The 55,243-nt window shown below is 72.0% G+C and carries 57 protein-coding genes (2 of these 57 only partly in view); 25 read left to right on the plus strand and 32 right to left on the minus strand.

The window, feature by feature from the left end; genetic code table 11:
- Positions 1-417, plus strand: the 3' end of a protein-coding gene (locus tag OO60_RS25230; RefSeq protein ID WP_003080836.1) for an NADP-dependent oxidoreductase. Its footprint begins 486 nt before the window's first position; the window shows 417 of its 903 coding nt (coding positions 487-903); its start codon lies beyond the left edge, outside the window; it ends in the stop codon at positions 415-417.
- 181 nt (positions 418-598) lie between these two features.
- Here OO60_RS25230 and OO60_RS25235 read toward each other — a convergent pair whose 3' ends face one another.
- From OO60_RS25235 to OO60_RS25250, 4 genes are all read right to left on the minus strand, one after another.
- Positions 599-1,486, minus strand: a complete 888-nt coding sequence (locus tag OO60_RS25235) for a lysophospholipid acyltransferase family protein (protein ID WP_003080839.1) — start codon at positions 1,484-1,486, stop codon at positions 599-601.
- Positions 1,483-2,265 carry a GNAT family N-acetyltransferase gene (locus OO60_RS25240; RefSeq protein ID WP_003080842.1) on the minus strand — a complete coding sequence of 261 codons (783 nt, stop codon included), beginning with the start codon at positions 2,263-2,265 and terminating at the stop codon, positions 1,483-1,485. Before OO60_RS25240 ends, OO60_RS25235 begins: the two co-directional genes overlap by 4 nt.
- 157 nt (positions 2,266-2,422) lie before the next feature.
- Entirely contained in the window at positions 2,423-3,382 is a 960-nt protein-coding gene (locus OO60_RS25245) for an electron transfer flavoprotein subunit alpha/FixB family protein (RefSeq protein ID WP_003080845.1), read from the minus strand.
- A 28-nt stretch (positions 3,383-3,410) separates the two neighbouring features.
- Entirely contained in the window at positions 3,411-4,196 is a 786-nt protein-coding gene (locus OO60_RS25250; RefSeq protein WP_003080847.1) for an electron transfer flavoprotein subunit beta/FixA family protein, read from the minus strand.
- Positions 4,197-4,440: 244 nt separating this feature from the next.
- Between OO60_RS25250 and OO60_RS25255 the strand changes: the two genes are divergently transcribed.
- Positions 4,441-5,286: a DegV family protein gene (locus tag OO60_RS25255; RefSeq protein ID WP_003080850.1), complete on the plus strand. Its 846-nt coding sequence runs from the start codon at positions 4,441-4,443 to the stop codon at positions 5,284-5,286.
- Here the strand turns inward: OO60_RS25255 and OO60_RS25260 are convergent.
- Positions 5,264-5,689 (minus strand): hypothetical protein, encoded by a 426-nt coding sequence (locus OO60_RS25260; protein ID WP_003080854.1) that lies wholly within the window; start codon positions 5,687-5,689, stop codon positions 5,264-5,266. The two genes, OO60_RS25255 and OO60_RS25260, sit on opposite strands and share 23 nt — an antisense overlap.
- Positions 5,690-5,742: 53 nt before the next feature.
- On the opposite strand from OO60_RS25260, the gene OO60_RS25265 reads away from it, so the two are divergent.
- Genes OO60_RS25265 through OO60_RS25275 form a run of 3 tightly spaced genes read left to right on the plus strand, consistent with a single transcriptional unit; the run spans position 5,743 to position 8,517 of the window.
- Positions 5,743-6,516 (plus strand): class I SAM-dependent methyltransferase, encoded by a 774-nt coding sequence (locus OO60_RS25265; protein ID WP_003080856.1) that lies wholly within the window; start codon positions 5,743-5,745, stop codon positions 6,514-6,516.
- On the plus strand, positions 6,513-8,018 hold the full coding sequence (locus OO60_RS25270; protein WP_003080859.1) for a 1,4-alpha-glucan branching protein domain-containing protein: 1,506 nt from the start codon (positions 6,513-6,515) through the stop codon (positions 8,016-8,018). The genes OO60_RS25265 and OO60_RS25270 overlap by 4 nt, the downstream gene beginning before the upstream one ends.
- Positions 8,019-8,028: 10 nt before the next feature.
- Positions 8,029-8,517 carry a glutathione peroxidase gene (locus OO60_RS25275; protein ID WP_003080860.1) on the plus strand — a complete coding sequence of 163 codons (489 nt, stop codon included), beginning with the start codon at positions 8,029-8,031 and terminating at the stop codon, positions 8,515-8,517.
- Positions 8,518-8,692: 175 nt separating this feature from the next.
- Here the strand turns inward: OO60_RS25275 and OO60_RS25280 are convergent, their stop codons facing one another.
- Positions 8,693-10,444: a glycoside hydrolase family 2 protein gene (locus OO60_RS25280; RefSeq protein WP_003080861.1), complete on the minus strand. Its 1,752-nt coding sequence runs from the start codon at positions 10,442-10,444 to the stop codon at positions 8,693-8,695.
- A 104-nt stretch (positions 10,445-10,548) separates the two neighbouring features.
- Between OO60_RS25280 and OO60_RS25285 the strand changes: the two genes are divergently transcribed.
- Positions 10,549-11,826: a glycosyltransferase family 4 protein gene (locus tag OO60_RS25285; protein ID WP_033262183.1), complete on the plus strand. Its 1,278-nt coding sequence runs from the start codon at positions 10,549-10,551 to the stop codon at positions 11,824-11,826.
- A gap of 12 nt (positions 11,827-11,838) precedes the next feature.
- Here the strand turns inward: OO60_RS25285 and OO60_RS48220 are convergent, their stop codons facing one another.
- Both OO60_RS48220 and OO60_RS25290 read right to left on the minus strand, forming a co-directional pair.
- The gene (locus tag OO60_RS48220; protein ID WP_003080924.1) at positions 11,839-11,967 is read right to left on the minus strand and encodes a hypothetical protein; all 129 of its coding nucleotides are present in this window, start codon (positions 11,965-11,967) and stop codon (positions 11,839-11,841) included.
- A gap of 164 nt (positions 11,968-12,131) precedes the next feature.
- The gene (locus tag OO60_RS25290; RefSeq protein ID WP_003080927.1) at positions 12,132-12,590 is read right to left on the minus strand and encodes a nuclear transport factor 2 family protein; all 459 of its coding nucleotides are present in this window, start codon (positions 12,588-12,590) and stop codon (positions 12,132-12,134) included.
- A 90-nt stretch (positions 12,591-12,680) separates the two neighbouring features.
- On the opposite strand from OO60_RS25290, the gene OO60_RS25295 reads away from it, so the two are divergent.
- Positions 12,681-13,214, plus strand: coding sequence for a TetR/AcrR family transcriptional regulator (locus OO60_RS25295; protein WP_003080930.1), 534 nt, complete (start codon positions 12,681-12,683; stop codon positions 13,212-13,214).
- Here the strand turns inward: OO60_RS25295 and OO60_RS25300 are convergent.
- A complete protein-coding gene (locus OO60_RS25300) occupies positions 13,205-14,059 on the minus strand; it encodes a hypothetical protein (protein ID WP_033262184.1) in 855 nt (284 codons plus the stop codon). The genes OO60_RS25295 and OO60_RS25300 overlap by 10 nt on opposite strands.
- A 10-nt stretch (positions 14,060-14,069) precedes the next feature.
- Positions 14,070-14,561, minus strand: a complete 492-nt coding sequence (locus tag OO60_RS25305; protein WP_033262185.1) for a SigE family RNA polymerase sigma factor — start codon at positions 14,559-14,561, stop codon at positions 14,070-14,072.
- A gap of 140 nt (positions 14,562-14,701) precedes the next feature.
- On the opposite strand from OO60_RS25305, the gene OO60_RS46945 reads away from it, so the two are divergent.
- A complete protein-coding gene (locus OO60_RS46945) occupies positions 14,702-18,313 on the plus strand; it encodes a S8 family serine peptidase (RefSeq protein ID WP_081911256.1) in 3,612 nt (1,203 codons plus the stop codon).
- A gap of 121 nt (positions 18,314-18,434) precedes the next feature.
- Here the strand turns inward: OO60_RS46945 and aceB are convergent, their stop codons facing one another.
- Both aceB and aceA read right to left on the minus strand, forming a co-directional pair.
- Positions 18,435-20,042: a malate synthase A gene (gene aceB, locus OO60_RS25315; RefSeq protein WP_004561110.1), complete on the minus strand. Its 1,608-nt coding sequence runs from the start codon at positions 20,040-20,042 to the stop codon at positions 18,435-18,437.
- Between the two features lie 88 nt (positions 20,043-20,130).
- Complete coding sequence (aceA, locus tag OO60_RS25320) at positions 20,131-21,411, minus strand: isocitrate lyase (protein WP_004561111.1); 1,281 nt, start codon at positions 21,409-21,411, stop codon at positions 20,131-20,133.
- Positions 21,412-21,639: 228 nt separating this feature from the next.
- On the opposite strand from aceA, the gene OO60_RS25325 reads away from it, so the two are divergent.
- A complete protein-coding gene (locus tag OO60_RS25325; RefSeq protein ID WP_033262186.1) occupies positions 21,640-23,064 on the plus strand; it encodes a short-chain fatty acyl-CoA regulator family protein in 1,425 nt (474 codons plus the stop codon).
- On the opposite strand, the gene OO60_RS25330 is transcribed toward OO60_RS25325, so the two are convergent.
- Entirely contained in the window at positions 23,065-24,042 is a 978-nt protein-coding gene (locus OO60_RS25330) for a hypothetical protein (RefSeq protein ID WP_004561113.1), read from the minus strand.
- On the minus strand, positions 24,039-24,530 hold the full coding sequence (locus OO60_RS25335) for a SigE family RNA polymerase sigma factor (RefSeq protein WP_004561114.1): 492 nt from the start codon (positions 24,528-24,530) through the stop codon (positions 24,039-24,041). Before OO60_RS25335 ends, OO60_RS25330 begins: the two co-directional genes overlap by 4 nt.
- Before the next feature lie 88 nt (positions 24,531-24,618).
- On the opposite strand from OO60_RS25335, the gene ilvA reads away from it, so the two are divergent.
- A complete protein-coding gene (gene ilvA / locus OO60_RS25340; RefSeq protein ID WP_033262187.1) occupies positions 24,619-25,875 on the plus strand; it encodes a threonine ammonia-lyase IlvA in 1,257 nt (418 codons plus the stop codon).
- A 20-nt stretch (positions 25,876-25,895) separates the two neighbouring features.
- Positions 25,896-26,465 (plus strand): riboflavin biosynthesis intermediates N-glycosidase, encoded by a 570-nt coding sequence (locus tag OO60_RS25345; RefSeq protein WP_003058884.1) that lies wholly within the window; start codon positions 25,896-25,898, stop codon positions 26,463-26,465.
- 5 nt (positions 26,466-26,470) lie between these two features.
- Here the strand turns inward: OO60_RS25345 and OO60_RS25350 are convergent, their stop codons facing one another.
- Both OO60_RS25350 and OO60_RS25355 read right to left on the minus strand, forming a co-directional pair.
- Positions 26,471-26,848, minus strand: a complete 378-nt coding sequence (locus OO60_RS25350) for a hypothetical protein (protein WP_003058888.1) — start codon at positions 26,846-26,848, stop codon at positions 26,471-26,473.
- Positions 26,849-26,891: 43 nt separating this feature from the next.
- Positions 26,892-27,647 (minus strand): acyltransferase, encoded by a 756-nt coding sequence (locus OO60_RS25355; protein ID WP_003058890.1) that lies wholly within the window; start codon positions 27,645-27,647, stop codon positions 26,892-26,894.
- 52 nt (positions 27,648-27,699) lie between these two features.
- Here OO60_RS25355 and OO60_RS25360 point away from each other — a divergent pair, with 52 nt between their 5' ends.
- The 3 genes from OO60_RS25360 (at position 27,700) to OO60_RS25370 (ending at position 31,418) form a co-directional block, all read left to right on the plus strand.
- Positions 27,700-28,662: a nucleoside hydrolase gene (locus tag OO60_RS25360; RefSeq protein ID WP_003058893.1), complete on the plus strand. Its 963-nt coding sequence runs from the start codon at positions 27,700-27,702 to the stop codon at positions 28,660-28,662.
- Between the two features lie 62 nt (positions 28,663-28,724).
- The gene (locus OO60_RS25365) at positions 28,725-29,813 is read left to right on the plus strand and encodes a C40 family peptidase (protein WP_003058895.1); all 1,089 of its coding nucleotides are present in this window, start codon (positions 28,725-28,727) and stop codon (positions 29,811-29,813) included.
- Positions 29,814-29,993: 180 nt separating this feature from the next.
- Complete coding sequence (locus tag OO60_RS25370) at positions 29,994-31,418, plus strand: FAD-dependent monooxygenase (protein ID WP_003058898.1); 1,425 nt, start codon at positions 29,994-29,996, stop codon at positions 31,416-31,418.
- Here OO60_RS25370 and OO60_RS25375 read toward each other — a convergent pair.
- Both OO60_RS25375 and OO60_RS25380 read right to left on the minus strand, forming a co-directional pair.
- Positions 31,404-32,297 (minus strand): oxidoreductase, encoded by an 894-nt coding sequence (locus OO60_RS25375; RefSeq protein ID WP_003058901.1) that lies wholly within the window; start codon positions 32,295-32,297, stop codon positions 31,404-31,406. The genes OO60_RS25370 and OO60_RS25375 overlap by 15 nt on opposite strands.
- A 98-nt stretch (positions 32,298-32,395) precedes the next feature.
- Positions 32,396-33,550, minus strand: coding sequence for an MFS transporter (locus OO60_RS25380; protein ID WP_003058904.1), 1,155 nt, complete (start codon positions 33,548-33,550; stop codon positions 32,396-32,398).
- Between the two features lie 118 nt (positions 33,551-33,668).
- On the opposite strand from OO60_RS25380, the gene OO60_RS25385 reads away from it, so the two are divergent.
- The 3 genes from OO60_RS25385 to OO60_RS25395 are packed head-to-tail and all read left to right on the plus strand — an operon-like array spanning position 33,669 to position 36,513.
- Positions 33,669-34,439: a maleylpyruvate isomerase family mycothiol-dependent enzyme gene (locus tag OO60_RS25385; RefSeq protein ID WP_003058907.1), complete on the plus strand. Its 771-nt coding sequence runs from the start codon at positions 33,669-33,671 to the stop codon at positions 34,437-34,439.
- A gap of 49 nt (positions 34,440-34,488) precedes the next feature.
- Positions 34,489-35,061: a PadR family transcriptional regulator gene (locus OO60_RS25390; RefSeq protein ID WP_003058909.1), complete on the plus strand. Its 573-nt coding sequence runs from the start codon at positions 34,489-34,491 to the stop codon at positions 35,059-35,061.
- Between the two features lie 9 nt (positions 35,062-35,070).
- Positions 35,071-36,513, plus strand: coding sequence for an FAD-dependent monooxygenase (locus tag OO60_RS25395; RefSeq protein ID WP_003058911.1), 1,443 nt, complete (start codon positions 35,071-35,073; stop codon positions 36,511-36,513).
- A gap of 4 nt (positions 36,514-36,517) precedes the next feature.
- Here OO60_RS25395 and OO60_RS25400 read toward each other — a convergent pair whose 3' ends face one another.
- Together OO60_RS25400 and OO60_RS25405 are read right to left on the minus strand one after the other, a co-directional pair.
- Positions 36,518-37,036 carry a GNAT family N-acetyltransferase gene (locus OO60_RS25400; protein ID WP_003058913.1) on the minus strand — a complete coding sequence of 173 codons (519 nt, stop codon included), beginning with the start codon at positions 37,034-37,036 and terminating at the stop codon, positions 36,518-36,520.
- Positions 37,037-37,046: 10 nt separating this feature from the next.
- A complete protein-coding gene (locus OO60_RS25405; protein ID WP_033262211.1) occupies positions 37,047-37,934 on the minus strand; it encodes a TetR/AcrR family transcriptional regulator C-terminal domain-containing protein in 888 nt (295 codons plus the stop codon).
- A 142-nt stretch (positions 37,935-38,076) separates the two neighbouring features.
- Here OO60_RS25405 and OO60_RS25410 point away from each other — a divergent pair, with 142 nt between their 5' ends.
- The gene (locus OO60_RS25410) at positions 38,077-38,778 is read left to right on the plus strand and encodes a DUF2306 domain-containing protein (RefSeq protein WP_003058917.1); all 702 of its coding nucleotides are present in this window, start codon (positions 38,077-38,079) and stop codon (positions 38,776-38,778) included.
- 92 nt (positions 38,779-38,870) lie between these two features.
- Complete coding sequence (locus OO60_RS25415; RefSeq protein WP_033262188.1) at positions 38,871-39,836, plus strand: chitinase; 966 nt, start codon at positions 38,871-38,873, stop codon at positions 39,834-39,836.
- A 1-nt stretch (position 39,837) separates the two neighbouring features.
- On the opposite strand, the gene OO60_RS25420 is transcribed toward OO60_RS25415, so the two are convergent.
- From OO60_RS25420 to OO60_RS25450, 7 genes are all read right to left on the minus strand, one after another.
- Positions 39,838-40,671: a LysR family transcriptional regulator gene (locus OO60_RS25420; RefSeq protein ID WP_167346736.1), complete on the minus strand. Its 834-nt coding sequence runs from the start codon at positions 40,669-40,671 to the stop codon at positions 39,838-39,840.
- 1 nt (position 40,672) lies between these two features.
- On the minus strand, positions 40,673-41,050 hold the full coding sequence (locus OO60_RS25425; RefSeq protein WP_003058923.1) for a DUF427 domain-containing protein: 378 nt from the start codon (positions 41,048-41,050) through the stop codon (positions 40,673-40,675).
- A gap of 63 nt (positions 41,051-41,113) precedes the next feature.
- Positions 41,114-41,878, minus strand: a complete 765-nt coding sequence (locus tag OO60_RS25430; protein WP_003058925.1) for an HAD family acid phosphatase — start codon at positions 41,876-41,878, stop codon at positions 41,114-41,116.
- 37 nt (positions 41,879-41,915) lie between these two features.
- Positions 41,916-43,082 (minus strand): class I SAM-dependent methyltransferase, encoded by a 1,167-nt coding sequence (locus OO60_RS25435; RefSeq protein ID WP_003058928.1) that lies wholly within the window; start codon positions 43,080-43,082, stop codon positions 41,916-41,918.
- Position 43,083: 1 nt separating this feature from the next.
- The gene (locus OO60_RS25440) at positions 43,084-44,049 is read right to left on the minus strand and encodes a class I SAM-dependent methyltransferase (RefSeq protein WP_003058931.1); all 966 of its coding nucleotides are present in this window, start codon (positions 44,047-44,049) and stop codon (positions 43,084-43,086) included.
- Between the two features lie 4 nt (positions 44,050-44,053).
- Positions 44,054-44,833, minus strand: coding sequence for an enoyl-CoA hydratase/isomerase family protein (locus OO60_RS25445; RefSeq protein WP_003058934.1), 780 nt, complete (start codon positions 44,831-44,833; stop codon positions 44,054-44,056).
- A 54-nt stretch (positions 44,834-44,887) separates the two neighbouring features.
- Positions 44,888-45,709, minus strand: coding sequence for an ABC transporter ATP-binding protein (locus OO60_RS25450; protein ID WP_003058935.1), 822 nt, complete (start codon positions 45,707-45,709; stop codon positions 44,888-44,890).
- A gap of 326 nt (positions 45,710-46,035) precedes the next feature.
- Here OO60_RS25450 and OO60_RS25455 point away from each other — a divergent pair, with 326 nt between their 5' ends.
- On the plus strand, positions 46,036-46,581 hold the full coding sequence (locus tag OO60_RS25455; RefSeq protein WP_003058937.1) for a cysteine dioxygenase: 546 nt from the start codon (positions 46,036-46,038) through the stop codon (positions 46,579-46,581).
- The gene (locus OO60_RS25460; RefSeq protein ID WP_003058939.1) at positions 46,578-46,973 is read left to right on the plus strand and encodes a rhodanese-like domain-containing protein; all 396 of its coding nucleotides are present in this window, start codon (positions 46,578-46,580) and stop codon (positions 46,971-46,973) included. Before OO60_RS25455 ends, OO60_RS25460 begins: the two co-directional genes overlap by 4 nt.
- Positions 46,974-47,013: 40 nt before the next feature.
- Here the strand turns inward: OO60_RS25460 and OO60_RS25465 are convergent, their stop codons facing one another.
- A complete protein-coding gene (locus OO60_RS25465; protein ID WP_003058941.1) occupies positions 47,014-48,000 on the minus strand; it encodes an LLM class F420-dependent oxidoreductase in 987 nt (328 codons plus the stop codon).
- A gap of 38 nt (positions 48,001-48,038) precedes the next feature.
- A complete protein-coding gene (locus OO60_RS25470; protein WP_003058943.1) occupies positions 48,039-48,299 on the minus strand; it encodes a hypothetical protein in 261 nt (86 codons plus the stop codon).
- Positions 48,300-48,431: 132 nt separating this feature from the next.
- On the opposite strand from OO60_RS25470, the gene OO60_RS25475 reads away from it, so the two are divergent.
- Positions 48,432-49,286 (plus strand): helix-turn-helix domain-containing protein, encoded by an 855-nt coding sequence (locus OO60_RS25475; protein WP_003058945.1) that lies wholly within the window; start codon positions 48,432-48,434, stop codon positions 49,284-49,286.
- Positions 49,287-49,305: 19 nt separating this feature from the next.
- Positions 49,306-49,491 carry a DUF397 domain-containing protein gene (locus OO60_RS25480; protein ID WP_003058948.1) on the plus strand — a complete coding sequence of 62 codons (186 nt, stop codon included), beginning with the start codon at positions 49,306-49,308 and terminating at the stop codon, positions 49,489-49,491.
- Here OO60_RS25480 and glgP read toward each other — a convergent pair.
- Positions 49,488-52,016: an alpha-glucan family phosphorylase gene (gene glgP, locus OO60_RS25485; protein ID WP_003058950.1), complete on the minus strand. Its 2,529-nt coding sequence runs from the start codon at positions 52,014-52,016 to the stop codon at positions 49,488-49,490. The genes OO60_RS25480 and glgP overlap by 4 nt on opposite strands.
- A 132-nt stretch (positions 52,017-52,148) precedes the next feature.
- On the opposite strand from glgP, the gene OO60_RS25490 reads away from it, so the two are divergent.
- The gene (locus tag OO60_RS25490) at positions 52,149-53,582 is read left to right on the plus strand and encodes a neutral zinc metallopeptidase (protein WP_003058953.1); all 1,434 of its coding nucleotides are present in this window, start codon (positions 52,149-52,151) and stop codon (positions 53,580-53,582) included.
- 49 nt (positions 53,583-53,631) lie between these two features.
- Here OO60_RS25490 and OO60_RS25495 read toward each other — a convergent pair whose 3' ends face one another.
- On the minus strand, positions 53,632-54,600 hold the full coding sequence (locus OO60_RS25495) for a tetratricopeptide repeat protein (RefSeq protein WP_033262189.1): 969 nt from the start codon (positions 54,598-54,600) through the stop codon (positions 53,632-53,634).
- Positions 54,601-54,692: 92 nt separating this feature from the next.
- Between OO60_RS25495 and OO60_RS25500 the strand changes: the two genes are divergently transcribed.
- Positions 54,693-55,100, plus strand: a complete 408-nt coding sequence (locus OO60_RS25500; RefSeq protein WP_081656119.1) for a hypothetical protein — start codon at positions 54,693-54,695, stop codon at positions 55,098-55,100.
- 43 nt (positions 55,101-55,143) lie between these two features.
- On the opposite strand, the gene OO60_RS25505 is transcribed toward OO60_RS25500, so the two are convergent.
- Positions 55,144-55,243 carry the final stretch of a thiamine-binding protein gene (locus OO60_RS25505; protein WP_004562931.1) on the minus strand. Its footprint extends 206 nt past the window's final position, so the window shows 100 of its 306 coding nt (coding positions 207-306); the start codon falls outside the window, past its right edge — the gene reads right to left on this strand; it ends in the stop codon at positions 55,144-55,146.

Genomic DNA, 55,243 nt, shown 5'->3' on the forward strand with positions numbered 1-55,243 from the left:
GTGACCGTCATCGGCACCGCCGGCAGCCGGAACCTCGACGACCTGAAGTCGCTGGGCGTCGTCCCGGTGCTGTACGGCGACGGCTGGCTGGAGCGGGTCCGGGAGGTCGCGTCCGAGCCCGTGGACGCCGTGTTCGATGCCGCCGGGCACGGTGTGCTGCCCGGTTCGGTCGAGCTGCGGGGCACGAAGGACCGGATCATCACCATCGCCGACAGCGCGGCCTTCGAGCTGGGCATCCCGTTCTCGAGCGGCGGTGAGCAGTCGCGTGAGGTGCTGACCGGGATCGCCGGCTGGGTGACCGATCGCGGCGTCGGGGTCGCGCAGGGCAAGAGCTACCCGCTGGCCGAGGCGGCTGCCGCGCAGGTCGAGAGCGAGGGTGGGCACCCCGGCGGGAAGCTCACGCTCACCTTCGGCTAAACCCGCGCCATCGTGAACGAGCCCGGCACCGGGTCCCGGTGACGGGCCAGTTCCGAGCCGGAACGGCTCATGGGTGAGAGCGGCCGAGGCCTGTTGCCGGATTTCGGCAACGGACCCGTTCACCTCGAGAACGCGCCTCCCAACCCGGGCCTGCCGCCGGATCGCGGCGGCAGGGCCCGGATCACTTCGCGGGAGGCGAAGCCAACGTGGCCGGCGGGCGGCTCGGCGTGCGGCGCTTCCGCTGGGCCGGGATCTGCACCGTGCCCAGCGCGGAGTGGACCGCCGCCTCGGCCAGGGCGGCCAGCTCGCGGCGGGTTTCCGCGCGGCCCGGGGCGATCTCCGGGCAGATGTGGATCTCGAGCACCAGGCCGCGCAGGGCCGCGACCCGGCGCAGGGACGCGATCAGGGACTCCGGGCCGATGAACGCCGGGCGGCTCGTCTCGCGGCCGTCGGCCAGGCGGTAGCGCAACGCGATCGGGCGGACCGGGACGCCGCCGTCGATGGCCGCCTGGAACGTCGCCGTCGTGAAGTGGCCCGAGGCCAGGCCACACCACGTCGTGCCCTCCGGGGTCACGCTCACCAGGGAGCCCGTCCGGAGCGCGTCGGCCAGTGCCGCCATCGTGGCCGGCAGGGTCGTCAGCCGCTCGCGGTCGAGGAAGATGCTGCCGCCGCGGCGGACCAGGCCGCCGAGGACCGGCCAGCCCGCGATCTCCTTCTTGGCCAGCGCGCGCATCGGGCGCAGCGCGTTGATCGCGACGATGTCCAGCCACGAGATGTGGTTGTTGACCACCAGCGCGCCACGGCCGGCCGGTGCGGTCAGGAAGTCGGCGCCGCCCCGGATGTCCAGACGGACGCCGAACGCCCGGAGCACGCTGCGGAAGATCAGCCGCAGCCGGTACTCACGGCCCCACGAAACCAGCAGCAGGGGCGCCGTCAGCATCGCCGAAAAAACGACCAGAGCGGCCGCGGTGACGCGCAGGACGCGGCGCGGGAGGCCGACCACCGGGTCGTCGGTGGTGAGGCAGCCGTCGCCGCACGGCGACGTCGGCATCCAGGCGTGGCTGCTCATGCCTGGACCCCGAGGAAGAACTTCAGGTAGCGCTCGTCGACGTTGTGCAGGTCCAGCACGACGAAGAAGTCCGCGACGCCGAAGTCGGCGTCGAGCGCGGGCGGCCCGTAGGCCTTGGCGCCGAGCCGGACGTAGCCCTTGATCAGGGGCGGCAGCGTGGCCCGCGCCGGGCGCTCGATGCCCGAGGCGTCCCAGGGAATCAGCGGCGTGACGCGCGTAGCCTCGTCGGAGTAGTGCTTGGTGCGCAGGATGTCCCACACGCCGGCGGCGAAGGAGCCGTCGTCGACCAGCGGGACGGACGCGCAGCCGGCGAGGTAGCGGTGGCCGGAAAGCAGCATGTAGCGGGCGATCCCGGCCCAGACCAGGCTGACGACGGCGCCGCTGCGGTGGTCCGGGTGGACGCAGGACCGGCCGGTCTCGACCAGCGACGGCCGCAGGCTGTCGAGGGCGCTCAGGTCGAATTCGCTGTCGGCGTACAGCTTCCCGGCCCGGATCGCGCGCTCCGGCGGGAGCATCCGGTAGCAGCCGACGATCTCGCCCGTGTTGTCGTCGCGGACCACGAGGTGGTCGCAGAACTCGTCGAACTCGTCGATGTCGAGACCGGGCCGCGGGGAGTGCAGGCGCGCACCCATTTCCTCGGCGAAAACCCGGTGCCGCAGTTTCTGCGCGGCGACCACTTCGTCGTTCGCGTGCGCGACGAGAAGCGAGTACCGGGGGGCGTCGGCGGGGAGCTGGGCACCCGCCTGATCAGTGCTGACGAGGAGCTGTGACGTCGTCATGGTCAAGGTGTACCTGCGCGGAGGAAGCCGCGGAGAGTGCGATCCGATGACCGATTAGTGCACGTTCAGTGAATGGCGGGTTCTCAGGCTCTTCTCAGGTCCCGGAAACGCGCGAAGGGCCTTCCGGGAGCTCCCGGAAGGCCCTTCGGACAACAGCTCAGCCCTTGCGCTTCTCGACCGCTTCGGTCAGCTGCGGCGCGACGTTGAACAGGTCGCCGACGATGCCGAAGTCGGCGATCTCGAAGATCGGCGCCTCGGCGTCCTTGTTGACGGCGATGATCGTCTTCGACGTCTGCATGCCGGCGCGGTGCTGGATCGCGCCGGAGATGCCGAGCGCGATGTACAGCTGCGGCGACACGGTCTTGCCGGTCTGGCCCACCTGGAACTGCGCCGGGTAGTAGCCGGAGTCGACCGCGGCACGCGACGCGCCGACAGCCGCGCCGAGCGCGTCGGCCAGCTTCTCGACGACGTCGAACTTCTCCGCCGAACCGACACCACGGCCACCGGAGACCACGATCGAGGCCTCGGTCAGCTCGGGACGGTCACCGCCGGTGACCGGCTCCACGCCGGTGATCTTGGTCGCCTTCGCCGCGTCGACGGCGGGGATCTCGACGGTCTCCTCGGCCGCCGCGCCCTCGGCCGGCTCGGCCTCGACCGCGCCCGGGCGGATGGAGACGACCGGCGCGCCCTTCGCGGACTTGGACTTGACCGAGAACGCGCCACCGAAGATGGACTGGTCGATGACGCCGTCGCCGTTGACGCCCACGGCGTCGTAGATCAGGCCGGAGCCCAGGCGCACGGCCAGGCGGGCGGCGACCTCCTTGCCCTCACCGCTGGCGGTGACGAGCACGGCGGCCGGGGACGCGGACTGCGCGAGCGCGGCGAGCACGTCGACCTTGGGCGTGACCAGGTAGTTCGCGGCGTCGTCGCCTTCCGCGACATAGACCTTGGCGGCGCCGTGCGACGCCAGCGCCTGCTTCGCCTTGGCGGCGGTCCCGGTCGGGCCGACGACGACGGCCGACGGCTCACCGAGCGCGCGGGCGGCGGTCAGCAGCTCAAGCGTGACCTTCTTGACCTCACCGTCGACGTGGTCGACGAGGACGAGTACTTCAGCCATGTTCTTGTTCCTCCTCGAAGAGCCGTTGTCAGATGAGCTTCTGGCCGACCAGGTACTCGGCGACCTTGGTGCCGCCGTCGCCCTCGTCCTCGACCTTTTCACCGGCGGTGCGCGGCGGCTTCGGCGCGGATTCGGTCACGGTGGACCACGCGTTGCCGAGGCCGACCTCGCCCGCGTCGACGCCCAGGTCGGCGATGGTGAACTTCTCGACCGGCTTCTTCTTCGCGGCCATGATGCCCTTGAACGACGGGTAGCGCGGCTCGTTGATCTTCTCGCCGACGCTCACGATCGCGGGCAGGCTCGCCTCGAGGCGGGTCAGGCCGTCCTCGGTCTCGCGGGTGGCCTTGATCGTCGAACCGTCGACGGTCAGCTCGCGCACGTAGGTGACCTGCGGCAGGCCCAGCAGCTCGGCGAGGATGGCCGGGATGGCGCCACCGCGGCCGTCGGAGGACTCGTTGCCGGCGATGACCAGGTCGAAGCCCTCGACCTTGCCGATGGCGGCGGCGAGGACCTTCGCGGTCGCGATCGCGTCGGAGCCGTGCAGTGCCTCGTCGGAGACGTGGATGGCCTTGTCGGCGCCCATGGACAGCGCCTTGCGGATGGCGTCGGTCGCGCGGTCCGGGCCCACCGAGATCACGGTGACCTCGCCCTCGCCTGCTTCCTTGATCTTCAGCGCCTCTTCGACGGCCTTCTCGTTGATCTCGTCGAGCACGGCGTCGGCGGATTCGCGGTCAAGGGTGTGGTCGGACCCGTTGAGCTTCCGCTCCGAGTAGGTGTCCGGTACCTGCTTGACCAGGACGACGATGTTGGTCATGGGTCTGCTTCGACCTCCCGGTTCGTGGCCCGCGGACGGACCACGGGACAGTGCTCTACTGGCCGGTAGATTAGGGCCAATCGGCGCCGAGGACCCGTCGAGGTGACGCCATTCACCTGGATGCGCAATCTAGTGGGACGATCGTCCCGGTAGTCGACCGGCTAGCCCACCCGAACTGCCGTTCGTCCGATCGGAGCAACCACGGCCTACTGGCGGTAGGTGTCAGGCATTAACCTCCCCCACCATGCCCGCGCGCATCGCCGTCATCACCGACTCGAGTTCCTGCCTGCCCGACCTGGTCGCCGCTCGCTGGGCCATCGGGGTCGTCCAGATCCAGATGAGCCTGGGGAACCACTACGACGACGAAAACCGGTTCGACCGCGGCGAAGTCATCGACGCGATGAGAGCCGGGCAGGTCATCACCACCGCGCCCCCGGATCCGGGGGCGTTCTTCTGGACCTACCAGGAAGCGGCCGCCTCCGGCGCGACCGCGATCGTCAGCATCCACATCTCCGGCCGCATGTCCGACACCGTCCGCGCGGCCCGGGAGGCCGCCCAGCAGGTCCGCATCCCGGTGCACGTCCTCGACAGCCGGACCACCGGCATGAGCCTCGGCTTCGCCGTGGTGTCCGCCGCCCGGGCCGCGGCGGCCGGCGCGGACGCCACCCGCGTCATCGAAGCCGCCGAGCGCCGGTGCACCACCAGCACCGAGTTCATCTACGTCGACACGCTCGAGTACCTGCGCCGCGGCGGCCGGATCGGCGCCGCGCAGGCCATGCTCGGCAGCGCGTTCTCGATCAAGCCGCTGCTCACGGTCAAGGACGGCGAGGTCGCGCCGCTGGCCCGGATCCCCGGTACGCGGCGCGCGCTGGCGAAGATGGTCGACCTCGCGGTGAAGAAGTCCGGCGGGTTCCGCGCCGACATCGCCGTGACCCGGTTCGGCGCGAGCGACCACGAACTGGAGATCGGCAGGCAGATCGAACGCCGCGTGCCGGCGATGGTCGAGAGCATGGTCGTCGAGGCGAGCACGGTGATCGGCGCGCACCTCGGGCCCGGCGCGCTCGGCATCACCGTGTCGCCGGTGGGCTGACACGCCGGCCCGGAATCGCCAGCACCGCGAGCGGGACCACGACGCCCAGCCCGGTCGTCGCGATGATCAGCACCTGGTCGATCCGGTCGAAGTGCGCCACGTGGCCGAGGTGGTAGAGGAAGTGCGGCAGGCCGAACAGCAGCCCGGCCACGCCGGCGAGCCGCGCGACGGCTGTGGTGCCGATCACGGCGGCGCCGATCAGGAGCGCGGCGAGCGTCAGGTTGAGGCCGCCGAAGTCGCGCAGGAGGTGCTCGTTGAAGGGCCCGTCCATCGCCACCCAGCCCGTGCGGAAGCCGGGAAAGTCCTGGTAGAAGCGGGTCGGCGAGACCAGTGGCCAAATTCCGACCACGGCCTCGACCAGGCCGAAGACGACGAGCAGTACGCGGGTGGTGGTCCGTTGCATGACGGCGGAACGAGACGGCGGGGCCGGACGTGACACCCGCTAGGGTCGCGGAGGTGACCACCCCAGCCACCCGGGCCGAGGCGCTGCACCTGACCGGCGAGCGGACCGTCCCCGGCATCGCCGCGGAGAACTACTGGTTCCGCCGCCACGAAGCCGCGTACGCCGCCCTGCTCCCCCACTGCGCGGACGCGACGGTGCTCGAAGCCGGCTGCGGCGAGGGCTACGGGGCCGGGCTCATCGCCACCGCGGCCCGCCGGGTGCTCGCCCTCGACTACGACGTCCCGACCACCGAGCACGTCGCCCGCCGCTACCCCGAGGTCGACGTCGCGCGGGCCAACCTGGCGTACCTGCCGGTGCGGGACGCTGCCGTCGACGTCGTGGCGAACTTCCAGGTCATCGAGCACCTGTGGGACCAGGCCGGGTTCCTCGCCGAGTGTCACCGGGTGCTGAAGCCGGGTGGCCGGCTTCTGGTCACGACTCCCAACCGGCTGACCTTCACCCCGGACAGTGACACGCCCTTGAACCCGTTCCACACCCGCGAGCTGGCGCCGTCCGAACTGGCCGGGCTGCTCACCGGTGCCGGGTTCGCCGTCGAATCGCTGCACGGGCTGCACCACGGCGAGACCGTGCGCGCGCTCGACGAGCGGTACGGCGGTTCGATCATCGACGCCCAGCTCGACGTGGTCATGGGCAAGCTGCCCGGACAGGCGGTGTGGCCGGAAGCGCTGCTCGCCGACGTCGCCGCGATCGAGGCCACCGGCTTCGACATCCACGGCGACGACCTCGACGCGAGCCTCGACCTGATCGCCGTGGCGGTGCGCCGATGAGCGAAGGCACCTTCTGCCTCGTCGTGCACAGCCACCTGCCGTGGCTGCCGCACCACGGGACCTGGCCGGTCGGCGAGGAATGGCTGTACCAGGCGTGGGCGCACTCCTACCTGCCGATGGTGGAGCTGCTGGAGCGCTTCGCCAACGAAGGCCGGCGAGACGTCCTGACGCTCGGGGTGACGCCGGTGCTGGCCGCGCAGCTCGACGATCCGTACAGCATCCGCGCCTTCCACGACTGGCTCGGCCACTGGCAGCTGCGCGCCCAGCACGCGTCGACGCTGTGGCGCGGCGACCCGCTGCTGCGCGAGCTCGCCGCCGCCGAGCACCGGACCGCGGTCCGCGCGGCCGAGGAGCTCGGCTCGCGCTGGCGGCACGGGTTCTCGCCGATCCTTCGTTCACTGGTCGACAATTCGACGATCGAGCTGCTCGGCGGCCCGCTGGCGCACCCGTTCCAGCCGCTGCTGGACCCGCGGGTGCGGGAGTTCGCGCTGAACGCCGGGCTCGCCGACACGGCGTTGCGGCTCGGGACGCGGCCCGAGGGGATCTGGGCGCCGGAGTGCGGCTACGCGCCTGGTATGGAAAACGACTACGCGGCGGCGGGCGTGCGGCGGTTCATGGTCGACGGGCCGTCGCTGCGCGGCGAGACCTGGGCGGCGCGGCCGGTCGGCGACAGCGACGTGGTCGCTTTCGGACGAGACCTCGAAGTCACCTACCGCGTCTGGTCGCCGAAGGCCGGCTACCCCGGCCACGCCGCCTACCGCGACTTCCACACCTGGCAGCACGAGGTCGGGCTCAAGGCGGCGCGGGTCACCGGCAAGACGGTCGAGCCGCAGGACAAGGCGCCCTACGACCCGGCGCTGGCCGCCGACGTGCTGGGGACGCACGTCAAGGACTTCGTCGAGACGGTCGTGACGCGGCTTCGGTCGCTGAAGCAGCGACACGGGCGTGAGGCGCTCGTGGTCGCCGCGTACGACACGGAGCTGTTCGGGCACTGGTGGCACGAAGGGCCGGCGTGGCTCGAGGGCGTGCTGCGCGCGCTGCCCGAGGCCGGCGTGCGGGTGACGACACTGAAAGGTGCGCTGGAAGCCGGGCACGTCGGCGAGCCGGTCGACCTGCCGTCGTCGTCGTGGGGCTCGGGCAAGGACTGGCGCGTCTGGGACGGCGAGCAGGTCAAGGACATGGTCGCCGCCAACGCGGCGCTGCAGCGGCGGTTGCTCGACCTCGTTGGTGGTTTGGCGACCACGGCCCGCGACACCGTCGCCGACCAGGCCGTCGCCGAGGCCATGCTGGCGCTGGAGAGCGACTGGGCGTTCATGGTCACGAAGGACTCGGCCGCGGACTACGCGCGCCGGCGTGCGGCTGTCCACACCGAGCGCTTCGACGCCTTGGCCGATTTGCTGCGACGCGGCGACCGGGCGCGGGCCGCGGAGCTGGCCGCGGCCTACTGCGCCGACGACGGACCGTTCGGGCACCTCGACGCCCGGGCACTGAAGCACAACTGAAGGGACCTTCATGGGGATCCACGAAATTCCGGTCAAGACCCTCGACGGGCAGGACAGCTCGCTGGGCTCGCTCGCCGGCAACGCGCTGCTCGTGGTCAACGTCGCGTCGAAGTGCGGCCTGACCCCGCAGTACTCCGGCCTCGAGCGGCTCCAGGAACGCTTCGGCGGCCAGGGCTTCTCCGTGGTCGGTTTTCCGTGCAACCAGTTCGCCGGGCAGGAGCCGGGCAGCGCGGAGGAGATCCAGACGTTCTGCTCGACGACCTACGGCGTGACCTTCCCGCTGTTCGAGAAGATCGACGTCAACGGCGAGGGACGGCACCCGTTGTACGCGGAACTGACCAAGACGGCCGACGCCGACGGGGAGACCGGCGACGTCCAGTGGAACTTCGAGAAGTTCCTGGTCGGCGCGGACGGTGAGGTCCTCGCGCGGTTCCGGCCGCGGACCGAGCCCGAGGACGAGAAGGTCGTCAAGGCCATCGAGGCCGCGCTGCCGGCGTGAGACGAGCGTGTCGCGCCGGGCCCTCCGCCCGGCGCGGCACCGTCACCGGCCGAGCTGCTCGCGCCCGGCAACTCCGGTGGGAGCCGGCCGGAGTTCGTGGGCGGAATCCGGCAACCGGACCGCCGCCGCCGGTCGTTGCCGGAAATCGACCACGGCGCTGACCAGGCGATTCCGCTCAGGCCGAGCCCGCCTCGATCACCGCTCGTGCGCACCTCGCGATCTCCGCCGGGTCCGCCTTGAGCACGCGGCGGTCGTACGTGATCAGTCCGTTCACCTCGTTCTCGACATCTGTCGTCTGCGTGTACACCGCGGCGGACAAGCCGGTCTCCCGAACCACTCGCTCGAGGGCCGCGCTCACCTCCGCGTAGCGCTCGGTGAGGCGCTCGCGGGTCGGCGTCATTTCGTACGCGTTCGGTGGGCCCGGCCAGCGGTGGTCGTCCAAGACCAGGCCGAGGCCGCCGTACTCGCCGTCCACGATCGCCCGGGCGTCTGTCAGCGATGGGGCTCCTGGGCCCACGTACGTGTGGTCGTCGTAGACGTCTCCCGCGCCGGTGTCCGGGCGCGAGAAACAGCAGTTCACGCCGCTGTTCGCGATCACCAGGCGCGTCGGGTCGAGGGCTTTGACCGATTTCGCGACACGGGCCGTGTCGAACTCGCCCCAGCCCTCGTTGAACGGGACCCAGCCCACTATCGACGGGACCGCCCGCAGCTGCGTCACCATCTCGGCCAGCTCCGCCTCGAACCGCTCGCGGGCCCGCGGGACCGGGTCCGGGGCGATTCCCGGCGGGCCGTCGAACGTCGCCGTCAGCGAGGGCATGTCCTGCCAGACGACCAACCCCAGCGTGTCGGCCCAGAAGTACCAGCGGGCCGGCTCCACCTTGACGTGCTTGCGGACGAAGTTGAAGCCGAACTCCTTCGTCTTCTCCAGGTCGAAGCGCAGGGCCTCGTCGGTGGGCGCGGTCGAGATGCCGTCCGGCCAGTAGCCCTGGTCGAGCGGGCCGTGCAGGAACGTGGCGCGGCCGTTGAGCGCGATCCGCGGACGTCCGTTCGCATCCGGCAGCAGGCCGATCGTGCGCAGGCCCGCGTAGCTGCCGACTTCGTCCGCAACCACGCCATGCCGGTCGCGGAGCTCGACGCGCAGCTCGTAGAGGTGGGGGTCCTCGGGCGTCCAGAGGTGTGGCGACGGAACGTCCACGCGCACCGGCTCCCCGGCCGCGGCTGCCGCCCTGGCCACCTCGCCGTTTTTCGACGAAACCACGACCACGATTTCCGTGCCGCCCGTGACCTGCGGTAATACCGTCACGCCGGTCAGGTCCGGGGTAAGGTCGAGGCGTTCGATGCGGGTTTCCGGGACCGGCTCCAGCCACACCGTCTGCCAGATGCCCGACGACGCCGTGTACCAGATCCCGCCGGGTGCGTTGCGCTGCTTGCCCACCGGGAACGGCTCGATGTCGGTGCGGTCCTCGGCCCGGACCGTCAGTTCCTGCGGGCCCTCCGCGCGCAGGACGTCGGTGATATCCGCGCTGAATGCCGTGTAGCCGCCTTCGTGCGTCGCGACGAGCTGGTTGTTCACCCAGACCTTCGCTGTCTGGTCGACCGCGCCGAAGTGCAGGAGCACTCGCGAGCCGCGCCAGTCCGCCGGGATCTCGACCAGGCGCCGGTACCAGAGCACCTCGTCGCGGCGGGCGATTCCCGACAACGCCGACTCCGGCGGGAACGGCACCAGGATCCGCTCGGCGTAGCCCGACGGGCGTGGTTCGCCCGGCGACGACGGCCAGCCCGCGTACTCCCAGACGCCGTTGAGGTTCAGCCAGCGCGGCCTGGTCAGCTGGGGCCGCGGGTACTCGGGCAGCGTGTTGTCCGGGTCGACCTCGCCGGTCCACGGGGTGGACAGGGGCGGGTCGAGCCGGCGCCAGGAGGAAGTCATCCCCGCCCATGGTGACAGACCCGCGCCAGTGATCGAGATCACATGTGGACGGTCCGCCACGACGGCCCCGACCGGGGTTTCCGACTCGCGAGTAACCTCTCCGCATGCGTGTGCTGATGCTGTCCTGGGAGTACCCGCCCGTGGCCATCGGGGGCCTGGCCCGGCACGTCCACGCGCTCGCCACCCACCTCGCCCGCCAGGGCCACGACGTCGTGGTGCTCTGCCGGCACGCCGCGGGCACCGACGCCGGGACGCACCCGCGCACCGACCGCGTCGTCGAGGGCGTGCGGATCATCCGGGTCGCCGAGGACCCCATGCACGTGACGTTCGAACGGGACCTCGTCGCCTGGACGCTGGCCATGGGGCACGCCATGATCCGCGCCGCGCAGGACCTGCTGCGCACCTGGCAGCCCGACGTCGTCCACGCGCACGACTGGCTCGTCGCCCACCCGGCCATCGCGATCGCCGAGGCCGCGCGGGTGCCGCTGGTCGGCACCGTGCACGCGACCGAGGCGGGGCGGCACTCCGGCTGGCTGTCGCACCCACTCAACCAGCAGGTTCACTCGGTCGAGTGGTGGCTGGCGAACCGGGCCGACGCGCTGATCACCTGCTCGCAGGCGATGCGCCGCGAAGTCGCGTACCTCTTCGAGGTCGAGGCGGACGACGTCACGGTGATCCACAACGGCATCGAAGAACGCGGCTGGCAGGTGCCCGCGGACGAGATCGCGCGCGCCCGGGAGGTCTACAGCCCGGCCGGCGCGCCGCTGTTGCTCTATTTCGGACGACTCGAGTGGGAGAAGGGCGTGCAGGACCTGCTCGCCGCCCTCCCCCGCATCCGGCGCCGCCACCCGGGCACCCGCGTGGTCGTTGCCGGAAAAGGACGACACTTCGACGAGCTGGTCGAACAGGCGCGGAAGCTGCGGGTGCGGCGCGCGGTCGACTTCGTCGGGCACCTCTCGGACCGCGACCTGCGCGCGGCGCTGGCCGCCGCCGATGCCGTGGTGCTGCCCAGCCGGTACGAGCCGTTCGGCATCGTCGCGCTGGAGGCCGCGGCCGCGAAGGCGCCGCTGGTCGCGTCGACGGCCGGTGGGCTCGGCGAGGTCGTCGTGCACGGCGAGACCGGGCTGGCGTTCAGTCCCGGCGACGTCGCGGAATTGGCCAACGCCGTGACGGCGGTGCTCTCCGACGCCGACGCCGCGGCCGAACGGGCGCGGGCCGCGCAGTCCCGGCTGGCCGCGGACTTCGACTGGGGCCGCATCGCCGAGGCGACCGCCGAGGTCTACCGGCGGGCGAAGCCGGGCGAGCCGGTCGAGCTGCCCCGGCCCAAGATCGCCACCGGCAACGCCTTCGAGCCGGTGCCGGCCGGGATTCCGGAACTGTAGGTAGCCGCCGGTTCAGAACCGGCAGGGCCGCATGCAGTCCGGGCGCGCCGCGGTGGGCGTGGCCGTGGCCGCGTCGACGGCGAACGCGAGCGAAAGCACGACGAAGAGGGTGGCGACGGCAGCTCTCAACCGGCTGGTCATGGGGACTCCTCGGGGAACGGCGGCGCGATCGGCGCCTCGCAGCGAGCATCCGCGCCGCGTCCACGGGAAACAATAAGCGGAACAGCAGGGGCCGGTACGTATTCGCCTTCCGTGATCGGTTCGTCCGGTTCACCGCGGCGGCGCCGCGCCCTCGACGTCCGGACTCAGAACACCGGCAGCAGAACGCCGTGCTCCGACTCCGGGCGCGGGCCGAAGATGCGGCGGTCGGCTTCGGTGATCGGGACGTCGTTGATGCTCGCTTCGCGCCGGCGCATCAGCCCTTCGTCGCTGAACTCCCACAACTCGTTGCCGTAGCTGCGGAACCACTGGCCGCCGGACGTTCGCGACTCGTACTGGAACCGGACGCCGATGCGGTTGCCGCGGAAGCCCCACAGCTCCTTGCGCAGCGCGTAGTCCAGTTCGCGTGTCCACTTTTCGGTCAGGAACTCGACGATCTGCGCGCGCCCGACGACGTACCGGTCGCGGTTGCGCCACACCGAATCCTCCGTGTAGGCCAGCGACACCCGCTCGGGGTCGCGGGTGTTCCACGCGTCTTCGGCGGCCTGGACCTTCTGGCGGGCGGTGTCTTCGTCGAACGGCGGGAACGGCGGGCGCGGGGTCATGGCGGGCTCCTTCGAAACCGGAGAACGTGCGTTCTCCGCGGCTCCCGCTAGACTAGAGAACGTTCATTCTCAGCGCCAGGGGCAGGTGACATGGATTCCACGGAGGCGACCGGGCGGCTGCTGGAGGCCGCCGAAGACCTCTTCTACGCCCACGGCGTGCAAGCGGTCGGGATGGACGCCGTCCGCGAACGCTCCGGCGTCTCGCTCAAGCGGCTCTACCAGTGCTTCCCGGCGAAGAACGACCTGGTCGAGGCGTATTTGCTCCGCCGCGACAAACGCTGGCGCGGCTCGTTGCGCGATTTCGTCCACGCCCGCGGCGACGACCCCTTGGCCGTCTTCGCCTGGCTGAAGGACTGGTTCGCCGAGCCGGGCTTCCGCGGTTGCGCGTTCATCAACTCCTTCGGTGAGTTCGGCGAGCCCGCGCCGGGCATCGCCGCCGCGATCCGGCTGCACAAGGACGAGGTCCGGGCCTACCTGCGCAGCCTCGTGCCCGGCCGGGACACCGCCGACCAGCTGTTCGCCCTCGTCGAAGGCGCGACCGTGCTCGCCGCGATCACCGGCAACCCCGGCGAAGCGGACACGGCCCGCGAAGCGGCGAAGGTGCTGCTGGCCGCTCAGGGGTAGAGCGTCAGCCCCGGGTCGAGCGCGACCTCCGCCAGCTGGGTGAGACTCAGCGGCGGCGACGGCATGTCCGGCGCATCATCCAGCTTCGCGTCCCGGGCCGTGTTCTCGGCCTCGACGGTGAGGCCGGTGCCGTCGGGCTTGGTGACGTCGACCCGGTTGACCGTCGCTCCGCGCGGCAGGGTGAGCGTCTCCTCGACGATCGTCTCGCCGTGCGGGCCGGTCCGGCGGTGGCACGTGCTCTGCGTGTCCCGGGGCGCCTGCTGGCACTCGGCCGCCGGGGCCGCGTTGCCACCCAGCCGGGTGACGATGGCCCAGACGTTGCCCTTGCGCGCCTTTTCCGACGTCGAAGCCGCGGCCATGAAGTAATCCTCGCCGCCGCTGCACACCCCGCCCTCCTGCGCCACCAGCGCGGAGAAGACGTGGAAGAACGCCAGCGGTCCGTGCTGCGTGCCCTTGGGGTACTGCCCCGTCGGGTGGACGCCCAGCGTCGTGCCCGGGGCGACGCGCTGCCGGACGGCGTCGGTGAGCGCCGCCGTCAGCCGGTCCGCCACCGCCGGCGCCTTCTCCCGCAGCGGCGCGCCGGTCGGGCGCGGATCGAGCCCGCACCCGTCGGACGACGGGGGCGGTGCCGCGCCCGGCTGCACCACGCTCGGCGCGGGATCGCCCGGGGCGAGGACGAGCACCGCGCCGGCGGCCACCGCCGCCACGCCCGCGCCCGCGGCGGTCCACGGGTTCGCCACGCGGCGCACCCGCGCCCGGCGGCGCTCGCGGTCCAGCACCGCCTCCACGTCCACTGTGGACGGCGGGACGATCCCGATCGCCGCGTCGAACTGGTCCTTGCTCATGGTCCCTCCATCAGTTCCGGCTCGCGGCGACGAGCGCGCGCAGCGCGTCGAGCCCGCGCGCCGTCTGGCTCTTCACGGTCCCGGGCGAGCACTCGAGGATTTCGGCCGTCTCCTCGACCGAAAGGTCGCAGTAGTAGCGCAGCACCACCGCGGCCCGGCGCCGCGGCGGCAGCGCGTCGAGCAGTTCCAGCAGGCCGACGCGCTCGACGACGTCGTCGGGCGGCAGCACCGGTGGCTCCGGCAGCGTCTCCACCGGCTCCTCGCGCCGCCACGCCCTGGCCTTCTCGTCCAGCCACGTGCGCACGAGGATCCGGCGCACGTAGGCGTCGAGGTACTCGACCCGCCGGGCCCGCGGCCAGTGCCGGTACAGCTTGCCGATGGTGATCGACACCAGGTCGTCGGCGAGGTGCCAGTCCCGGCACAGCAGGTACGCCGTGCGGCGCATGACGTCCATCCGGGTCGTGACGTAGTCGCGGTACCCCGCTTCTTCCGGCCGTTTCACCAGTTCCTCCTCAGTGCCCCCACACCTGTCGAACGGGGTGGGCGGGCGCGGGGGTTGCCCGGAGATCGGAATCCGGGCAACCCGCCGCCGCGCGGGGCCCGTTCCACCGACCGGGGGACCCGACTGGGAGGAACCATTCCATGAGAAAACCGATCACCGCGGCCGTCGCGGTGACACTGGCCGCGGGCGTGCTGACCGCACCCACCGCCGCCGCGGCCCCGGCGAAGGACCCGGCGGCCGGGGCGCCGAGCCGGATCACGCTGGTCACCGGCGATCAGGTGCTGGTCGGCGGCGGGGACGTGCGGGTGCTGCCCGCCCGCCGCGACCGCCCCGTGCCTTTCCGGCAGTACACCCGGCACGGCGACAGCTACGTCGTGCCGGGCGACGCCGCCGGGCTGGTCCGCGCCGGGCGGCTCGACGAGCAGTTGTTCAACGTCACCGGCCTGCTGCGGCAGGGCTACGACGACGCCCGCACGCCGCAGGTGCCGCTGCTGGTCCGGCAGGCGGGCCCGGCGGTCGCCGCCCGGACCGGTGTGGCCGCCCGGCCGGCCGCGCTGGGCTACACCGCCCTCGACGAGCCCAAGTCCGGCGCCGCGGCGTTCTGGAACCGGCTCACCACGGCACCCGCCACGCTCGCGGCAGGCCCCGCGAAGGTGTGGCTCAACGCGAAGGTGCACGCGAGCCTCGACCAGAGCGTGCCGCAGATCGGCGCCCCCACGGCGTGGCAGGCGGGCCTGACCGGCCGCGGCGTGACCGTCGCGGTGCTCGACACCGGCATCTCCGCCGCCCACCCGGACTTCGCCGGCCGCGTCGGCCCGGCCAGGGACTTCACCGGCAAGGGCGGCGTCGAGGACGGCCACGGGCACGGCACGCACGTGGCCTCGACGATCGCCGGCTCCGGCGCGGCGTCGGGCGGGAAGTACCGGGGCGTGGCGCCGGACGCGACCCTCGCCGTCGGGAAGGTCCTCGACGACTCCGGCCACGGCACGTTCGACGCCGTCCTGGCCGGCATGCAGTGGGCCGTGACCGAGGCGCACGCCCGCGTCGTCAACCTGAGCCTCGGCGGCGGCCCGTCGGACGGGACCGATCCGGTGTCCGAAGCCGTGAACAGCCTGAGCCACCAGTACGGCACGCTGTTCGTCGTCGCCGCGGGCAACTCCGGCCAGGACGAATCCGTCGAGAGCCCGGCGGCGGCCGACGCCGCGCTCGCCGTGGCCAGTGTGTCCAAAAAGGACGTCCTGAGCCCGTTCTCCAGCCGCGGTCCGCGGCCCGGCGACGGCGCGGCCAAGCCCGACGTCGCGGCCCCGGGCGAGTCGATCACCGCGGCCCGCCCGGCCGGGATCCCGCCCGCCGGCGACCCCGCCGGCGACGGCTACCAGACGCTCAGCGGCACCTCGATGGCGACGCCGCACGTCGCGGGCTCCGCGGCGATCCTGGCCCAGCAGCACGCCGACTGGCCGGCCGAGCGGCTCAAGGCGGCCCTGACCAGCAGCGCCACGCCCGTCGACGCGGGGCCGGCCGCGGTCGGCCCCGGCCGCGTCGACGTCGCCCGCGCGACGACAACGGCGGTCACCGCGACCGGCGCCGCCTCGGCGTACCTGCCATGGCCCAACCGCGGGACGGCCAAGAAAGCGACGGTCACCTGGTACAACTCCGGCGCCACGCCGGTGACGCTGACGCTCGCCAGCGACCTCGGCAGCCTGGTCACCTTCCCGCCCGCCGTGACGGTGCCCGCGGGCGGCAGCACCCCGGTCGAACTCACCTTCACCGCCCAGGACGGCTCCCCGGGCACCCACGCCGGCGTCCTCACCGCGCGCGGCGACGGCGTCAGCACCCGGACCGCCCTGTCGGTCCGGCAGGAGGGCGAGATGTACGAGCTGACCGTCGGCCTGACCGACCGCGACGGCAAGGCGTGGACGCCGACCGGGTACCCGCCGGTGGCGATCTTCGACCTCGACACCGGCGCGGTCACCGACGCCGGACCGGGCACCTACCGGCTCCCGCGCGGGCGGTACGCCCTGCACAGCGTCATCGAGACGCCGCGGCCGGGCCAGGAGCCGTCGTACAGCTTCATCAGCCAGCCGGAGCTGGCGCTCGACCACGACGTCACGCAAACCTTCGACGCCCGCGACGGCAAGGCGATGTCGATCGAGCCGGACAACCCGGCGGCGCGCGGCGGCACGCACGGGGTACAGCGGCTCAGCCGGATCACCGCCTGCTCCTGCGTGTTCGCGGACCGCACGGACCTCGACCCGCGCTTCCACGAGGCCTTCGCCGCCACCGTGCCGGGAACGTCGTCGGCCGCCTACGCCCTCAGCCAGCAGCGCCGGGCCACCGAACCGGACCTGGAGCTGACCGCGGACGACGGGAAGCCGTTCGCGGTCCGGGGCATGTGGCTGGCGTCCGCCGCGCCGGCGGGCAGCAGCACGCTGCCGCTGGTGTCCGGCGGGGGCGGCACGCCGGAGGACCTGGCCGGCATCGACGCCCGCGGCAAGGTCGTGGTCGTCCAGGTGCCGGCGGAAACGCCGATCACCGAGACCTACCAACGGCTCGCGAACGTCGAGCACGCCGGGGCGAAGCTCGGCGTCGTGTCCCTGTCGGGCGACGCGACCGCGGCCACGGTGCTCGGCGGCGGCGCGCCCGCGCTCACCATGCCGACGATCTGGAGCGGGGCGTCGGTGACCGGACGACGGCTGGCGGAGCTGGCGAAGACGAGCGGCGCGACGGCGACGGTGGTCAGCCGTCCGTCGCCGAACTTCCGCTACGAACTCTTCGACGGCGTCGAGCAGGCGGTGACGGCCGCCCGCGTGCAGCGGCCGAAAACGCGTGACCTGGCCGAGGTGCGCACCGCGTACCACGACAACGTCGCCTCGGCCGTCCGGTACGTCGCGGCGCGCGAATTCTTCGGCCGGATGGTCGGCTACGGCTACACCGAACCCGTCGGCGACCAGCAGGAACGCACCGAGTACTACTCCCCCGGCCGGTGGGAGACGATGTGGACCGCCGGGTACCTCGGCGACCTGACCGAGCAGCTCGACCTGGCCGCCGGCCGCCAGTACCGGCTCGCCTGGAACAAGGCCGTGGCCGGCCCGTCGTTGCGCGGGCTGACCGTGACGCACGCCGGCGAGCAGCCGCGGCCGTGGGCGTGGCGCAAGGACGGGGTGTTCGACATGTGGCTGCCGTTGTTCGGTGACGCCGCCGGACGGCCGCGCATCGCCCAGCCGGGTATCGGGGACACCGGTTCGATGAGCCTCACCAAGGACGGGGTCGCGATTCCCGTGGCACCGGCCGGGCCGGGCATGGCCACCTTCCCGGTACCGGACGCCGATGGTGCGTACCGGCTCACCGCGGACGTCCACCGGCACACCGCCTGGTGGCCACTGTGGACGGACGTGTCGGCGGAGTGGGGGTTCCGCTCGTCGGCCGCCGCGGACGGCCGGGCGCTGCCGCTGCTCACCGCCCGGTTCGACCCGGCGGTCGACCTCCGCAACCGCGCGCCGGGCAACTGCGTCGTGACGTTCCCGGTCTACGTGGAACGGCAAGGCGGCGGCACCGGCAGCAAGCTCGCCGTCGAGACGTCCGCGGACGACGGGCGCACCTGGCAGCCGGCGCCGGCCCTGCGGACCGGCGACCACTGGACCGTCGTGGTGCGGAACCCGGCGAGCGGGTTCGTCTCGCTGCGGGCGAAGGCGGCGGACGACGACGGGAACACCGTGCAGCAGACAGTGATCCGGGCCTACGCGATCTCCTGACGCGGAACTGAACCGGCCCGGTGGCGGGGAGCCGCCGCCACCGGGCCGGTCCGGACCCACACCATCCCAATCGGTGTGGAGTCCGGCCTCCCTTCGTCAGGTAAGGGAGACCGGGGCCCTGCTACCGGGCGTCCGTGAGGTACCGCGCGTAGGCACCCGTGGTGAGGAAGCTCGGCAGCTTCTCGCCCAGCGCGGTTTCGGTGAAGATCTCGTGGGCGTCGTCGAGCCGGTTGCCCGCGCCCAGCTCGGCGCGCACCGAGGCGAGCTCGTCGTGCAGGAACTCGACCGCCAGCTCGCGGGTCAGCGCGGTGCCGTCCTCGAGCTTCGTGCCGTTGCGGATCCACTGCCAGACCTGGCAGCGCGCGATCTCCGCGGTGGCCGCGTCCTCCATCAGGTTGTGGATCGCCGCCGCGCCGGTGCCGCGCAGCCACGCGTCGACGTACCGCAGGGCGACGTTGATGTTCGCGCGCACGCCCGCCTCGGTCACCTCGCCGCCGGCGCTGGCCACGTCGAGCAGGTCCTCGGCGGTGACGTCGACGTCCTCGCGCAGCTTGCCGAGCTGGTTGGGCCAGCCGCCGAGCACGCCGTCGAAGACCTCGCGGCAGATCGGGACCAGGCCCGGGTGGGCGACCCAGGAGCCGTCGAACCCGTCGCCGGCCTCGCGCTCCTTGTCCGCGCGGACCTTCTCGACGGCGATCTCGTTGACCGCGGGGTCCTTGCTCGGGATGAACGCCGCCATGCCGCCGATGGCGTGCGCGCCGCGCCGGTGGCAGGTGCGCACGAGCAGCTCGGTGTAGGCGCGCATGAACGGCACGGTCATCGTGACCTGCGCGCGGTCCGGCAGCACGAAGTCGGCGCCGTGCGCGGCGAAGTTCTTGATGAGGCTGAAGATGTAGTCCCAGCGGCCGGCGTTCAGGCCCGCGGCGTGCTCGCGCAGCTCGTAGAGGATCTCGTCCATCTCGAACGCGGCGGTGATCGTCTCGATCAGCACGGTGGCGCGGATGGTGCCACGCGGGATGCCGAGTTCGCGCTGCGCCAGCAGGAAGACGTCGTTCCACAGCCGCGCTTCGAGGTGGTTCTCCAGCTTCGGCAGGTAGAAGTACGGGCCGACACCGCGGGCGAGCAGCTGGCGCGCGTTGTGGAAGAAGTACAGGCCGAAGTCGACCAGGCTCGCCGACACCGGGCGGCCGTCGATGCGGATGTGCTTCTCGACCAGGTGCCAGCCGCGGGGGCGCGCGACGATCGTCGCCGGGTCGTCGCCGATGGTGTAGCGCTTGCCCGCCTCGGTCGTGAAGTCGATGTTGCGGCGGATCGCGTCGAACAGGTTGAGCTGGCCGTCGATCACGTTGTGCCACGTCGGCGACGTCGCGTCCTCGAAGTCCGCCAGCCACACCTTGGCGCCGGAGTTCAGCGCGTTGACCGTCATCTTGCGGTCGGTCGGGCCGGTGATCTCGACGCGGCGGTCCTCCAGACCGGGCGCGGTCGGGGCCACGTGCCACGACTCGTCGTCGCGGACCCGGCGCGTCTCCGGCAGGAAGCCGAGCGGCTTGTCCCCGGACTGCAGTTCCTCGCGCCGCGTGCGGCGGGCGTCGAGCAGCTCGCGCCGGCGGCCGGCGAACGTGTTGTCCAGCTTGGCCAGGAAGTCGAGTGCCGCCGGGGTCAGGATCTCCGCGAACCGGCCCTCGACCGGGCCGGTGACCTCGATGCGGTAGTTCAGCCGATCGACCATGGGGTGCCTCCACGAGCTGTGCGGGAAGAAGGGGGAAGGTCGCGGCCTGACGACGCTGGGGGTGGTCGCCGTCAGGCCGCGGCCGGGATCAGTGGAACTGGGCTTCTTCGGTGGAGCCCCGGAGCGCGGTGGTCGAGCTCTCCGGGTTCAGCGCGGTGGCGACCTGGTCGAAGTAGCCGGTGCCGACCTCGCGCTGGTGCTTGGTGGCGGTGTAGCCGCGGCTCTCCGAAGCGAACTCGCGCTCCTGCAGGTCGACGTAGGCGGTCATGCCCTCGCGGGCGTAGCCGTGCGCCAGGTCGAACATCGAGTAGTTCAGCGCGTGGAAGCCGGCCAGCGTGATGAACTGGAACTTGTAGCCCATGTGGCCGAGCTCGCGCTGGAACTTCGCGATCGTGGCGTCGTCCAGGTGCTTCTTCCAGTTGAACGACGGCGAGCAGTTGTAGGCCAGCATCTGGTCCGGGAACTTCGCCTTGATCGCCTCGGCGTACTTGCGCGCCACCTCGAGGTCCGGCTCGGAGGTCTCCATCCAGAGCAGGTCGGCGTACTGGCTGTAGGCCAGGCCGCGCTCGATGCACGGCTCGATGCCGTTGCGGACCTCGTAGAAGCCCTCGGCGGTGCGGCCGCCGGTGAGGAACTGCTGGTCGCGCTCGTCGACGTCGCTGGTCAGCAGGGTCGCGGCCTGCGCGTCGGTGCGGGCGACGACCAGGGTCGGCACGTTCAGCACGTCCGCGGCGAGGCGGGCGGCGTTCAGCGTGCGCTCGTGCTGCTTGGTCGGGATGAGGACCTTGCCGCCGAGGTGGCCGCACTTCTTCTCCGACGCGAGCTGGTCTTCCCAGTGCACGCCCGCGGCGCCGGCCGCGATCATGCCCTTCATCAGCTCGAACGCGTTGAGCGGGCCACCGAAGCCGGCCTCGGCGTCGGCGACGATCGGCGCGTACCAGTCGATGTCGGTGTTGCCCTCGGCCCAGTTCAGCTGGTCGGCGCGGCCCAGCGCGTTGTTGATGCGGCGGACCACGGCCGGCACCGAGTTGGCCGGGTAGAGGCTCTGGTCGGGGTAGGTCTGGCCGGCCAGGTTGGCGTCGGCCGCGACCTGCCAGCCGGACAGGTAGATCGCCTGCAGGCCCGCACGGACCTGCTGGACCGCCTGGTTGCCGGTCAGCGCGCCCAGCGCGTGGATGTAGTCCTCGGTGTGCAGCAGGTCCCACAGCTTCTCGGCGCCGCGGCGGGCCAGGGTGTGCTCCTCGACCACGCTGCCGCGCAGCTTGACGACGTCCTCAGCCGAGTAGGAGCGCTGCACGCCCGCCCAGCGCGGGTCGTTCGCCCACTGCGCCGCCAGCTCCGCGGCCGCCTGCTTGGCCTGTTCCGTCATCGGATCTCCCGGTGTTGCGAAGTTTGCGATTGCTCGCCTTGCTTGGCCTGACCCTGACACGCCAGCGAAAACGCGGTCCAGTTGTCCAATTTGCCAATTTGTGCGAAGGGTACGTACGCTCTTTGCAAAGGTTGCGAATCGCCCGGTTCGCAAGTGATCGAAAATCCGCGTTCTTGACCGTTCACGTAACCGTTCAGGGCCGGAAACCTTCCGGGAAAGAGGGCGTTCATGGAGAAGACTTTCGCCGGAGCGAGGTTGCGCCATTTGCGCGAAAGCCGGGCGATGAGCCAGGCCGACCTCGCTCGTGTGCTGGAGATCTCACCCAGCTACCTCAACCAGATCGAGCACAACTCGCGCCCGCTGACCGTGCCGGTGCTGCTGCGGATCACCCAGGCGTTCGGCGTCGACACCGAGTTCTTCGCCAACAACGACACCTCGCGCCTGGTCGCCGACGTCAAGGAAGCCCTGCTCGACGAGGCACTGGGCATCGACGTGACCACGGGCGAGCTCAACGAGCTGGCCACCAACCTGCCGGCGATCGCGCAGGCGCTGGTCAAGCTGCACCGCAGCTACCGCAACGCCGTCGAGAACACCGCCGCGCTGACCATGGAAAACGGCCTGGGCCTGCACGGCAGTGCCGCCGCGCCGCTGCCGCACGAGGAGGTCCGCGACTTCTTCTACGAGCGCGAGAACTACGTCGCGGAACTCGACGAACGCGCCGAGAAGATGGCCGCGGACGTCCCGCTGCAGCGCGGGCAGGTGCTCGGCGCGCTGAAGGAACGCCTGTCCCAGCGCTACGGCGTCGAGGTGACCAGCGAGGGCATCGACGAAGCCGCCGGCCAGCAGCACCGCTACGAGCCGGTGACGCGGGTGCTGCGCCTGGCGCCGAGCCTGCGGGTCGGGCAGCAGGCGTTCCGGATGGCTTCGCAGATCGCGCTGCTCGAGTACGACGACCTGATCACCGAGCTGGCCGACTCGTGGGCGTTCTCCGGCCCGGCCGCCCGGTCACTGGCCCGGGTCGGCCTGGCGAACTACTTCGCCGGGGCGCTGATCCTGCCCTACGGCCCGTTCCTGGCCGCGGCCGAGCGGTTCCGCTACGACATCGAGCGGCTGTGCGACCACTACGGCGTCGGCTTCGAGACGGTCTGCCACCGGCTGTCGACGCTGCAACGGCCGAAGCAGCGCGGGGTGCCGTTCTCGTTCGTGCGGGTCGACCGGGCGGGCAACATGTCGAAGCGGCAGTCCGCGGCCGGGTTCCACTTCTCCCGCGTCGGCGGCGCGTGCCCGCTGTGGAACATCTACGAGGCGTTCACCCAGCCGGGCAAGATCCTGACCCAGATCGCGACGCTGCCCGACGGCAAGAGCTACTTCTGGATCGCGCGCACGGTGTCGCGCAACATCGGCGGCTACGGCAGCCCGGGCAAGACGTTCACGGTCGGGCTGGGCTGCGAACTGCGCCACGCCGGGCGGCTGGTCTATTCGACGGGCCTGGACCTGGACGAGCCCGCCGCCGCGACGCCGATCGGGATGGGCTGCAAAGTCTGCGAACGCCCGGCCTGCTCGCAGCGCGCGTTCCCGACGATCGGCAAGCAGCTCACCGTGGACGAGAACACCAGCACCTTCGTGCCGTACCCGGCGGTGCCGAAAGGCTGATCACCCGGTCACGTGCGTGGTCCACTTCGTCTCGTCGGTCCCGATCAGGGTGATCCGGCCGAGCAGTTCCTTCGCCGTGATGCCCACGACCTTCGGCTGGTCGAACGCGACGCAGACCCTCAGCCCCTTCCTCGCCTCGCACTCCGGTACGCCGAGGCCGTCGGTGGGGCCACCGGGCGGCGACACGTTGATCGTCGCCAGACCGCCGTTCACCGAATACTGCAGCACCAGCCGCCACGGCACGCCGTCCTGGTCCGGGCGGCGCATCAGGTAGCCGTCGCTCAGGTGGAACGTGCCCGGCAGGCTCGTGATGCGCAGCGGCAGGGGCACCGCCCGGTTCCCGAGCGTCACGCCTTCGGCCACGCGAGTCAGCACCTCCTGCAGGTCCGGCGCCAGGAGGTAGTGCGCGTTGAGCCGGGCCCACCGCCCGTCCGCGGCCCGCCACTGCAGGTAGGCGCTGCCGTGGTTCACCGGGTCGCCCGGGTCGGTCGTGAGCCAGTAGCCGTCGTGGCCGCCGATCCGGACCGGGATGCGCGAGGGCTGTCCGCCCAGGTCGCGAGGGACGGGTGGGTCCTGGTCGTATACCGACAACCAGATCATCGGCGCCGGCTCGCCGCGGCCGATGGCCAGCGCGGTGTCGCCGTGCGCGCCGACGGCGTACTCGACACCCGCGATCTGCTCCGGCAACCAGCCGAAGGCCGCCTTCGCCACGATCGGGTTGTCGGTGGGGGCGGGCGGGGCGGCCGTGGGGGCCCCGGCCACCGGAGCGGCCGCGAGAGGCGGGACCGGCCGGAACACCGACACCGCCGTCACACCGCCGGCCGCCACGACCGCGGCGCAGCCGAGAACCAGCGCCGTGGTCCGAACGCGACGACGACGCCCCCCGATCCGGCGCGCGCGGTCGAGGTCGATGCGAGGCGGCGGGGCGGCCGTCTCGGCCAGCTCCTTCAGCTTGGTGGCCAGCTCGTGGTCGGTCATGCTCGTCCCTCCCGAATGGGTTCGCGCAGCAGCTCGCGAAGCGCCTCCACGGCCTTCGCGGTCTGGCTCTTGACGGTGCCTTCGGAACAGCCCAGTGCCCGCGCGGTCTCCGCGACCGGCAGGTCGCAGAAGTAACGCAGGACGACGGTCGCGCGCTGCCGGACCGGCAGCCGCTCCAGTGCGGCCCGCAGGTCCAGTGCCTGTTCGACGTCCGCGCGGGACGCGGGCGGGTCGTGGTCCTTTTCCCGCAGATCCACCCGGCGCCACCACGCCGTCCGCTGTTCGGCCAGGAACGTGTTGACCAGCGTGCGGCGCACGTAGCCATCGACGTTGTCGGCGCGGGCGGCCCGCGGCCAGTTCGCGTACAGCCGGGTGACCGCCGACTGGACCAAGTCGTCGGCCCGGTGCCAGTCACCGCAGAGCAGGTACGCGACCTTGCGCAGCCAGCCCGCCCGCGCGGTCACGTACTCGGTGAATCCGGCGTCCATCGGCGCCCCCATTCCTGTTCGACACCCCTCTGATGCGCCCGGAGGCCCGGGAGGTTGCCCGGGACGCGCGAGTCGTAGATTCATCGGGGTGCACGACATCGACACGGTGACCGCGGCCACGATCGAAGAGGCCGCCGGGCGGCTGGCCGGGGTGGTGACCCGGACGCCGCTGGAGCCGAGCGCGCGGCTGTCGGCCCGGGTCGACGCGCAGGTCTGGGTGAAGCGCGAAGACCTGCAGACCGTCCGGTCGTACAAGATCCGCGGCGCCTACAACTTCATCGTCCAGCTCGACGAGGCCACCCGCGCCCTCGGCGTCGTCTGCGCCAGCGCGGGCAACCACGCCCAGGGCGTCGCGTACGCGTGCCGCCGGCTCGGGGCCGACGGCCGCGTGTACGTCCCCGGCACCACGCCGCGGCAGAAGCGCGAACGCATCGCGGCGCTCGGCGGCGCGCACATCGAGGTCGTCGTGGTCGGCGAGACCTACGAAGACGCCTTCGCCGCCGCCAACGAGGACGCCCAGCGCACCGGCGCGACCCTCGTTCCCGCCTTCGACGACGTCCGGACCGTCGCCGGGCAGGGGACAGTCGCGCGGGAGGTGATCGAGCAGCTCGGGTTCGTACCCGACGTCGTGGTCGTGCCGGTCGGCGGTGGTGGGCTGCTCGCCGGCGTCGGCAGCTGGCTGCGCGAGCGGCACCCGGACGTGCGGATCGTCGGCGTCGAACCCGCGGGCGCGGCCTGCGTGGCGGCGGCCCTCGAGGCCGGGCACCCGGTGCGGCTGCCGGAGCTCGACTCGTTCGTCGACGGCGCCGCCGTCCGCGAAGCCGGCGCGGTCACCTACCCGCTGATCCGCGAGAGCGGCGCCGAGCTGACCGCGGTCGCCGAGGGCGCGGTGTGCACCGAGATGCTGGCGATGTACCAGTCCGACGGCATCATCGCCGAACCCGCGGGCGCGCTCGCCGCGGCGGCGCTCGGCTCGGTGGTCCGCGTGACGCCCGGGCAGACGGTGGTCGTCCTGGTCTCCGGCGGCAACAACGACGTCAGCCGCTACAGCGAGATCCTCGAACGGTCGCTGATGCACGAAGGGCTGAAGCACTACTTCCTCGTCGGGTTCCCGCAGGAGCCGGGCGCGCTGCGGCTGTTCGTCGAGCAGGTCCTCGGACCCGAGGACGACATCACGCGCTTCGAGTACGTCAAGCGCACCAACCGCGAAACCGGCCCGGCGCTGGTCGGCATCGAGATCGCCCGGTCGTCGGACCTGCCGGGTCTGCTGGCCCGGATGGCCGCGAGCCCGCTGCAGGTGGACCGGATCGAGCCGGGCAGCCCCCTGTTCCACTTCCTGCTCTGAGCGCGTGGTCCACTAGGCGGATGGTGAAGGTCGACGGTGTCCGCAGTGTCGAGGCGTTGCGCGAAAAGGTCCACGAGGGTGCGGAGCCCGAATACCTGCTGTTCTACGGGCACACGCCGGCGAAGTCCGGGCGGGTCACGGCGAGCTGCCTGAGCCAGTGGTGGCTCGACCCGTTCGAAGCCGACGGCGCCGTCTACCCGACCGCCGAGCACTACATGATGGCCGGCAAGGCGTTGCTCTTCGGCGACCACGAGAAGGCGGCGCTGATCCGGGAGACCCCCGACCCGAAGACGGCGAAGGTGCTCGGCCGCGAGGTCGCCGGGTTCGACGCCGGGATCTGGGAGCGGCACCGGTTCGACATCGTCGTCGACGGCAACCTCGCCAAGTTCCGCGCCCACCGCGACCTGCGCCGGTTCCTGCTCGGGACCGAGGACAAGGTGCTCGTCGAAGCGTCCAAGAAGGACCTCGTGTGGGGCACCGGCCTCGCCCGCGAAGAGAAGAACGCGGCCAAGCCGGACTACTGGCGCGGGCTGAACCTGCTCGGCTTCGCCCTGATGGAGGTCCGCGACCAGCTGCGGGCCCGCGTCTGACGCACTCAGCCGCCCGGGCACTCGTTGCCGCCGCCGCTGTGCTCGACGCAGTGGCGCGGCCCCGGCGGTGGCGGCGGGGCGTGCCGGACGTGGTCCGCCCAGGCCAGCGCCGCGACGACGGCCGCGGGCACGAGGGCGATTCCGTAGAACCACGTCCACCCGCGGCGGCGCGTGGTCGCCGAAACGACCAAACCCGCCAGTGGCAGGCCGGCGCCGAGCCAGGCCGCCCAGGTCAGGTAGCCGTCGCCCGCGTGCGTGCTCGTGCCGAACGCCGGCATGTTCGCGAGCGCGCCCTGCAGCACCAGGTACGGGACGACGAGCAGCCACACCACCGCGCCCACCGCCAGCAGCGCGGACACGGCGACCTCGCGGAACTCCCCCATGCGGCCACTATGTCGCGAAAACGACCACGCGGCCTGAGTAGTCCTACTGCTCCCCGAGCGTTTTCTGCAGGGCCTTGTTCGCCTTGCGAGCCATGTCCGCGACGGCTTCGCGACGCGCGGCGTCGGCCGCGTAGTCGTCTTCGCGGTTGCGGACCACGCGGGCCGGCGCGCCGACCGCGATCGAGTAGTCCGGGATGTCACCACGGACGACCGCGTGCGCGCCCAGCACGCTGCCGCGGCCGATGCGGGTGCCCTTCAGGACGCTGACCTTCGTGCCGAGCCAGGTGTCCGGGCCGATCCGGACCGGCGACTTCACGATGCCCTGGTCCTTGATCGGCACGTGGATGTCCGAAATGACGTGATCGAAGTCACAGATGTACACCCAGTCGGCGACCAGCGTGGCCGCGCCGAGCTCGATGTCGAGGTAGCAGTTGATCACGTTCTGGCGGCCGAACACGGACTTGTCGCCGATCCGCAGCGAACCCTCGTGGCAGCGGATGGCGTTGCCGTCGCCGATGTGGACCCAGCGGCCGATCTCCAGCCGCCCGTAGCCGGGGCGGCAGTGGATCTCGACGTCCTTCCCGAGGAAGAGCATCCCCCGCAGGATGATGTGCGGGTTGGCCAGCCGGAACTTGAGCAGCCGGTAGTACCGGACCAGGTACCAGGGCGTGTACGCGCGGTTGCGCAGCACCCAGCGCAGCGAGTCGGCGGTCAGGAACTTGGCCTGCCGCGGGTCCTGCCGGGCGCGGCGCCAGGCCCGCACCCGCGACAGCGCGGGCGCACCCCACATCGACGTCATGCGAGTGACCGTAACCTGTGTGCGGGACGGGTTCGCAGGCAAGGGGAGCGGGATGGGCACGAAGCTGATCATCGACACCGACCCGGGCGTCGACGACGCGCTGGCGATAGCGCTGGCGGCGCTGTCCCCGGACGTCGACCTGCTCGGCGTGACGTCGGTTTTCGGCAACGTCCCCCTCGACCGCACGACGTCGAACGCGCGACGGCTGCTGGAGCTCTTCGGCCGCACCGACGTGCCCGTGGCCGCCGGCGCCGCGCGGCCGCTGGTGTATTCGAAGCCGCGTGACGCGAAAGAGGTCCACGGCGGCGACGGCCTGTCGGGCCACTCCTACACGCTGCCCGAGGCGAGCCGCCCGCTGGAGGAGCGGGACGCCGTCCGGCTGATGCTCGACCTGCTGGAATCGGCCGACGAGCCGGTCACCATCGCCCCGATCGGGCCGCTGACGAACATCGCCGCGCTGCTCGCGGCCCACCCGGGCGCGGCGGCGAAGATCGCGCGGCTGGTGATCATGGGCGGCGGCGTCACGTTCGGCAACAGCACGACGGCCGCCGAATTCAACATCTGGAGCGATCCCGAAGCCGCCCGGCGCGTGCTGGTCGAGGAAGACGTCCCGGTCGTGCTGGTGCCCCTCGACCTGACGCACCGCTGCGCCGTCGACGGCGACTGGCTGGCGAAGCTCGCGGCGTCCGGGCCGGTCGGCGCCACCCTCGAAGGGCTGACGTCGACCTACCGGCAGCACTACACGCGCGTGTTCGGCGAAGACCGGATGGTCATGCACGACGCCGTCGCGGTCGCCGAGGCGATTTCGCCGGGCATCCTGCACACCGAGACCTACCGGGTCGACGTCGACTGCGGCCTCGGCCCGGCCCGCGGCCAGACCCTGGTCGACCGGCGGCGGCTCGGCGAGGACGATCCGCAGTTCTCCCCCGGCCGCCCGATCGAGGTCGCGCTGGACACCGACCTCGACGGCCTGCGCGGCTTCGTCCTCGACCGGCTCACCGGAGCGGCCCGGTGAGCGAAGCGCAGGAGCCCGAGGGCGTCCCGGCCGAGCCACCCGCCCCTCGCCGCCGGAAGCCCGTGGTCGTGATCGCCGCGGTGGTCGTCGTCGCGGGCGCCCTGCTGGCCGGCGTCCTGCTCGCGCCGAAGCAGCAGGAGACCACGAACGCCGCCGCGACGATCACGCAGGCGCCGCCGGTGACGGGCAAGCCGCCGTCGACCGCACCACCGCAGACCTCGACACCGCCGAAGGTGCCCGAAGCGAGCGAATTCGACGCCTGGGCGTCCAAGACCAGCCAGTGGCTCGACGTCCCGCTGCGCGCGATGGTGGGCTACGCGAAGGCGACGACGAAGCTGGGCAAGGACATCCCCGGGTGCCACCTTTCCTGGGTGACGCTGGCCGCGGTCGGAAAAGTGACCACGGACCACGGCCGGGCGCGCGGCGGGCAGCTCGGCACCACCGGCGTCCTGGACAAGCCGCTCGGCACGATCGAGGTGCGCGACTTCTACAACAAGGTCGTCTCGACGGCGAACGCCGCCGGGCCGATGCAGCTGTCCCCGGCGATCTGGGGCAAGTACCAGGCGAGCGCGTCGGGCGGGAAGCCCGATGTCCAGAACATCGACGACGCGGCGCTGACCACCGGCCGCGCGCTGTGCGCCGACGGCCACGACCTGTCCCAGGGCCAGGTGTGGTGGAACTCGGTGGGCACGCTGCAGCCGGCGCCGCTGTTCCTGCACCGCACGCTGGCCACGGTCAACGTCTACGGCACGGTCGGCCAGGGCTCGGCGCCCCCGAACCCGGCGGTGCTGAGCGCGGTCAACTTCGCGATCGACAAGATCGGCCTCCCGTACATCTGGGGCGGCAACGGCACCGGCGGCAACGACCCGGGCTTCGACTGCTCGGGCCTGACGACGGCGGCGTACGGCAGCGCCGGCATCAAGCTGATGCGCACGGCGGACACACAGTTCCGCAGCGTCCCCCACGTGACGGACCCCCAGCTGGGCGACCTGATCTTCTACGGCGAACCGGCGACGAAGATCCACCACGTCGGCCTCTACATCGGCAACCAGCAGATGATCGACGCCCCGCAGACCGGCCAGGCGGTCCAGGTGCACTCGTACCGCCGCGACGGCGACGACTACGCGGGAGCGGGCCGCCCGACGGCCTGAAATCGGCTGGACGGCGTGCCGCGCGGACTTGTACCGTGCAGCCGTCCGTGACACGCCCGAGGAGGTGAGACCCATGACCGCGGTATCGACGTGGGTGCTCCCCCTTCCCGTCACGGCCGGCGGCTGACGTAGCTGCCGCCGGGAGCGCCTCGACCACAGGCACTCCCGAAAGGCACCACCATGGACACCCCGTCCTTCGACGTCGTCATCGCCGGCTGCGGGCCGACCGGCGCCGTGCTGGCCGCCGAGCTGCGGCTGCACGGCGTGCGCGTTCTCGTTGTGGATCCGGAAACCGGACCCGCGTCGTTCGTGCGCATCGTCGCCCTGCACATGCGCAGTCTCGAGCTGATGGCCATGCGCGGCCTGCTGGACCGCCTCCTGGCGCACGGGCGGCAACGTCCGGCCGCCGGGTTCTTCGCCGGCATCCCCGCGCCCGTGCCCCGTGGCCTGGATTCCGCGCACGCCTTCCTGCTGGGCATCCCGCAGCCGGTGATCGTCCGGCTCCTCGAAGAGCACGCGATCGGGCTGGGTGCGCAGGTCCGGCGCGGCCGCGCGGTGACCGGGTTCGAGCAGGACGCCGACGGCGTGACCGTCGGACTGGCCGGCGGCGAACGCGTGCGGGCGAGCTACCTCATCGGCTGTGACGGCGCGCGCAGCACCGTTCGCAAGCTGCTCGGCGTCGGCTTCCCCGGCGAGCCCTCGCGGACGGAGACGCTGATGGGCGAGATGGAGGTGGGCGTGCCGCCGTCGGAACTCGCCGGCGTCGGCGCGCCGCACCGGCGGTTCTGGCTCCGGCCCTTCGGCGGAGGCGTCTACAGCGTCGTGGTGCCCGCTGCGGGCGTCGCCGATCGTGCGCAGCCGCCCACCCTCGACGAGTTCAAGCGGCAGCTGCGGGCCGTCGCCGGCACCGATTTCGGCGTGCACTCGCCGCGCTGGCTGTCCCGCTTCGGGGACGCCACCCGGCTGGCCGAGCGGTACCGCACCGGGCGGGTGCTGCTGGCCGGCGACGCGGCGCACATCCACCCGCCCACCGGCGGCCAGGGCCTCAACCTCGGCGTCCAGGACGCCTTCAACCTCGGCTGGAAGCTCGCCGCGCAGGTCCGCGGCTGGGCGCCGGAAGCCCTGCTGGACACCTACGAGACCGAACGCCGTCCGGTCGCCGCGGAAGTGCTGGACAACACGCGGGCGCAGATGGCGCTGTCGTCGGCCGAACCAGGCGCCGAGGCCATGCGCCGGCTGCTCACCGAGCTGATGGACATCAACGAGGTGAACCGCCACCTGACCGAGAAGATCGCCGCGACGGCCATCCGCTACGACTTCGGCGACGGCCCGGACCTGCTCGGGCGCCGGCTGCGTGACATCGACGTGGCGGGTGGCCGCCTGTACGACCGGTTGCGCAGCGGCCGCGGCCTGCTGCTGGACCGCACCGGAGGACTGACCGCCGCGGGCTGGGCGGACCGGGTCGACCACCTCGCCGATCCCACCGCGGCGCTGGACGTCCCGGGTGTCCTGCTGCGCCCCGACGGTTACGTCGCGTGGGTCGGGGACGACCAGCGGGACCTGGACGACCACCTCGCCCGCTGGTTCGGCTCACCGCCGGCGTGAGTGCACGGCGTCGAGGCGGGCCAGCTCGTCCGGGGTGAGCCGGAGGGCGCCCGCCGCGACGTTGTCCTCGAGGTGCCCGGCCGATCCGGTGCCGGGGATGACGAGCACGTGCGGTCCGCGCCGCAACGCCCAGGCGAGCCGCACGCGCACCGGGCTCGCGTCGTGCGCGCGGGCGATGGCGAGCACCTCGTCGTGCTCGTCGCCGCCGGCGCCCGCCTCGCGCCCGGCGCCGGCGATCGCGAAGAACGGGACGAAGGCGATGCCCTGCTCGCCGCAGCGGTCGAGGAACGCGTCCTGTTCCGGCCGGTAGCCGAGGCCGTAGGCGTTCTGCACGCACACCACCGGCGCGATCGCCTGCGCCTGGGCGAGGTGTGCGGGACGCGCGTTGGAGATGCCGAGGTGCCGGATCAGCCCGGCTTCGCGCAGCCCGGCCAGGACGCCGAAGTGCGCGGCGATCGAGTCGAGCCCGGACACGCGCAGGTTGACCACGTCGAGGTGGTCCCGGCCGAGCTGCCGCAGGTTCTCCTCGACCTGCCCGCGCAGCTGCTCCGGAGCGGCGAGCGGTTGCCAGGCGCCGGAAGGATCGCGGGACGGCCCCACCTTCGTCGCGATGACGAGGTCGTCCGGGTAGGGCGCCAGGGCGCGGTTGATCAGCTCGTTGGCCGACCGCAGCCGGGAGAAGTAGAACGCCGCCGTGTCGATGTGGTTGACGCCCAGCTCGACGGCCCGGCGCAGGACGGCGATGGCCTGGCCGCGATCGCGCGGGACGGCCCCGGGATCGAAGGCCCGGCCGTGCTGCGGCAACCGCATCGCGCCGAAGCCGATGCGGTTGACCGTGCGGTCGCCGAGCGTCCAGGTACCGGGCGGGTCGGGGATCATGCGCGGATTCTGGCACGCGACCCGGGATGCTCCCGACCGGTCCCCGGCGCCGCCAGATCGCCCTCCGGGTCGGTGAAGTGTGCTGCGCGAGCGCCGGCTCAGCGCGTGAGGTCGCGTTCCCGCACCCGCAGCGACGGCGCGAGGAAGACGATCCCGAGGGTGACCACGACCGCCGAGGACAACGCCCAGTGCAGGCCGACGCGGGTGGCGAGTGCGCCGACCAGGACCGGTTCGACGAGGAACCCGAGGTACCCGCAGGCCGCGACGGCGGCGACCGCCCGGCCCGGGGCGTCCGCCTGCTTGCGGCTCGCCACACTCCACGCGATCGGCACGATCCCGGCCACGCCGAGCCCGACGACCGCGAAGCCGAGCACGCCCGCGGCCGGCCACGGCACGACCAGGACCAGCGCGAAGCCCAGGACCGCGATCGTGGCCGCCACGCGGGCGAAGCGGACCGCGCCCGTGCGCGCCACGATGCGGTCGGCGACCAGGCGGACCGCGATCATCGTCCCGGAGAACGCGAAGTAGCCGAAAGAGGCGAGAGCCGGTGTCGCACCGGTGACGTCGGCGAGGTACACCGCGCTCCAGCTGTTGACCGCGCCTTCGGCGACGAACCCGCAGAACGCGATCACGCCCAGCGGCACCAGCACCCGGCTCGGCCACGCGAACGCCGCTTCGCCCTGGCCGCGGTCGGCGCCGGTGAGGAACCGGGTGCGCGCCGCCCACAGGGCCAGCGCGAGCAGCACCGCGCCGGCCACCGGGAAGTGCACGGACACCGGGACGTGCGTGGCCTCCATCAGCGCATCGACGCCCGAGCCCGCGAGGCCGCCGATGTTCCAGAAGGCGTGGAAGCCGGCGAAGATCGGGCGCCCGTAGCCTTCTTCGACGCGGGCCGCGTGCGCGTTCATCGCGACGTCGAGCAGGCTGTTTCCCACGCCGAGCACGACGAGTGCGGCGAAGAACACCGGCGCCGACCACGCGAGCGAGACCAGCGGCAGTCCGGAGCACAGCACGATCGCGCCGAGCACCACGGCCGCCCGGCTGCCGATCCGGGTGAGCAGCGCGCCCGCGCCCAGCAGCGCCAGCACCGAGCCGGCGGCGAGGCCGAACAACCCGGTCGCCAGCTCGCCCGTGCTCAGCCCGAGCCGCTCCTGCACCGCGGGCACCCGCGCCAGCCAGGTGGCGAACGCGGCGCCGCACACCGCGAACACGACGGAAACGCCCAGGCGGGCGCGTTTCAGATCCCCAGTCATCCCGCCACCCTAAAAGATCATGGCCCCGGCGAGGCGGGCCGTCCAGGTCCGGGGAGGTCGTCTTCGGGGCAGCCGATCATGACCCCACGGCCGCCGCCGCGCGGCCTACCGTGGCGGGATGACGTCGTTGAGCCACGACCGGCTGGCCGGTGCCCTCGTCGCCGAAGCGGATCGGTTCGGGACCGCGATCGCGGGCGCCGATCCGCAGCTGCGTGTGCCGACCTGTCCCGAGTGGACACTGCGTGACCTGGCCTGGCACGTCGGGCTGGCCTACCACAAGTCCGCCGTGATCATCGCGAGCCGGCCCACCGGGTACGTGCCGTTCGACGCCGTCACGGTCGACGACCCGCCCGCGTTCGCCGCCCTCGGGGGCTGGCTTCGCGACGGTGCGGAGCGGCTGGTCGCGGCCGTGGCCGAGGTCGGGCCCGAGACCCCGACGTCGACCTGGACGCCCGATCGGCGCGCCGGGTTCTGGACCCGGCGGCTGGCCCACGAAACCGTCGTCCACCGCGCGGACGCCGCCTTCGCGACGGGCGCGCCGTACGACGTCGACGGCGACCTCGCCGCGGACGGGATCTCCGAAGGACTGGACCTGGTGGCCGTGTTCTCGCGGCAACCGCACCCGGCGCTGGACCGGACGCCGCTGCAGGGCACCGGCGAGACGCTGCTCTTCCACGCCACCGACCCGGAACTCGGCCGGCTGGTCCGGCGGACGCCGTCGGGGGTCGAGGTGGCCCAGGGCACCGGCGCGGCCGACGTCGTCGTCGAAGGCCGCGCCGCCGACCTGCTGCTCGCCCTGACCCGGCGGCTCGCGGCGGACGATCCGCGGCTCACCGTTTCCGGGGACGCGGCCCTGTTCGAGCACTGGCTGGAGCACACGCGGTTCTAGACGGTTGACCGCCAGCGTATAGTCGGTTCCGACTAATAGGGAGCGACTAGTGCCGCGCAAGATCCGCAACACCCTCGCCCTGGCCGTGCTCGGCCTCTTGCTGGAACGCCCGATGCACCCGTACGAGATGGCGTCCACGCTGCGCGAGCGCTACAAGGGCTCGACGTTCAAGATCAACCCGGGTTCGCTCTACGACACCGTGGAGGCACTGGCCAAGCACCGCTGGATCGAGCCCGTCGAGACGGTCCGCGAGGGCAACCGGCCGGAACGGACCGTCTACGCGCACACCGAACTCGGCCGCCAGGAGTTCGTCGCCTGGCTCGACGAACTGGTCCGCGAACCGGTCGCGGAGTACCCGAAGTTCGTCGCGGCGGTGAGCTACCTCGGCGCGCTCGGCCCGGATCGCGCCGCCGACGCCCTCGAAGAACGTGCCCGCCACCTCGCCGAACGCATCGAAGGCGCGGACACGGCGCTGGCCGAGACCGTCGGGAAGGGCGCGCCGCGGCTGTTCATGATCGAGGTCGAGTTCGTCCGGCACGCCTGGCAGGCGGAACTCGACTGGGCGCGCGACACCGCCGCCGAAATCCGCGCCGGCTCCCTGCCCTGGCCCGAGAACTTCTGAGGGGAAACCGTGTTCGAAACCGATGTCCTCATCGCCGGCGCCGGCCCGGCCGGCCTGCTGCTCGCCGCGGAACTCGCGCTGGCCGGCGTCCGCACCACGATCGTCGAACGCCTGCCGCAGCGCCCGCCGTACTGCCGCGGCTTCAACCTCAATTCGCGTGCGCTCGACCTGCTGGCCCGGCGCGGCCTGGCCGACGGGCTGGTGGCGGAGGGGCACCGGGTGCCGCACGCGCCGGTCACCGGCCTGCCCGGTCCGCTGCTGCTCGACGGCGCGGCCACGGATCACCCGTTCTCGCTGGGCATCCCGCAGACGCGCGTCGAGGAGGTCCTGGAGGCGCGGGCCCGCGAACTGGGCGTGGAAATCCTGCGCGGGCACGACCTGCGCTCGTTCACCCAGTCCGCGGACGACGTCACCACCGTGGTCCACAATGGACAGTTCGGCCGGACGCTCCGGTCGCGGTTCCTCGTGGGCTGCGACGGCGGCCGCAGCACGGTGCGCAAGCAGGCCGGCATCGGCTTCCCCGGGGTCGACGCGCGCTGGTACGCGCTGCTCGGCGACGTCGAATGCGACCTGCCGTACGGGCCTTCGGCGGGTCCGGACGGGCGGAGCCTGTTCGTGATCCCGCGGCCGGGGTACGTCCGGATCGTGGTCCGCGAGGACGCCCCGCCGTCGGACAAGGACACGCCGGTGACGCTGGAGCGGCTGCAGGCCCAGGTGGACACCGTCCTGGGCCTGCACGTCGAGCTGCGCGAACCCCGCTGGCTGAGCCGCTTCGGCGACGCGGCCCGGCTGGCGTCGAAGTACCGCGAAGGCCGGGTGCTGCTGGCGGGCGACGCGGCTCACATCCACCCGCCGGCGGGGGCGATCGGGGTGAACGTCGCCCTCGACGACAGTTTCAACCTGGGCTGGAAGCTCGCGGCCACGGTCCGCGGCACGGCTCCGGAGGGTCTCCTGGACACCTACCACGCCGAGCGGCACGCGGCGGGCGAGCGGATCCTGGCGAACACGCGCGCCCAGGTCGCGGTGGAGGAGGCCGGCGCGGAACCGTGGGCGGACCTGCTGCGGCGCGTCGCCGCGCACCCGGCGGGGAACCGCGCGCTGGCGGAGATCATCACGGGGCTGGACGCGTGCTACGAGCCGGGCGGCCACCCGTGGCTGGGACGCCTCGCCCCGGACGTCCCGTTGCTGGTGTCGGGCGCGGAAACGCGCCTGGCGACGCTGCTGCACGCGGGACGGCCGGTGCTGCTGGACCTGACGCCGTCCGGGTCGTTCGCGGCGTGGTCGGCCGGGGTGCCGGTGGTCGCGGCGTCGAGTCCGTCCACTTCGGACATCGACGCGGTGCTGCTGCGGCCGGACGGGCACGTCGCCTGGGTGGGCACGCCCGGCGCGGGAGACGCGGGGCTGGCGGAGGCGGTGCACCGGTGGGTCGGGAACGTGCCGGTACCCGTCTGACGAGTCAGCGCGGGCGGTCCAGGACCGCCCGCTGCTCCACCCGCCCGTCCAGCACGAACCGGCTGTGCAGCGTGAAGCCGAGTTTCTCCACCACCCGCGCCGACGGCTTGTTCACCGGTTCGAACACCGCCAGCAGCCGGTCCGCCCAGCCCGACTCGAACACCCGGTCGCGGACCGCGGACGTCGCTTCCGTCGCGTAGCCGCGGCCCCAGCCCGAGGGGGCGATCCACCAGCCCATCTCCACCGCCGGGAGGCCGAGGCCCGACTCGATCGGGCTGCGGCGGACCAGGGACACCACGCCGTCGAACGAACCCGGGGCCGCCGACACCGCGAACCAGCCGAAGCCGTGCTCGGCCCAGTGCGCGAGCGTCGCCTGGTGCTTGGCCTGCGTGTACTCGCGGCTCCACGGCTCGCCGGTGCCCACGTACCGGACCGTCTCCGGCAGCTGGGCCAGCGCGAACAGGTCGTCGAAGAACTCCTCCGACCACGCGTGCAGCGTGAGCCGTTCCGTGGTGATCCGCACCGCGGCCAGTCTAGTGTTCGCCCAGCAGCACGGCGATGCCGTCGAGCTGGCGGCGCAGCCCGAACTCGAACGCCTCGTCCAGGTCGACGTCCTCGAGCCCGGTCATCACCTCGGCCAGCACCGGGTACCGGCCCGACCCGAGCAGCCGCGCCAGCAGCGCCATGTCCGCCGCCAGGCGCTGGTCGCCGGTGATGCCCGTGTCCTGCTCGGCCTGGACCTCGAACGCGTTGCTCACCGCCAGCCCGCCGACCCAGCCGTTGAGCGTCATGACCACCTGCAGCTTGACCCGCCGCTTCAGGCCGGTGCCGGCCAGCGCGCGCAGCGACCAGTCCACCAGCCGCAGGCCGGCCGCCAGCACCGGCGGCCGGACCAGCGAGTTGAGCAGGATCGGCGCGAGCCACGGGTGGCGCCGGTAGGCCCGCCACTGCGCGCGGGCTGCGAGTTCGAGGCGGGGCCGCCACGGCGCCGGGCCGGGTTCTGGCAGCTCCGCCTCCCCGAGCGCGACGTCGGCCATCAGCCGGAGCAGTTCCTCCTTGTCCGGCACGTGCCGGTACAGCGCCATCGGGCCGACCCCCAGCTCGGCCGCGAGCCGCCGCATCGACAGCGCGGCGAGGCCGTCGGCGTCGGCCAGCGCGATGGCCGCGCGCACCAGGCTGTCCCGGCCCAGTGGCGGCTTCGACGGCGTCCGGTCGGCGACGACCGTGCCGCTGCCCGGCACCGCACGCACCCAGCCCTGCTCGCCCAGCGCGGACAGCGCTTTCGCCGCGGTCGCCATCGCGACACCCCACTCGCGGACCAGCGCCCGGGTCGACGGGACGCGGTCACCGGGCCGAAGCTCGCCCGCGGTGATCCGGCGGCGCAGGTCCGCCGCGATCCGCAGGTAGGGCGCCTCCGCCACGAACACCCCGATCCGTACTAGAACACTTCACGACCTTGCCTAGAACGGTTTCAGGGTACTCCCCCATTGCTGCTCGCAATGATTGCCGCCCAGCCGAAGTCCTCAATACGGTTCAAATACACCGTATGAACAAGGGGGCACCATGACGACGACCGAACAGCCCGCAGTCCGGCGCGCGACACCGTGGTGGCGGCGCCCGTGGGTCTTCCCGCTGGGCCTGCTCGTCACGGCGTTCCTGGTGTTCTCGCTCCCGCCGTACCTCGGGCTCGATCCCGCGCGGTCACGGATCCCGGCGCCGACCGGCTGGTACTACCCGGTGCTGCTCACCCACATCGGGTTCGCGACCGTCGCCATGGTGACCTGCGCGCTGCAGGTCTGGCCGTGGCTGCGGCAGAAGCACCCGGCGGTGCACCGCCGCACCGGGCGCGTGTACGTCTTCGCCGGGGCGATCCCGGCGTCGATCGCCGGGTTCACCATCGCGCTCGCGGCGCCGTTCGGGCCGGTCGGAGCGGTGTCGAACGTCCTGCTGGCGACGCTCTGGTTCGGCTGCACGGTCCAGGGCTACCGGGCGGCGCGGGCGCGGCGGTTCGGCGACCACCGCCGCTGGATGGTCCGCAGCTTCGCGCTGTGCATGTCGATCATCAGCAACCGGATCTGGGGCGTGGTCTGCGCGCTCGTGCTGACCCCGCAGCTGGACACGACGTTCGGCGGCAGCGAAGTCGCGCTGGGCCAGGCGATCGCCGGCATCACGACGTGGACCGGCTGGGTGCTGCCGCTGCTGGCCGCCGAGTGGTGGCTCGGCCGCCGTCCCCGCCGCCGCGGCAACGCACCGTCACCGGCGTAGCCCGATCGGCCGATGGTCCACACCACCGTAAAAGGTCTATACCAATGGGGACCGCAGTTCCCGCCGCCGCGCTCGTCGTCGTGGAGGTTCCCATGCGTCTCCGTTCCTTCCTGTCCGTCCTGGGCGGGCTCGCCCTGCTGGCCACCGGCCTGGCCACGCCCGCCGGCGCCGCGGCCGGTTCCCCGATCCCGGTCGGCCCCTACGTCGACATGGGCGCGTGGCCGACGCCCAGCCTGTCGGCGATGTCGGCCGCGAGCGGCGTCAAGGGGTTCACGCTCGCGTTCGTCAACTCCTACGGCTGCAAGGCCAGCTGGTTCGGCGCCTACGACCCGCGCACGGCGTGGCAGAAGGAGGAGATCGCCAAGATCCGCAACGCGGGCGGCGACGTCAAGATCTCCTTCGGCGGCGCGTCCGGCATCGAGCTGGCCCAGGCGTGCAGCACGGCCGCGCAGGTCGCGGCCGAGTACGACGCCGTGGTCAAGGCGTACGGCCTCAAGTACGCCGACTTCGACATCGAGGGCGCGGCGGTCGCCGATCCGGCGTCGATCGCCCGGCGCTCGCAGGCCCTGAAAACGCTGCAGAACAACAACCCCGGGCTGAAGATTTCGCTGACGCTGCCGGTGCTGCCCAACGGCCTCACCGCGGACGGGCTCAACGTGGTCACGGCGGCCAAGAACGCCGGGGTGAATCTGGACCTGGTCAACATCATGGCCATGGACTACTACCAGGGCGCGGGCGACCAGGGCGCCAAGGCGATCTCGGCGGCCAAGGCCACGCAGGCGCAGCTGAAGTCGCTGTACGGACTGAGCGACGCGGCGGCGTGGAAGAAGGTCGGCGTCACCCCGATGATCGGCGTCAACGACTCGCAGAACGAGATCTTCTACCAGAAGGACGCGAAGGCGCTGGTGGCGTTCGCGAAGACGGTCCACCTCGGAATGCTGTCGTTCTGGGAACAGGGCCGCGACGCGAACGCGTGCACCGGGGCGCTCTACAAGTGCACCAACGTGCCCCAGTCGAAGTACGAGTTCGCGAAGATCTTCGCCGGCTACACCGGCTGAGTCACCACCGGGCGGCGTCCGCGAGCAGTGCGTCCCGCACCGCCGCGGGCCCCGCCCGGCACGGCTCGGGCCGGCTGACCACGAACAGCGTGTTGATCGGCGGTTCCGCCGGCTCCAGCAGCGCGACCAGCTCCCCCGACGCCAACTCGGCCGCACACAGATACCGCGGCAGCACACTGACGCCGCACCCCGCCAGCACGCACGTCAGGACCCCGCGCAGGTCCGGCACCACGACCGCCGGGCCCGCCGGTGGGCGGGTGCCCAGGACCGTGCGCCAGTAGCGGCGGATGATCGGCAGGTCCTCCGCGTACGCCACCAGCGGTGCCGTCCGGGGGTCGCCGGTGAAGCCGCTGGGGCCGACCAGGACGAACTCCTCGTCCGTCAGCGGGGTGGCCGTGAAGCCGCGGCCGCGGGGGCGGATCGTCGAGACCACCAGGTCGAAGCGGCGCTGGGCCAGGCCGGCCAGGAGGTCGTCGGCCAGGCCGAATGTCACCCGCAGCTCGAGCCCGCGCGCGACCAGGCCGGCCAGTGCGGGCAGCACCCGGACCGTCGTCAGCTCGGCGGGCCCGGCCAGGTGCACCGGGGAGGCCTCGCCGACGACCACGGAAGCCAGCGCGTCGATGTGCGGGGCCACCCGGGCCGCCAGCTCGTCGGCGGCCGACGTCGGCGTCACGCCACGGGCGCGGCGGACGAACAGCTGCTGCCCCAGCTGCTCCTCCAGGGCCCTGACCTGCGCGGTCACCGTCGGCTGGGACAGGCCCAGCGACGGCGCCGCGCCGGTCAGCGAACCCGCGCGGTGGACCGCCAGGAACGTGCGCAGCAGGTCGAGGTCCAGCTCAGTCCTCGACCAGCTCGATCGAGTCGACCACGTTCGGGTAGAACGCGACGTGGTCCTTGATCGGCGCGACCGCGTCGTACGGGTTCTCGTACGTCCAGACCGCGTTCTCGCCCTTCACCTCGCCCGCGTTCAGCGAGTAGTAGCTCGCCTCGCCCTTGTACGGGCAGTACGTCTCGTGGGCGGTCCGCTCGAGCACGGCCGCGTCGACGTCGGCCAGCGGGATGTACTGGACCGCCGGGTAGGTGGATTCCTGCAGGGTGAGCGCGTTGCGGCTGTCGGCGACGACACGCCCGCCCGCCTTGACCACGACGCGCGCCTTGGTCGGCTCGACGGTGATCGGGTGGTCCGGGCCCGGCTGCAGAACCTTCTTCGCCATGTCAGCTCCCTAAGAGTCCTCGGTATGAGGAGCAGCACGCCGGGCCCGGCCGTTATTCCGCGATCAGGGCAGGTAGTACATCGGGTTCGGCAGCTTGACCGGACGCAGCGCGTAACCGCCTTCGAGGTCGCTGAACTGGTCGCCGAGGTTGAGCACGATCTTCGCGCCGGTCGCTTCGATGTGCGCCCGCGTGCCCGACTTGTACTGGACGGTGGTGCAGGTCAGACCGCACGGCAGGTAGTCGGGGGCCGCCGTCTTCGGCTTGAAGAACGCGCCGGCCGGGGCCGGGAAGCCTTCGTTCGCGAGGTTCTTGAGCGACTGCGGCCCCTGGAACTCGTTGCGGCCGGTCAGGAAGTAGACCTTGACGCCGTGCTGCGCCGCCCAGTTGGCCAGCTCCAGCACCGGCTTGTTGGCGACGAAGGTGCCGTTGTCGATGGCCTGCTGCTGCTTGACCGGGTCGAAGCCGAAGTCGTTGTCGGCCTCCCAGCCGTAGGTGACCTCGGAGGTGTCGTCGACGTCCAGCACGATCGCCGGGTTCTTCACCCGGCCCAGCGACTGCTGCAGGGAGCGCTTCGCGTCCGAGACGATCCGGCTGGTGTCCTTCACGAACCGGCTCGTGTCGGAGTAGTGGTGCTTGCCCGCGGCGTCGACGTAGTCGCCGTAGTACGCCTTGACGTCGAGCTTGACCTGGCCGATGTTGGCCGGCTCCTTCGCGCGGGCGGCCGTCGATTCGTCCGAGCCGGCCAGCGCGGTGGCGCCCGAGGCGACAGTGGCGCCGATGGCCGCGGCGGCGGCGAGCTTGACGAGACTTGACCATTTTCCGGACACGGCGAACCCTCCCGTAGAACTTGACGACCGGGGGAACCTACGTCACTCGCTCCGCCCGGCAGAGAAAAGCCACCGGCGCGCGGCCGATCCGCGTCAAAACCACCGAAGCTTCCGTTTCGCCGCGCGGCTTCAGTCGGCGGCGCAACGCGTCCGGGTCGACGTCCAGGCCGCGCACCAGGATCTCCAGGCGGCCGACGTCGTGTCGCTTGAGGACGGCCTTCAGCGCTTTCTCGCTGTACGGCCCCTGCTCCAGGACGCGGAAGGCCCGCACCCCCGGCGGCGGGGTGTCTCCGGTCAGGTACGCGATGCGCTCGTCCAGCTGCCACAACCCGTGCCGGGCCGCGTAGTGGCGGACCAGTCCGGCCCGCACGACCGCGCCGTCCGGGTCGACGATCCACTCCCCCGGCTCGCGCGCGGGCAGTTCGTCCGGTTCGGCGTCGGTGACCGTCCACTGTGTCCCGTCCGAACGCAGCACGGTCGCCCGTCGCGTGACGCCGGTGCCCAGGCCGCGCCAGAGGCAGGACTCGCGGACCTGGCCGTCCAGGGACACCAGCTCGACCTCCTCCGCCCACGGCGTGAGTGCGAAGTCGAGGCCGGGCGCGCATTTCACGGACAGCGCCCGCCCCGGGTATGCCTCGACCAGTCCATCCAGGGGTGGCGCGAAGTCCGAGGGTTTCCACGCCCGCCGCCCGGAAGAGTCACGCCGGGCCGGATCGGCGACGACCACCCCTGACCGGCTCACCGGGCGCAGCGCGTCGGCGCGAGCGAGTCCGAAAGAGACACCCGCGGTGGTTCCGTTGTGGCGCGCCATCTCCAGCCGCACCGGGTCCAGATCGGACCCCAGCGCTCGCCGGGCCACCCGCGCGATTTCGACGAGGTCCGCGCCCGCCGAGCACGTGACGTCGTGCACGTCGAGCCCGGCCAGCCGCGTCGCACGGTGCCGCGCCACGATCGACGCGCTCGCCTGCTGGAGCGCGTCGGAAGTGAACAGCCAGTCCACACCGGACAGCTTGCCGACGGCTTTCCGGCGCAGCAGCACGGTTTCCAGCACCGCGGCCGCGTGCTCCTCACCAGCCACGCGGCGGACGGCAGCGACCGACGCGATCCGGTCGGTCAGCGGCAACGCCGAAACCTCGGCGAGCGCCGCCACACCCGCGCCGGAACGCAGGTAGGCGACGTCGCCGAGGCTGAACGAGTACCCCAACTCAGGACGGCCGCTTGGTCCCGGTGATCATCACGTTGTAGAACAGCTCGCGCGGCAGGATCTTCGACAGCACCTTCTTGTCCACAGCGGACAGCCGCAGCCACAGGTGGTAGGCGAACAGCCGCCAGCGCACGGTCAGCTTCTCCTGCGGCACGGCGGCCTCGAACGTCCGGATCGGCCAGCCGGCCAGGGCCGCGGCGAACTCCTCGGTGACCGCGTGGACGTCCTGGGCACCGGCCCCGCGGGCCCACGACTCCAGCTCCGACGGGTCGAAGGTGTGGATGTCGACCACCGCTTCGAGAGCGGCCGCGCGGGACGACTCGTCCAATTCGGACTGCGGGCGCCGCCAGCCGCTCAGCACCGGCAGCTTCGTCACGCGCGTGGTCAGGAACCAGGTGAACTGGCCGAGCTTGCGGGCGTAGAAGTCGCCGATCTTGGTCGGCTCCCCGGCGAAGACGAACCGGCCGCCCGGCTTGAGCACGCGCAGCACCTCGCGGAACGCCGCCTGGACGTCCGGGATGTGGTGCAGCACCGCGTGCCCGACCACCAGGTCGAACGTGTTGTCCTCGTACGGGATGCGCTCGGCGTCGGCGACCCGGCCGTCGACGTCGAGGCCGAGCTTCTCGGCGTTGCGCAGCGCGACCTGGACCATGCCGGGCGAGAGGTCGGTGACCGAGCCCTTCTTGGCGACGCCGCCCTGCATCAGGTTCAGCAGGAAGAAGCCGGTGCCGCTGCCCAGCTCCATCGCGTGCTGGTAGGGCTGGCCGTCCTCGCCCGCGACGGCGTTGAACACGTCGGTGGCGTAGGAGATGCAGCGCTCGTCGTACGAGATCGACCACTTCTCGTCGTAGGTGCCGGCTTCCCAGTCGTGGTAGAGCACGTTCGCCAGCTTGGGGTCGGCGTACGCGGCCTGGACCTCTTCGGCGGTGGCGTGCGGGTTCGGGGCCGGGTCGTTCACGTCGGTCAAGGCGTCATTTCCCTTCGAAAGTGGCCTTGCCGGGCCCGTTTTCGATGAACGACTTCATGCCGTTCTGCTGGTCTTGGGTCGCCCAGAGGGCGGCGAACAGGTGCGACTCGAGCTTGAGCGCGTTCGGGAGGTCCATGTCGAGACCGCCGTCGATGGCCGCCTTCGCCGCCCGCAGCGCCACGGCGGGGCCGTTCGCGAACTGGGCCGCCCACTTGTGCGCGGCCGCGTAGACGTCGTCGGGGGCGACGACCTGGTCCACGATCCCCAGCCGCAGCGCCTCTTCGGCCTTGACGAACCGTCCGGTGTAGACGATGTCCTTGGTCTTGCTCGGCCCGATCAGCCGCGCCAGGCGCTGGGTGCCGCCCGCGCCGGGGATGACGCCGAGCTGGATCTCGGGCTGGCCGACCTTGACGTTGTCGCCCGCGACCCGCCAGTCCGCGGTCAGCGCCAGCTCCAGGCCGCCGCCGAGGGCGTAGCCGGTGATGGCCGCGACGACCGGCTTCGGGATGTTCGCGATGGCCGCGAGGGTGCCGGTGAGGTTGGCGCCGAACTTGGCGATCTCCGGGTACGTGCGGGTGGCCATCTCCTTGATGTCCGCGCCGCCCGCGAAGGTCTTCTCGCCGCCGTAGAGGATCACCGCGCGGACGTCGTCGCGCTCGGTGGCCTCCTTCGCCAGCTCCGCGAGCTCGGCGGTGACCTGGGCGTTCAGGGCGTTGACCGGCGGCCGGTCGAGCCGGATGGTGCCGACCCCGTCCTTGACCTCGAGGGTTACGAACTCTCCCACGCCACTCCTCCTCGTTGAACGGGTGCCAGCAGGCTACCGGCCGGTAAGGGCAGCCTAGCGGCGCCGGGCGAAGAAGCGATCGCCGGAGCGCTCCAGCACGAGGTCCTGGTCGAACGTCTTCGACAGGTTTTCGCTGGTGATGACGTCGTCGACCAGGCCGGACACCACCGCGCGGCCGTCGCGGAGCAGCAGCGCGTGGGTGAACCCCGGCGGGATCTCCTCGACGTGGTGGGTGACCAGGACCAGGGCCGGTGCTTCGGCGTCCAGCGCCAGGTCGGACAGCCGGGCGACCAGGTCCTCGCGGCCACCGAGGTCGAGACCGGCGGCGGGCTCGTCGAGCAGCAGCATCTCCGGGTCGGTCATCAGCGACCGGGCGATCAGCGCGCGCTTGCGCTCGCCCTCGGACAGCGTGCCGAAGGTGCGCTCGGCGAGGTGCCCGATGCCCATCGCGTCCAGGAGCTCGGTCGCGCGGGCGGTGTCGAGGGTGTCGTATTCCTCACGCCAGCGGCCGAGCACCGCGTAGCCGGCGCTGACCACGACGTCCTTGACCAGCTCGTCGCCCGGGACGCGCTGGGCGATGGCGGCCGAGGTGAAGCCGATGCGCGGGCGGAGGTCGAAGATGTTGACCCGGCCGATGCGCTCGCCGAGCAGGTCGACCTCGCCGGTGGTCGGGTGCAGTTCGGCCGCGGCGAGGCGCAGCAGGGTGGTCTTGCCCGCGCCGTTCGGGCCGAGCACCACCCAGCGCTCGTCCAGTTCCACGGTCCAGTCGAGGCCGGCGAGGAGGTCGTTGGTCCCCCGGCGGACGCCGACACCGGCCATCCGGACCACGAGGTCGTCAAGTTCGCTGGGCTGGGTCGGCTCGCTCACGAGCCCCATTCTGTCTGCTCCTCGCGCGCGCGTGCGCACCCGCCCGGGTGAGACGGCGAACCGGCAGGTCGGGGAGTGTCCACGACGTGGAACGCCGCACCGCGGAAGAGCAGCTCCGGCCGTCGTTGTGGCAGGATCACCGGCATGTCAGCCGACGCGCCAGCCACCGGGATCACCCGGGGTTCGTTCTGGCGCCGTCGCACCATCGACCTGCTCCTCGTCGCTTCGGCCGGGTGTACGCGGGCGCGGCTCCGCTGATCCCTCGCGCCCTTCGGCGCGTGCGGTGCCGTGCTGCCCCGTGTCCCGAAATCCTTCGCGTCCGAGGAGCACCCGCGTTGACCACTTCCCTGGTTCGCCCGTCCGTCGAGATCCACCCGCAGCTGACCGACCCGCTGCTGCCCGAGTTGCTGCACCCGGCGCGGCTGCTCTGGACCCCGCGTGAGCTGGCCGACCTGACCAGCACCGTCACCACCGAGCTGACCGCGGGCCTGCGCGGCATCCTGCGGTTCGACGAGGACCGCCGCTGGTGGGCGCGCCTGGCGCTGACCGACGGCGTCGAGCTGTGGCTGCTGTCGTGGCTGCCCGGCCAGCACACCAAGCCGCACGACCACGGCGGCGCGTCCGGCTCGTTCACCGTTCTGCAGGGTGAACTCGGTGAGGAGTACCGCTATCCGGGCGGGCCGATCCGGCGGCGGACGCACGCGGCCGGCGAAGGGCTCGGCTTCGGCGCCGGCCGCGCCCACCAGGTCACCGGCCTCGGCGACCAGCCGGCGGCGAGCGTCCACGCGTATTCGCCGCCGCTGGTGGCGACGCGGGAGTACGACTCGCTCGCCGACGTTCCGGCGGAAATCCCGCCGCTGCCCGCTATCGTCCGGTCATGAGCGCTGTCGATTCGCTGCTGGCCGCCGCCCGGTCCGGGTTGGACCGGGTGACGCCCGGCCGGGCCCGCGAGCTGCAGGAGGCGGGGGCGCTGCTGGTCGACGTCCGGCCGCTGGCGAACCGCGCGGCCGAGGGCGAGATCCCGGGCGCGGTGATCGTCGAGCGGATCCACCTGGAGTGGCGGCTGGCGCCGGACAGCGAGTGGCGGCTGCCCGCGGTGACGCCGGACACGACGGTGATCGTGCTGTGCAACGAGGGCTATTCGTCGAGCCTGGCGGCGGCCGACTTGCAGCGGCTGGGCCTGCGCAACGCGACCGACCTCGACGGCGGGTTCCGCGCCTGGGCCGCCGCCGGCCTGCCCGTGCAGGCCGGCGGGAGCCCGGCGGTGCCTTAGCAGCCCCCGTTTTCCACGCTACCGGGGAGCACCGACAGTTCTAGGCCAGCGCCGGGGCGATGTGCTTGGTGAACAGGTCGATGCCGGAGCGGTCGTACGCGGCTTCCGGGAAGTTCAGGATCGCGTACGACATCCCGCGCTCGCCCAGGGCCTTGAGGTGCTCGGCGACCTGCTCCGGGGTGCCGGCCGACGGGCCGCTCGCGAACGTGGCGACCGCCCGCTCGGCCTCTTCGGCCGGGACGTACTTCTCGTAGTGCGCCTTCAGCCAGGCCTGCTTATCCTGGACGTCCTTCTCGGTCTCGCCGAGGACGACGCTGAGGTTGCCCGAGCGGACGATCGCGTCGAAGTCGGTGCCGACGTCCTTGCAGTGCGCGGCCAGGATCTCCGACTTGCGCGTGAACATCTCCGGCTCGGGGTAGAAGTTCGTGTACTTCGCGTACTTCGCCGCGATTCGCAGCGTCTTCTTTTCGCCGCCGCCGGCGATCCAGAGCGGGATCCCGCCGTCCTGGAGCGGGAGCGGGCGCAGGATCGCCCCGTCCGTCTGGTAGTGCTTGCCGTCCAGAGTGGACTTGCCGGTGGCCCACAGGTCGCGCATGATCTGCACGCCTTCGTCGAGCTGGCCGAGCCGCTCGCCGGCCGTGGGGAAGCCGTAGCCGTAGGCCCGCCACTCGTGCTCGTACCAGCCGGCACCGATGCCCATTTCGACCCGGCCGCCCGAGATGAGGTCGGCGGTGGCGGCGACCTTCGCCAGGTAGGCGGGGTTGCGGTAGCCCATGCAGGTGCACATCTGCCCGAGCCGGATGGTGTCGGTCGCGGCGGCGAACGCCGACATCAGCGACCAGGCTTCGTGCGTGGCTTCCTCGGTGGGCACCGGCACGGTGTGGAAGTGGTCGTAGACCCAGATCGATTCGAAGGGGCCGGCCTCCGCGTGTTTCGCGAGGCCGAGCATGGTCTGCCAGTGGTCCGCGGGGTCGATGCCGGCCAGGTCGAGGCGCCAGCCCTGCGGGACGAACATTCCGAAGCGCATGCCCCCCAACTTAGCTTCGCGCAGGGCAGCGCGCGCCGCTATATTCGGTAGTCCGCGGCCCGGCCGGCCCGTTCCGCCCGCAGGTCGGACTCGGCCTGCCCGATCGCCGCGTCGAGCGCGGTCCGGAAGTCGGCGATCTCCGCCCGGTTCAGCGTGAACACGTCCCCGCGCGGCCCGAAGATGCCGATTTCGCCCCGGTTGACCTCGACCGAGCACACGGCCAGGTCACGCCAGGCATCCGAGCACCGGACCAGCCACTCCCGCCGCGGTTCGGTGCTCCTGATTAGCGGCTCGCTCACAGCCATCCCCTTTCGAGTGATCCCGGAGCGCGCAACCCCACGCCTCCGCCAACGGTTGCTAGTCTGAATTCACCAGACCAACTTTGCAACTGCTGTACAGCAATTGACTCGAACGGGTGAGGTTCCATGCCGATGACGCCGACGGTGCGGCTGAAGTTCCTGTCGATCTACATGCGGGAAGCGCGGCTCCAGGCGGGCGTCGACATGAAGGACGCCGCCAAGCTGCTCGGCCGCGACACCACCCGGGTCACCAAGATGGAGAAGGGCCGCGAGGGCCTGACCCCCGGCGACGCCAAGATGCTCCTCGACCACTACGACGTGCACAGCGACGAGCAGAAGGCCGCCATCGTCGAGCTGGCGAGGACGCGCAGCCAGCGCGGCCGCTGGTCCGGCCACCGCGCCGCGGTCCCGCTCCAGCAGCGGGCGTACTACGACTTCGAGTGCGACGCGAACCTGATCCAGCACTACGGCGCCGAGATGGTGCCCGGCCTGTTGCAGACCGAGTCGTACATGCGCGCCATGCTCGGCCACGACTTCCGCCGGGACACGATCAACATCGAGGATGTCGTCGCGGCCCGGCTGGAACGCCAGGAGGTGCTGTTCCGGCAGCGGCCCGCGACGGCCAACTTCATCCTGAGCGAGAGCTGCCTGCGCCGGATCGTCGGCGGCAACGCGGTGATGAACGAACAGCTGAAGCACCTCGCGACGATCTCCCGCAAGCCGAACATCCAGCTCCAGATCCTGCCCTTCGACGCACCAGGCAATGCCAGCACTTTTGGCTTCACCACGCTGCGCATCCCAGCCCCCACCGCTGCCGCGCAACCGCTGGAGATGGTCTACGTCGAGAACCTGCACGATGCCGACTATCTCGACGGCGTCGCCGAGACAGCGGACTACGCGATGCTGTGGAGCCGCCTTACTGCGAACGCATCCGGCATCGACAAGTCACGGAGGCTTATCCTGGAGATCGCCCAGACCTACGCATGACACCGGAGGACGGTCCCCCATGTCCCCTAACTTCGCCACGGCCACCTTCAAGACCTCCAGTTACACCGAGAGCAACGGCACGTGTGTGGAGGTCGCGGTGATCCCCGGCTACGCGGCGATCCGCGACACCAAGGACCGCGCGGGCGGCCACATCGCCGTCCCCGCGGAGAGCTTCGCCGCCTTCCTCGCCGCTGTGCGCAGCTAAGCCAGCACGACCCGCGCCAGCTCGGCCGGGGTCGCCAGCAGGCCGTGCTTCGGCAGCACCCGGACCGTGTAGCCGATCGACCCCGGGCGCGGCAGCTTCACCCGCGCCGCGAACGCGCCGATGCCGTCGGCGGTCATCGGGACCGTCACCGGGTCGCGCAGCTCGTCGTCGTCGCCGACCCGGCCGACCACCGCCTGGATGTCCACTTCGGACGGATCCAGGGCGGCCAGGTCGATCCGGGCGCGGATCGTCACCTCCGTGCCGACCACCAGCGGCTCGGTCGCCTCCACCAGCAGTTCCGAGTCGAAGATGCGCACCCGCGGCCACGACACCTCGAGCTTCGTGCGGTAGTCCGCCAGCGACAGCGCGCCCCGGTAGCCGTCGCCCGTGGCCGCCGCGACCGTCCGCGACGCCGGGAGGTAGCCGTTGTCGACGTACTCGCGGACCATCCGGGACGCCTGGACCCGCGGGCCGAGCGTCTCCAGCGTGTGCCACACCATCGACAGCCAGCCGGTCGGCACGCCGTCGGGCGACCGGTCGTAGAACAGCGGCGCGATCTGCTGGCCCAGCAGCTCGTACAGGGCCGCCGCCTCCAGGTCGTCGCGGCGCAAGGGGTCGGTGACGCCGTCCGCCGTCGGGATCGCCCAGCCGTTGCTGCCGTCGTAGCACTCGTCCCACCAGCCGTCGCGGATCGACAGGTTGAGCCCGCCGTTCAGCGCCGACTTCATCCCCGACGTCCCGCACGCCTCCAGGGGCCGCACCGGGTTGTTCAGCCAGACGTCGCAGCCGCGGTAGAGGTACCGGGCCATCGACATGTCGTAGTCGGGCAGGAAGACGATCCGGTGCCGGACGTCCGCGCCGTCGACGAACCGGACGATCTGCTGGATCAGCTGCTTGCCGTTCTCGTCGGCCGGGTGCGACTTGCCCGCGACGACGACCTGGAGCGGGCGGTCTTCGTTGAGCAGCAGCGTGCGCAGGCGGTCGGGGTCGCGCAGCATCAGCGTCAGCCGCTTGTACGTCGGGACGCGGCGGGCGAACCCGACGGTCAGCACGTCCGGGTCGAACACCGAGTCCACCCAGCCGAGCTCCAGCGGCGACGCACCGCGCTGCAGCCACGCCGCGCGCACCCGGCGCCGGACCTCGTGCACCAGCTTCTCGCGCAGGTCGCGCCGCAGTCCCCACAGCTCGGCGTCGGAAACGCCGTCCCGCAGCGGGCCCTCGCCGACGTCGAGGCCCCACTCGCGGCCGAGCAGCGTGCTCAGCTCGCGCGCCACCCAGGTCGGGCCGTGGACGCCGTTGGTCACCGACGAGATCGGCACCTCGTCGTGGTCGAAGCCGGGCCACAGCCGCGAGAACATCTTCCGGGTGACGCGCCCGTGCAGCTGGGACACGCCGTTCGCGCGCTGGGCCAGCCGCAGGCCCATGTGCGCCATGTTGAACAGGCCGGGGTTGTCCTCGGCGCCGAGCGCGAGCACCCGTCTCGGGTCGATGTCCGGGACCAGCCTGCCGTCGTTGAAGTAGCGCTGGACCAGGTCCACCGGGAACCGGTCGATGCCCGCGCTGACCGGGGTGTGCGTGGTGAACAGCGTCCCGGCGCGGACCGCGGGCATGGCTTCGTCGAACGCCAGGCCGTCGGCCTGGACGATCTCGCGGGCGCGTTCCAGGCCGAGGAAGCCCGCGTGTCCCTCGTTCGTGTGGAACACCATGGGCTGCGGGTGGCCGGTCAGCTCGCAGTACTTGCGCACGGCCCGGAACCCGCCGATGCCGGCCAGGATCTCCTGCCGGAGGCGGTGGTCGGCGTCGCCGCCGTAGAGCCGGTCGGTGACGCCGCGCAGGTCCTCGTCGTTGGCCTCGGTGTCGGTGTCCAGCAGCAGCAGCGGCACCCGTCCGACGCGGGCCTGCCAGATCTGCGCGCACAGCTCGCGCCCGCCCGGCATCGCGACGCCGATCAGCACCGGGCGCCCGCCCGCGGTCAGCAGCTCCAGGGGGAAGGCGTTCGGGTCGATCACCGGGTAGTGCTCGACCTGCCAGCCGTCCAGCGACAGGGACTGCCGGAAGTAGCCGTTGCGGTAGAGCAGCCCGACGCCGACCATCGGCACGCCCAGGTCGGACGCGGCCTTGAGGTGGTCGCCGGCCAGCACGCCGAGGCCGCCGGAGTAGTTCGGCAGGGCTTCGGTGACGCCGAACTCCATCGAGAAGTAGGCGACCGCGGACGGCAGCTCGTCGTCGTCCCGGCGCTGGTACCAGCGCGGCTCCGACAGGTACTTCTCCAGGTCTTCGGCCGCTTCGCGGGCGCGCGCGAGGAAGTCGTCGTCGACGGCGAGCTCGTCGAGCCGGGCCGGCGGCAGCGCGGTGAGCATCCGCAGCGGGTCGCGCACGGCGTTGAACAGCTCGGCGTCCATCGACGCGAACAGGTCCCGGGTCGGCGGGTGCCACGTCCAGCGCAGGTTGGTGGCCAGCGCACCCAGGCCGGCGAGGGAGTCCGGGAGGCTGGCGCGGACGGTGAACCGGCGGACTGCACGCATGGGAAGCGACGATATCGGGCCGCCACCGGATATGCGCAGGGAGGAGTTCGGGGATAACCCGCACGCCCGGCGTATGCGCTGGGTAGGGTCCTGCGCGTCGGGTAACGGGTGGTACGAGAGCGAGTGGAACAGATGATCCCAGGGGGAGGACGGCGGGCGCTGGTCGCGCTGCTGGCCGTCGCGGCGGTCGCCGTGAGCGGGTGCAACGACAAGGGCGGCGCCAACGGCGACCCGGCCAAGGACACCGGCGCCGGCTCGGTCTCGGGACTGCCGGTGACGCACTTCGAGAGCGGCCTCAAGCCGGGTGCGCCGTCGCCGGACCTGAACGTCCGCAACGCCGACGGCGGCGAGGACGACAAGCTCGCCACCGCCGCGATCGCCGACGTCCAGGCGTACTGGGCCGAGATGCTCCCGGCGAACTTCGGGCAGCAGTTCGAGCCGGTGAAGTCGCTGCTGTCCTACGACGCGCAGACCGACACCGAGGAGACCGGCTGCGGCAGCGTCAAGAAGCTCGTGAACGCGTTCTACTGCCCGGTCGACGACTCGGTGGCGTGGGACCGCGGCGTGCTGCTGCCGATGCTGCGCCAGCGGTTCGGCCCGATGTCGGTGGTCGTGGTGCTCGCGCACGAGTTCGGCCACGCCGTCCAGTACCGGCTCGGCGACAAGGCCGGGGTGAGCAAGAGCACCCCGACCGTGGTCAAGGAGCAGCAGGCCGACTGCTTCGCCGGCGGCTACTTCCGCTGGGTCGCCGAGGACAAGAGCAAGTTCTACCGGGTGTCGACGTCCGAGGGCCTGAACCAGGTGATGGCGTCGATGTTCCTGATCCGCGACCAGGCCGGCACCAGCGCCGCCGACAAGGGCGCGCACGGCACCGCGTTCGACCGCACCTACGCGTTCCAGGCCGGGTTCGAGAAGGGCCCCAAGGAGTGCGCCGGGATGACCGCGGAGAACGTCAAGGCGCGGCTCACCGAGCGGCCGTTCGACAAGGGCGACAAGGGCAAGGGCGACGCCAAGTTCACCGCGCAGGCCGTCGAGCTGCTGAAGAAGAGCCTCGACGAGGCGTTCCAGCGGGCCGGGGCGACCGCGCCGGAGATCACCGACGGCGGCAGCTGCCAGACCACGCCGCCGGCGTCGTACTGCCCGGGCGACAACACGGTCAGCATCGACATGGCCAAGCTGGCCCAGCTCGCCCAGCCGATCGACCGCGAGGCCGAGATGAAGGGCCAGGACCCGGGCGGCATGGGCGACTTCGCGGCCTTCTCGGAGGTCGCGTCGCGGTACGCGCTGGGCATCCAGAAGGGCGTCGGCGCGTCGATCGACAACGCGAACGCGGGCCTGCGCACGGCGTGCCTGGTCGGCGCGTGGGCGGCGTTCACGAACCGCCCCGGCGACCTGCGGCTGTCGGCGGGTGACCTCGACGAGGCCATCGCGGACCTGCTGCAGCCGGAGAGCCTCGTCTCGGCGGACGTCAACGGGAAGCGCCCGGACAGCGGTTTCGACCGGGTCGAGGCGCTGCGGCGCGGGTACCTCGAGGGCTCGTCGGTCTGCTCGAAGGCCTACGCCTGATCCTCGACGCAGAAGGCCCCCACCGCGCGCGGTGGGGGCCTTCTCGTGTCTAGAAGAGGGCGCTCGCGAGGTCGCGGCGGGCCTTCATCACGCGGTCGTCGGCCGGGTCGAACAGGTCGAACAGGGCCACCAGGTGCTCGCGGACCCGGTTGCGGTCCTCGCCCGCGGTGCGGCGGACGGTGTCGATCAGGCGCTTGAAGCCCGCCTCGACGTCGTTCTCCGCGATGTCCAGGTCGGCCGCGTCGAGCTGGGCCGACAGGTCGGACGGGTCGGCGTCGGCCTTGGCGCGGGCCTCCGGGTCCGCGCTCTCGGCGCGGGCGGTGAACTTGACCTGGGCCAGGGCGTTCTTGGCCAGCTCGTTCGCCGGTTCGACGTCGAGGATGCGCTCGTACGCGGCCTGCGCGGCGGCGAAGTCACCCCGCTCGAAGGCCTCTTCGGCCTCGGTGAAGCGCGGGTCTTCGGGCTCTTCGACCGGGCCGCCGGCCGCCTCGGCGTCGCGGATGCCCGGGAGCTTGTCGCGCAGGGCGTCCAGGAGCGAGGTGATCCACTTGCGGATCTCGGGCTCGGGCAGCGCACCGGAGAAGGCGTCGACCGGCTGGCCGCCGGCGATGGCGACGATCGTCGGGATCGACTGCGCGCCGAACAGCTGCGCGATCCGCGGGTTGGCGTCGACGTCGACCTTCGCGACGACCCAGGCGCCCCCGGACTCGGCGGCCATCCGTTCGAGCACCGGGGACAGCTGCTTGCACGGGCCACACCACTCGGCCCACAGGTCGACGACCACGAGCTGGTGCAGCGACCGCTCCACGACCTCGGCCTGGAAGGTGGCCTCGGTGACATCGATCACGGCATCGCTCGCGCCGGCTTGCGGCGGTCCGTCCCCGGCCGGCCGGGCGGGCGGGGCCGGCTGCCGCTGCGCCGCTTCGGCGCGGGCCTTGAGCGCGGACAGGTCGACCGCGCCGGAAAGGGCGGCGGACAGGGCCGCTGACTTAGCTGCAGATCCGCGTGGTTGTGTCACGCTTCCATCCTGGCACGCGCGCGGGAGAAGTTTCACCGGGTGCCCGGCCTGTCCGCTTGGCAGGACGGCACCGCCGGGGCAGGCTCGGCCGGGTGCACATCCGGCGAGACGTGAAGGTGGGGCTGTCGATCGCAGCCGCCCTCGTCTGGATCGGGGCGGTGACGCTGCTCATCGTGCACGAACCGGACCCGGGCGCGGCCTCACCCGCCGAGCTGCGGGACAAGCTCGCCGTCGCCCTCTCCGGGCACGACGCCGACGCGTTCGCCGACCTCCTCGACTACCCCGGCTCGGGCGGGGGCGACTTCGCCAAGGACTACGTCTCCGTGCTGGCCGGCCGCGGCGTCCACGACGTGCACGTGGACCTGGGTCCGGACGCGGCCGCCCCGACCCGCGCGACGGTGTCCGGCACCCTCGGCGACGGCCAGCCCTTCAGCTACCCGCTGACGGTGACGAGCGAAGACGGCCGCTGGACGGTCGCCTTCACCCCGCCGCTGCCCTGACCCCGTCGTGAGTGTTTAGACGAGTTAGAACCCGCCTAAACACTCACGAGCCGTCGCGGAGGTGGGCTTCGATGCGGTCCACCTTGGCCTCCAGCTGGCCCTCGAAGCCCGGGCGGATGTCCGCCTTCAGGACCAGGCTCACC

It is taken from the genome of Amycolatopsis vancoresmycina, from assembly GCF_000716785.1.
In the GTDB taxonomy this organism is placed as follows: domain Bacteria; phylum Actinomycetota; class Actinomycetes; order Mycobacteriales; family Pseudonocardiaceae; genus Amycolatopsis; species Amycolatopsis vancoresmycina.

Coding starts and splice junctions, on each gene's coding strand:
- OO60_RS25250 (WP_003080847.1), bottom strand. CDS start 4,196: ATGACCAACATCGTCGTCCTGGTCAAGCAGGTACCGGACACCTACTCG.
- OO60_RS25465 (WP_003058941.1), bottom strand. CDS start 48,000: ATGCGCTTCGGAATGTTCGTCCCGCAGGGCTGGCGCCTCGACCTGGCC.
- OO60_RS25285 (WP_033262183.1), top strand. CDS start 10,549: ATGCGTGTGCTGATGCTGTCCTGGGAGTACCCGCCCGTGGCCATCGGG.
- OO60_RS25380 (WP_003058904.1), bottom strand. CDS start 33,550: ATGACTGGGGATCTGAAACGCGCCCGCCTGGGCGTTTCCGTCGTGTTC.
- OO60_RS25450 (WP_003058935.1), bottom strand. CDS start 45,709: ATGGGGCTCGTGAGCGAGCCGACCCAGCCCAGCGAACTTGACGACCTC.
- OO60_RS25325 (WP_033262186.1), top strand. CDS start 21,640: ATGGAGAAGACTTTCGCCGGAGCGAGGTTGCGCCATTTGCGCGAAAGC.
- OO60_RS25255 (WP_003080850.1), top strand. CDS start 4,441: ATGCCCGCGCGCATCGCCGTCATCACCGACTCGAGTTCCTGCCTGCCC.
- OO60_RS25490 (WP_003058953.1), top strand. CDS start 52,149: ATGATCCCAGGGGGAGGACGGCGGGCGCTGGTCGCGCTGCTGGCCGTC.
- OO60_RS25415 (WP_033262188.1), top strand. CDS start 38,871: ATGCGTCTCCGTTCCTTCCTGTCCGTCCTGGGCGGGCTCGCCCTGCTG.
- OO60_RS25300 (WP_033262184.1), bottom strand. CDS start 14,059: ATGAGCAAGGACCAGTTCGACGCGGCGATCGGGATCGTCCCGCCGTCC.
- OO60_RS25425 (WP_003058923.1), bottom strand. CDS start 41,050: ATGGCGAAGAAGGTTCTGCAGCCGGGCCCGGACCACCCGATCACCGTC.
- OO60_RS25235 (WP_003080839.1), bottom strand. CDS start 1,486: ATGAGCAGCCACGCCTGGATGCCGACGTCGCCGTGCGGCGACGGCTGC.
- OO60_RS25245 (WP_003080845.1), bottom strand. CDS start 3,382: ATGGCTGAAGTACTCGTCCTCGTCGACCACGTCGACGGTGAGGTCAAG.
- OO60_RS46945 (WP_081911256.1), top strand. CDS start 14,702: ATGAGAAAACCGATCACCGCGGCCGTCGCGGTGACACTGGCCGCGGGC.
- OO60_RS25480 (WP_003058948.1), top strand. CDS start 49,306: ATGTCCCCTAACTTCGCCACGGCCACCTTCAAGACCTCCAGTTACACC.
- OO60_RS25275 (WP_003080860.1), top strand. CDS start 8,029: ATGGGGATCCACGAAATTCCGGTCAAGACCCTCGACGGGCAGGACAGC.
- OO60_RS25375 (WP_003058901.1), bottom strand. CDS start 32,297: ATGATCCCCGACCCGCCCGGTACCTGGACGCTCGGCGACCGCACGGTC.
- OO60_RS25330 (WP_004561113.1), bottom strand. CDS start 24,042: ATGACCGACCACGAGCTGGCCACCAAGCTGAAGGAGCTGGCCGAGACG.
- OO60_RS25240 (WP_003080842.1), bottom strand. CDS start 2,265: ATGACGACGTCACAGCTCCTCGTCAGCACTGATCAGGCGGGTGCCCAG.
- OO60_RS25260 (WP_003080854.1), bottom strand. CDS start 5,689: ATGCAACGGACCACCACCCGCGTACTGCTCGTCGTCTTCGGCCTGGTC.
- OO60_RS25345 (WP_003058884.1), top strand. CDS start 25,896: ATGGTGAAGGTCGACGGTGTCCGCAGTGTCGAGGCGTTGCGCGAAAAG.
- OO60_RS25410 (WP_003058917.1), top strand. CDS start 38,077: ATGACGACGACCGAACAGCCCGCAGTCCGGCGCGCGACACCGTGGTGG.
- glgP (WP_003058950.1), bottom strand. CDS start 52,016: ATGCGTGCAGTCCGCCGGTTCACCGTCCGCGCCAGCCTCCCGGACTCC.
- OO60_RS25370 (WP_003058898.1), top strand. CDS start 29,994: ATGGACACCCCGTCCTTCGACGTCGTCATCGCCGGCTGCGGGCCGACC.
- OO60_RS25385 (WP_003058907.1), top strand. CDS start 33,669: ATGACGTCGTTGAGCCACGACCGGCTGGCCGGTGCCCTCGTCGCCGAA.
- OO60_RS25360 (WP_003058893.1), top strand. CDS start 27,700: ATGGGCACGAAGCTGATCATCGACACCGACCCGGGCGTCGACGACGCG.
- OO60_RS25475 (WP_003058945.1), top strand. CDS start 48,432: ATGACGCCGACGGTGCGGCTGAAGTTCCTGTCGATCTACATGCGGGAA.
- OO60_RS25295 (WP_003080930.1), top strand. CDS start 12,681: ATGGATTCCACGGAGGCGACCGGGCGGCTGCTGGAGGCCGCCGAAGAC.
- OO60_RS25290 (WP_003080927.1), bottom strand. CDS start 12,590: ATGACCCCGCGCCCGCCGTTCCCGCCGTTCGACGAAGACACCGCCCGC.
- OO60_RS25460 (WP_003058939.1), top strand. CDS start 46,578: ATGAGCGCTGTCGATTCGCTGCTGGCCGCCGCCCGGTCCGGGTTGGAC.
- aceB (WP_004561110.1), bottom strand. CDS start 20,042: ATGGTCGATCGGCTGAACTACCGCATCGAGGTCACCGGCCCGGTCGAG.
- OO60_RS25280 (WP_003080861.1), bottom strand. CDS start 10,444: ATGACTTCCTCCTGGCGCCGGCTCGACCCGCCCCTGTCCACCCCGTGG.
- OO60_RS25270 (WP_003080859.1), top strand. CDS start 6,513: ATGAGCGAAGGCACCTTCTGCCTCGTCGTGCACAGCCACCTGCCGTGG.
- OO60_RS25335 (WP_004561114.1), bottom strand. CDS start 24,530: ATGGACGCCGGATTCACCGAGTACGTGACCGCGCGGGCGGGCTGGCTG.
- OO60_RS48220 (WP_003080924.1), bottom strand. CDS start 11,967: ATGACCAGCCGGTTGAGAGCTGCCGTCGCCACCCTCTTCGTCGTGCTT.
- OO60_RS25355 (WP_003058890.1), bottom strand. CDS start 27,647: ATGACGTCGATGTGGGGTGCGCCCGCGCTGTCGCGGGTGCGGGCCTGG.
- aceA (WP_004561111.1), bottom strand. CDS start 21,411: ATGACGGAACAGGCCAAGCAGGCGGCCGCGGAGCTGGCGGCGCAGTGG.
- OO60_RS25350 (WP_003058888.1), bottom strand. CDS start 26,848: ATGGGGGAGTTCCGCGAGGTCGCCGTGTCCGCGCTGCTGGCGGTGGGC.